Source organism: Streptomyces sp. CA189, from assembly GCF_056428985.1.
In genome coordinates this window covers 1-53,039 of record NZ_JBWJVM010000062.1, presented here as the reverse complement: position 1 = coordinate 53,039, position 53,039 = coordinate 1, and the positions used below count along the sequence as shown (strand labels likewise).

The 53,039-nt window shown below is 71.7% G+C and carries 41 protein-coding genes and 3 pseudogenes; 15 read left to right on the top strand and 29 right to left on the bottom strand.

Annotation, left to right across the window (positions count from 1 at the left end; genetic code table 11):
- Positions 1 to 122: 122 nt before the first annotated feature.
- The 7 genes from AC061S_RS32985 to AC061S_RS32955 all read right to left on the bottom strand — a co-directional run bounded on the left by AC061S_RS32985 (position 123) and on the right by AC061S_RS32955 (position 9,618).
- Positions 123 to 2,042: a hypothetical protein gene (locus AC061S_RS32985; RefSeq protein ID WP_478689556.1), complete on the bottom strand. Its 1,920-nt coding sequence runs from the start codon at positions 2,040 to 2,042 to the stop codon at positions 123 to 125.
- A complete protein-coding gene (locus AC061S_RS32980; protein ID WP_478689555.1) occupies positions 2,039 to 3,937 on the bottom strand; it encodes a hypothetical protein in 1,899 nt (632 codons plus the stop codon). The genes AC061S_RS32985 and AC061S_RS32980 overlap by 4 nt, the downstream gene beginning before the upstream one ends.
- Positions 3,921 to 5,381 carry a tyrosine-type recombinase/integrase gene (locus AC061S_RS32975; RefSeq protein WP_478689554.1) on the bottom strand — a complete coding sequence of 487 codons (1,461 nt, stop codon included), beginning with the start codon at positions 5,379 to 5,381 and terminating at the stop codon, positions 3,921 to 3,923. Before AC061S_RS32975 ends, AC061S_RS32980 begins: the two co-directional genes overlap by 17 nt.
- 201 nt (positions 5,382 to 5,582) lie before the next feature.
- Entirely contained in the window at positions 5,583 to 6,467 is an 885-nt protein-coding gene (gene ligD / locus AC061S_RS32970) for a non-homologous end-joining DNA ligase (protein ID WP_478689553.1), read from the bottom strand.
- 107 nt (positions 6,468 to 6,574) lie between these two features.
- A complete protein-coding gene (gene ku, locus AC061S_RS32965; protein WP_478689552.1) occupies positions 6,575 to 7,606 on the bottom strand; it encodes a non-homologous end joining protein Ku in 1,032 nt (343 codons plus the stop codon).
- A gap of 87 nt (positions 7,607 to 7,693) precedes the next feature.
- Positions 7,694 to 8,692, bottom strand: a complete 999-nt coding sequence (locus tag AC061S_RS32960) for a GNAT family N-acetyltransferase (protein ID WP_478689551.1) — start codon at positions 8,690 to 8,692, stop codon at positions 7,694 to 7,696.
- A gap of 119 nt (positions 8,693 to 8,811) precedes the next feature.
- On the bottom strand, positions 8,812 to 9,618 hold the full coding sequence (locus AC061S_RS32955; protein ID WP_478689550.1) for an NERD domain-containing protein: 807 nt from the start codon (positions 9,616 to 9,618) through the stop codon (positions 8,812 to 8,814).
- A 222-nt stretch (positions 9,619 to 9,840) separates the two neighbouring features.
- Here AC061S_RS32955 and AC061S_RS32950 point away from each other — a divergent pair, with 222 nt between their 5' ends.
- The 3 genes from AC061S_RS32950 (at position 9,841) to AC061S_RS32940 (ending at position 12,810) form a co-directional block, all read left to right on the top strand.
- Positions 9,841 to 10,491 carry a hypothetical protein gene (locus AC061S_RS32950; RefSeq protein WP_478689549.1) on the top strand — a complete coding sequence of 217 codons (651 nt, stop codon included), beginning with the start codon at positions 9,841 to 9,843 and terminating at the stop codon, positions 10,489 to 10,491.
- 277 nt (positions 10,492 to 10,768) lie between these two features.
- The gene (locus AC061S_RS32945) at positions 10,769 to 11,551 is read left to right on the top strand and encodes a hypothetical protein (RefSeq protein ID WP_478689548.1); all 783 of its coding nucleotides are present in this window, start codon (positions 10,769 to 10,771) and stop codon (positions 11,549 to 11,551) included.
- Positions 11,548 to 12,810, top strand: a complete 1,263-nt coding sequence (locus AC061S_RS32940; RefSeq protein ID WP_478689547.1) for a histidine kinase dimerization/phospho-acceptor domain-containing protein — start codon at positions 11,548 to 11,550, stop codon at positions 12,808 to 12,810. Before AC061S_RS32945 ends, AC061S_RS32940 begins: the two co-directional genes overlap by 4 nt.
- A 30-nt stretch (positions 12,811 to 12,840) precedes the next feature.
- Here AC061S_RS32940 and AC061S_RS32935 read toward each other — a convergent pair whose 3' ends face one another.
- The gene (locus AC061S_RS32935) at positions 12,841 to 13,116 is read right to left on the bottom strand and encodes a hypothetical protein (RefSeq protein WP_478689546.1); all 276 of its coding nucleotides are present in this window, start codon (positions 13,114 to 13,116) and stop codon (positions 12,841 to 12,843) included.
- Positions 13,117 to 13,144: 28 nt separating this feature from the next.
- The gene (locus AC061S_RS32930) at positions 13,145 to 13,861 is read right to left on the bottom strand and encodes a TetR/AcrR family transcriptional regulator (RefSeq protein ID WP_382970522.1); all 717 of its coding nucleotides are present in this window, start codon (positions 13,859 to 13,861) and stop codon (positions 13,145 to 13,147) included.
- Between the two features lie 235 nt (positions 13,862 to 14,096).
- Here AC061S_RS32930 and AC061S_RS32925 point away from each other — a divergent pair.
- Positions 14,097 to 15,256 (top strand): annotated as a pseudogene (locus tag AC061S_RS32925) (RNA-guided endonuclease InsQ/TnpB family protein).
- A gap of 74 nt (positions 15,257 to 15,330) precedes the next feature.
- Here the strand turns inward: AC061S_RS32925 and AC061S_RS32920 are convergent.
- A complete protein-coding gene (locus AC061S_RS32920) occupies positions 15,331 to 16,266 on the bottom strand; it encodes an AurF N-oxygenase family protein (RefSeq protein WP_478689545.1) in 936 nt (311 codons plus the stop codon).
- 186 nt (positions 16,267 to 16,452) lie between these two features.
- Here AC061S_RS32920 and AC061S_RS32915 point away from each other — a divergent pair, with 186 nt between their 5' ends.
- The gene (locus tag AC061S_RS32915) at positions 16,453 to 17,559 is read left to right on the top strand and encodes a ferritin-like domain-containing protein (RefSeq protein WP_478689544.1); all 1,107 of its coding nucleotides are present in this window, start codon (positions 16,453 to 16,455) and stop codon (positions 17,557 to 17,559) included.
- A 27-nt stretch (positions 17,560 to 17,586) separates the two neighbouring features.
- Here AC061S_RS32915 and AC061S_RS32910 read toward each other — a convergent pair whose 3' ends face one another.
- The 4 genes and pseudogenes from AC061S_RS32910 to AC061S_RS32895 form a co-directional block, all read right to left on the bottom strand.
- Positions 17,587 to 17,763: a hypothetical protein gene (locus tag AC061S_RS32910; RefSeq protein ID WP_478689543.1), complete on the bottom strand. Its 177-nt coding sequence runs from the start codon at positions 17,761 to 17,763 to the stop codon at positions 17,587 to 17,589.
- A 332-nt stretch (positions 17,764 to 18,095) separates the two neighbouring features.
- Positions 18,096 to 19,556 (bottom strand): penicillin-binding transpeptidase domain-containing protein, encoded by a 1,461-nt coding sequence (locus AC061S_RS32905; RefSeq protein ID WP_478689542.1) that lies wholly within the window; start codon positions 19,554 to 19,556, stop codon positions 18,096 to 18,098.
- Positions 19,553 to 20,923: an FtsW/RodA/SpoVE family cell cycle protein gene (locus tag AC061S_RS32900; protein ID WP_478689541.1), complete on the bottom strand. Its 1,371-nt coding sequence runs from the start codon at positions 20,921 to 20,923 to the stop codon at positions 19,553 to 19,555. Before AC061S_RS32900 ends, AC061S_RS32905 begins: the two co-directional genes overlap by 4 nt.
- Before the next feature lie 145 nt (positions 20,924 to 21,068).
- Positions 21,069 to 21,230 (bottom strand): annotated as a pseudogene (locus AC061S_RS32895) (zinc ribbon domain-containing protein); the annotation flags it as partial.
- Positions 21,231 to 21,252: 22 nt separating this feature from the next.
- Here AC061S_RS32895 and AC061S_RS32890 point away from each other — a divergent pair.
- Both AC061S_RS32890 and AC061S_RS32885 read left to right on the top strand, forming a co-directional pair.
- Positions 21,253 to 21,642, top strand: a complete 390-nt coding sequence (locus AC061S_RS32890) for a DUF6325 family protein (RefSeq protein ID WP_478689540.1) — start codon at positions 21,253 to 21,255, stop codon at positions 21,640 to 21,642.
- A complete protein-coding gene (locus AC061S_RS32885; protein WP_478689539.1) occupies positions 21,642 to 22,079 on the top strand; it encodes an SHOCT domain-containing protein in 438 nt (145 codons plus the stop codon). Before AC061S_RS32890 ends, AC061S_RS32885 begins: the two co-directional genes overlap by 1 nt.
- 47 nt (positions 22,080 to 22,126) lie before the next feature.
- Here AC061S_RS32885 and AC061S_RS32880 read toward each other — a convergent pair whose 3' ends face one another.
- Entirely contained in the window at positions 22,127 to 22,774 is a 648-nt protein-coding gene (locus AC061S_RS32880) for a hypothetical protein (protein WP_478689538.1), read from the bottom strand.
- Entirely contained in the window at positions 22,771 to 23,424 is a 654-nt protein-coding gene (locus AC061S_RS32875; protein ID WP_478689537.1) for an RNA polymerase sigma factor, read from the bottom strand. The genes AC061S_RS32880 and AC061S_RS32875 overlap by 4 nt, the downstream gene beginning before the upstream one ends.
- A gap of 189 nt (positions 23,425 to 23,613) precedes the next feature.
- Between AC061S_RS32875 and AC061S_RS32870 the strand changes: the two genes are divergently transcribed.
- A complete protein-coding gene (locus tag AC061S_RS32870) occupies positions 23,614 to 24,855 on the top strand; it encodes a C40 family peptidase (protein WP_478689536.1) in 1,242 nt (413 codons plus the stop codon).
- Here the strand turns inward: AC061S_RS32870 and AC061S_RS32865 are convergent.
- The 5 genes from AC061S_RS32865 to AC061S_RS32845 are packed head-to-tail and all read right to left on the bottom strand — an operon-like array spanning position 24,816 to position 30,534.
- Positions 24,816 to 26,066, bottom strand: a complete 1,251-nt coding sequence (locus AC061S_RS32865; RefSeq protein ID WP_478689535.1) for a styrene monooxygenase/indole monooxygenase family protein — start codon at positions 26,064 to 26,066, stop codon at positions 24,816 to 24,818. The genes AC061S_RS32870 and AC061S_RS32865 overlap by 40 nt on opposite strands.
- 11 nt (positions 26,067 to 26,077) lie before the next feature.
- Entirely contained in the window at positions 26,078 to 26,767 is a 690-nt protein-coding gene (locus AC061S_RS32860; protein ID WP_478689534.1) for a GTP-binding protein, read from the bottom strand.
- Entirely contained in the window at positions 26,748 to 27,137 is a 390-nt protein-coding gene (locus AC061S_RS32855; protein ID WP_478689533.1) for a DUF742 domain-containing protein, read from the bottom strand. Before AC061S_RS32855 ends, AC061S_RS32860 begins: the two co-directional genes overlap by 20 nt.
- Positions 27,134 to 27,625 (bottom strand): roadblock/LC7 domain-containing protein, encoded by a 492-nt coding sequence (locus tag AC061S_RS32850; RefSeq protein ID WP_478689532.1) that lies wholly within the window; start codon positions 27,623 to 27,625, stop codon positions 27,134 to 27,136. Before AC061S_RS32850 ends, AC061S_RS32855 begins: the two co-directional genes overlap by 4 nt.
- Positions 27,622 to 30,534: a sensor histidine kinase gene (locus AC061S_RS32845; RefSeq protein ID WP_478689531.1), complete on the bottom strand. Its 2,913-nt coding sequence runs from the start codon at positions 30,532 to 30,534 to the stop codon at positions 27,622 to 27,624. Before AC061S_RS32845 ends, AC061S_RS32850 begins: the two co-directional genes overlap by 4 nt.
- Positions 30,535 to 30,949: 415 nt before the next feature.
- Between AC061S_RS32845 and AC061S_RS32840 the strand changes: the two genes are divergently transcribed.
- A complete protein-coding gene (locus tag AC061S_RS32840) occupies positions 30,950 to 31,723 on the top strand; it encodes a protein phosphatase 2C domain-containing protein (RefSeq protein ID WP_478689530.1) in 774 nt (257 codons plus the stop codon).
- 8 nt (positions 31,724 to 31,731) lie between these two features.
- Here AC061S_RS32840 and AC061S_RS32835 read toward each other — a convergent pair whose 3' ends face one another.
- Together AC061S_RS32835 and lon are read right to left on the bottom strand one after the other, a co-directional pair.
- Positions 31,732 to 32,349, bottom strand: a complete 618-nt coding sequence (locus tag AC061S_RS32835) for a MarR family winged helix-turn-helix transcriptional regulator (protein WP_478689529.1) — start codon at positions 32,347 to 32,349, stop codon at positions 31,732 to 31,734.
- Positions 32,285 to 34,681, bottom strand: coding sequence for an endopeptidase La (gene lon / locus AC061S_RS32830; protein ID WP_478689528.1), 2,397 nt, complete (start codon positions 34,679 to 34,681; stop codon positions 32,285 to 32,287). Before lon ends, AC061S_RS32835 begins: the two co-directional genes overlap by 65 nt.
- A 187-nt stretch (positions 34,682 to 34,868) precedes the next feature.
- Here lon and AC061S_RS32825 point away from each other — a divergent pair, with 187 nt between their 5' ends.
- Entirely contained in the window at positions 34,869 to 35,078 is a 210-nt protein-coding gene (locus AC061S_RS32825) for a hypothetical protein (RefSeq protein WP_478689527.1), read from the top strand.
- A gap of 57 nt (positions 35,079 to 35,135) precedes the next feature.
- Here the strand turns inward: AC061S_RS32825 and AC061S_RS32820 are convergent, their stop codons facing one another.
- The 4 genes and pseudogenes from AC061S_RS32820 to AC061S_RS32805 all read right to left on the bottom strand — a co-directional run bounded on the left by AC061S_RS32820 (position 35,136) and on the right by AC061S_RS32805 (position 41,553).
- The gene (locus tag AC061S_RS32820) at positions 35,136 to 35,861 is read right to left on the bottom strand and encodes a DUF4097 family beta strand repeat-containing protein (RefSeq protein WP_478689526.1); all 726 of its coding nucleotides are present in this window, start codon (positions 35,859 to 35,861) and stop codon (positions 35,136 to 35,138) included.
- Between the two features lie 136 nt (positions 35,862 to 35,997).
- A pseudogene (locus AC061S_RS32815) lies at positions 35,998 to 37,638 on the bottom strand (IS200/IS605 family accessory protein TnpB-related protein).
- A 269-nt stretch (positions 37,639 to 37,907) separates the two neighbouring features.
- A complete protein-coding gene (locus tag AC061S_RS32810; protein ID WP_478689525.1) occupies positions 37,908 to 38,780 on the bottom strand; it encodes a sulfurtransferase in 873 nt (290 codons plus the stop codon).
- 1,150 nt (positions 38,781 to 39,930) lie between these two features.
- The gene (locus AC061S_RS32805; RefSeq protein WP_478689524.1) at positions 39,931 to 41,553 is read right to left on the bottom strand and encodes a hypothetical protein; all 1,623 of its coding nucleotides are present in this window, start codon (positions 41,551 to 41,553) and stop codon (positions 39,931 to 39,933) included.
- 185 nt (positions 41,554 to 41,738) lie between these two features.
- Here AC061S_RS32805 and AC061S_RS32800 point away from each other — a divergent pair, with 185 nt between their 5' ends.
- Positions 41,739 to 42,386 (top strand): hypothetical protein, encoded by a 648-nt coding sequence (locus tag AC061S_RS32800; RefSeq protein ID WP_478689523.1) that lies wholly within the window; start codon positions 41,739 to 41,741, stop codon positions 42,384 to 42,386.
- 10 nt (positions 42,387 to 42,396) lie between these two features.
- On the opposite strand, the gene AC061S_RS32795 is transcribed toward AC061S_RS32800, so the two are convergent.
- Together AC061S_RS32795 and AC061S_RS32790 are read right to left on the bottom strand one after the other, a co-directional pair.
- A complete protein-coding gene (locus AC061S_RS32795; RefSeq protein WP_478689522.1) occupies positions 42,397 to 43,056 on the bottom strand; it encodes a TetR/AcrR family transcriptional regulator in 660 nt (219 codons plus the stop codon).
- 307 nt (positions 43,057 to 43,363) lie between these two features.
- Complete coding sequence (locus tag AC061S_RS32790; protein WP_478689521.1) at positions 43,364 to 44,602, bottom strand: RNA-guided endonuclease InsQ/TnpB family protein; 1,239 nt, start codon at positions 44,600 to 44,602, stop codon at positions 43,364 to 43,366.
- Between the two features lie 163 nt (positions 44,603 to 44,765).
- Between AC061S_RS32790 and AC061S_RS32785 the strand changes: the two genes are divergently transcribed.
- The 4 genes from AC061S_RS32785 (at position 44,766) to AC061S_RS32770 (ending at position 52,882) form a co-directional block, all read left to right on the top strand.
- The gene (locus AC061S_RS32785; RefSeq protein WP_478689520.1) at positions 44,766 to 46,589 is read left to right on the top strand and encodes a glycoside hydrolase family 3 protein; all 1,824 of its coding nucleotides are present in this window, start codon (positions 44,766 to 44,768) and stop codon (positions 46,587 to 46,589) included.
- Positions 46,590 to 46,857: 268 nt separating this feature from the next.
- Positions 46,858 to 47,601, top strand: coding sequence for a response regulator transcription factor (locus AC061S_RS32780; protein ID WP_330298546.1), 744 nt, complete (start codon positions 46,858 to 46,860; stop codon positions 47,599 to 47,601).
- The gene (locus AC061S_RS32775) at positions 47,598 to 48,692 is read left to right on the top strand and encodes a HAMP domain-containing sensor histidine kinase (RefSeq protein ID WP_478689519.1); all 1,095 of its coding nucleotides are present in this window, start codon (positions 47,598 to 47,600) and stop codon (positions 48,690 to 48,692) included. The genes AC061S_RS32780 and AC061S_RS32775 overlap by 4 nt, the downstream gene beginning before the upstream one ends.
- Before the next feature lie 257 nt (positions 48,693 to 48,949).
- Complete coding sequence (locus AC061S_RS32770) at positions 48,950 to 52,882, top strand: multifunctional oxoglutarate decarboxylase/oxoglutarate dehydrogenase thiamine pyrophosphate-binding subunit/dihydrolipoyllysine-residue succinyltransferase subunit (protein WP_478689518.1); 3,933 nt, start codon at positions 48,950 to 48,952, stop codon at positions 52,880 to 52,882.
- The last annotated feature ends 157 nt before the right edge of the window (positions 52,883 to 53,039 follow it).

The window sequence follows — 53,039 nt, the reverse complement described above, 5'->3', positions numbered from 1 at the left end:
GCTCCCGCGCGGCCCTCTCGGCGTCGGTCAAACCGCCGCCCTGCGCGTACCTCACAGCATCAGGGCTACCGGAACGACCCGGACGCTGTCAGGCGAACAGCCCCGACATCACCCAATCAAGTTCAGTGGCAGCGGTCGAGGAGAGGTCCCCGGTGTCCCTGGGGGACAACGGCGTCTTCCAGGCACTTCGCGCCGACGGGGTCGGCATCGTTCATCGTGCAGTGGTTCAGTTTGCCGAAGCGGATGGAGATCCGGGTGCGTCGCAGGAGGTCGAATTCGACGCGGATGTCTCCGCGCTGGGCCTTTCCTGTGCTGCGGAGAGTTTCGGCCTGCTGCCGGACCGCTGCGAAAGCTTCACGCATGCGCTCGGCTCCGGGGCCGTAGCCGATGCTCTCCCCGTGGCTGTCGGAGATGTAGAGGTCCTTGAGTCGCTGGAACCGGCGCTCTGCGATGGCGGTGTCGAGGTGGCGGGCCCAGGACGGGTCGTGATCCATGTAGCCCTGCGTGGTGCGGTTGGCCAGGGCTCGGGTGGCGGCGTGCTTGAGCTGCATGCCGACCGCGATCTCGGAGCCAGGGAAGTCCTTGGTGAGCATGGCCATCGTCCGACGGAACATGTGCGGGGTGACGTTCTGTTGCGGGATCTCGGCGAGGCCGGTGATGTGACGGGAGCGATTGACGTGTGCGATGAAGTCGGTGATCGCATGCCCGCTGACAAATCCCTCGCCGCTGGATCTCGGACTCGCTGATGCGAAGGCCAATTCATCGTGCTGCGACAGCTGCGACAGCTGCGAGGCGAGGTCGATCGCCTCTGCGACAGGGGTGATGATCCACCAGTGCTTCGTGGGCAGGTCCGGGTCCAGTTTTCTTTTCGTGGATTTCACCGCCGGAGTGCCGTAATGCTCGACGACGGCCCCCTTTACGATCTCTCGGATCTCGCAGTCCCGCATCATCGACAGCGCGGCAACGAACACGTAGCAGGCATTGCGTAGGGTGACGCACTCCAGCCACAGGCTGTGCGGTTGCATCGAGTGGTGCCACGGTCCGCGGCTCCCATCTGGCCGCGATACCTCGATGAGATCGGCCACCAGGCCCACCTGCGTACGGCCGGCGGCGACGAACTGTTCGACGACTTCCCGGCGTTCGCGTCCTGGCTTTGACGAGGCGTCGAACAGGTGGACGTGCCTCGGCGGGGCTCCGATCGTCCAGCTGAGCAGTGACCAGTTGACGAGTCCCTCAGCAGTCCCGGCCCCATGCAGGGGAACCGCGTGAGCGGAGTCAGACACCCAGGCTCTGAACAGGCGGTCCGCCTCGGCTGTGCCGATTTTGCGAGCCCGCGCCTGGATGTTCTGCCAGTGGGATTGGGCACGCAGGATGTCGGGGGCGAACACGCTGATGTACGTCCACGCGGCGCGCATCAGTGGGAACCACGTCTCGGGAGCAATCACCGGGGTCTTGAGATCCGGCACGATGGGCTGGTTCAGGACCGCGTTGGTGGAAACGCCGGGCCAGGGATCCCGCTGGATGCCTCCGGATGCGAGAACGTGCCGGAGCCGGTAGAGAGCCTTGATCAGATGGACGTGCCCGAGGGCGCTGGTCGCCTCGCCGGTCTCGCATCGCTGCGTGACGTAGTTCTGAAAGTCAGCGTCGCTCCAGTCGTCGAGGCTCGCGGGCAGCCCTTGGGCAGAGCCGAACGCGGCCATGGCCCGCAGATGTCCGATCCGTTGGGCGACGGTCACGACCGACAGAGGGTCAGCCCCCAGGTGAAGTCCGCGAGCGAGGACGGCCGGATGCCGCGGGTTGAACCAGACCATGGCCAGTTCACGGGCCATGAGATTCCAGTCCGGGCTGAGGTCACGAAACCAGACCCGCATGCCTGCGGCCTGCATGTTCGGTGCCCTCCGGACCACCCCGTTGAGGTCCCAGCACTCCTTGGAGTCGAACCGTGGGGGTTTCGCCCCCTCCAGCAGGGGGTGGGACTGGATGACAGGTTCGTCTTCGCGGAAGATCGATCGGCCATGAGGAAGGGGTAGGTGCTTGGTCATGCGTCGAACTCCACATGTGCGGCGAGAGGAAGCGGCAGAGTCAGCCCCTGATCAGCAATGTGTTGGCGAGCATGCGTGATCTCCGCGTCGGTGCGGGCCTTGATCGCCTCGGTGACGTTGACACGACTCTGTCCCCAGAGGGCGTGGAAGTGCTGGGGAGACAACCGCAGTTTCAGTTGGTCCAAGTGAGCGGAGAACAGCAGCAGCTGAGGGAGGTTGGACGGGAGCACGAACGCGTTGCGGCACTCCAGACAGCGCGTGGGTGCGACGGGGCAGAGTTGGCCGGGCCGTCCGTATGGCGAGTCGAGAGGGTCTCTGCAGCTGGAGACGCCCATGTCCATCTGGCCGGCCCGCAACTGTTCCACTTCCTCGGCGCTGAGGCCGAGGGCGGCGGCCGATCCCGGCTCGTGCAGCGACTCTTCCGCTTCCTCGGTGAGCACGAGCGGACCGTCCAGCGCCTGGGTCAACCAGCGCTGCTGAGCAGCTGTGATGACGTTGCCGGCGATGACCCGCAGCGTGGTGCCGTGGGCGTAGTGGCCGTGGAAGGTTTCCACCGAGTGGTCGTCGGCGATGTCGCTGACCCGACCCTTGAAGGCGATCGCCTTCTCCACCTTGCCGGACTTGCGGAGCCGCCGGATGTCCGCAACGCCATCGACCGAAAGGTCGTGGACCTTCAGCCAGTCCCGGAACGTGCCGCCGACCACTCTGTCCATCCGCGAGATCGACAGCGAGGAGGCGGGCAACGACGCTCGGAGGAACAGCGGAACCGGTGCGATGCCGGCCCGCTCGGCCAGTGGCCGGTTCATGTCCAGCAGCCGTCGAATGATCTCCGCAGCATCCAGCCTCGGCTTGCTCGGATGCAGGATGGATGTGGTGTCCATGGGCGGCGTGCTGAATGCCTGTCGTGTGTGTGCGTGAGCCCGCCACTTACTGAAGTCGATGAGCACGCCGTGCGGGCCGAACTCAATGTCGTCCTCAGTCAGCAGCGTGACCTCCTCCGGGGCCCGACCAGTGATCACCATCAGCAGGACTCGGTACGGCTGAAGGTCGAGGTTGCTCAGGAACAACTGGCGGACGAGAAATCTCAGCAAGGCCCTCTTGGCGCCGCCCGGGGCGATCCCCTGCGGCAGCAAGCCGCGCAGTGAATCCGGCATGTCCGACCAGACCGGCAGGTGCTGACTGATCTCACCGCAGGTCCATGCATCGTTGGCCAGAGCCCAGAGCAGGTTGGCCGGTTCGCCCCATCCTCCCTTCGCTGGGTCTGTGCCACTGGCCGCGAGCTCCCAGCCGCGTCGAATCCTTGCCTCGATGGCGAGGCGGCCGGCCCATGCCGTCTGTACGAGTCTCTTCTTGTCACTGCGGGTGAACTCGTCGAGTTCCTGTGACTGCCCGCGACGCAGGCCGACAGAGCCGTCCACCCAACCGTGCAGGTGCCCCGCCACGGGACGTTCGCGATGCTCGATCCGGCGGCCCACGAGAATGCGCAACTTGCCCGCGAGCCAGGCCGGCGTCCGCGATCCGGCCTTGTGCTCGGCGGGCAGCACACGGATCCACTCGGTGACCGCGTGGTGCAGATCCGGCTCGGCGTGGGCCAGCGACGCCTGTCGAGGATGGGGAACTGTGGCGTCAACGTGCTCGCAGAACGCCCTGATGGCCCGCCGGTACTGCCGGTTCGTGCCGGCGTGCAGACCAGCCGCTGCGGCCAGCTCCACCCACTCGTCGGCGAGCTCCGCGGCCAGCGTCTCGCACTCGAAGGCGGTTGGATCGAGTGCGACGGCGGCCATCGCCCCGTTGCCGTCGGTGGCGACGACCTCTCGGACGCCGACCCGACGCTGGGCGGGAAGCCGGGAGTTGGAGGTGGGGAAATCGCCCTTGTGCTCACCCCTGCGTGGCATGCACGTGCTCCTCAAGATTCAGCAGATGGCGGGCGACGGTGATGTACGAAGCGCCGCCGGATGCGGTCCACTCGCGGAAGGCATCGTCGACCTCCCGCATGGGGTCCTTCAGGTAGCGGATGTAGCGATAGGTCGTGGATGGCTGGGCATGTCCGAGCCGGCGCTGCACGACCAGCAGTGGGTTGCCCGTCATGTGGTCCAGCAAGGTCGACATCGGCAGGCCCTGGTCCTGGGCATCGTTCAACCCCTCGCGCGTAAGGAAGATCAGAAGGCGCAGAGCGAACGTGTGCCGTAGGTCGTGGTAGACCCAGCAGCGGCGCGGCAACTGCGGAACCGCGACCTGAGCTGCCCACTGCTTCATCCGTTCCCAGGCCCGCCAGCGGATCCGGTCCCAGCCCGAGAAGGTGAGCATCCGCCCGCCCTGCCCGATGAACAGGGCCAACGGATCCAGGCCGTCTCCGGTCTCCAACACGGTGATGCGGCGGAGATCGGGCTTCATGTCCTTGATCACCCGCGTCACCGTTCGGCCGTCGAGAACCCCGCGGACCTTCGAAGCGTCTGCCTCGAATCGCTGGACCACAAAGAGATCCCGGTGCTGCCGACGCAGAGCGGACTGGGCTTTCGCGACGATCTCTGGGCGCTCGATGTGCAGGTACGGGTCCAGCAGCTCCATGGCGTCCATGGGGACATAGACGGAGCGCGGCCGTCCGTACTTCGCGCAGGCGCCAAGGGCGACGTCCGTGGTCCGTGGCCGCAGGCCGGCTTCCAGCCCGAGTTCCGGCAGCAGGAGAGTTGCCCACTCCTGGATGCGCATGCCGGTCATGAGCGCGAGCTCGCATGCCGCCCGGTTGCGGTGCGGTCGCCATCCCCGAAACGTCTCGTCCAGACGTGCATCCGGCGCCAGCCCGCCGAAACCTACGTCCCGGCAGTAGAGGTACTGCTCCAGCTCCATATGGCGCACCCGCAGATCACGGCTGGTTCCCATGCGCAGTGATGCTCTCCGCCCCGTCGCCCGCCAGGGGCGGACCTCGACAAAGCCGTCCTGAAGCAGGAAGTCGTAGAGCCCGCTGATGGCTGCCGAATCACGGTCCCAGGTCGCCTCCCCAACGGGCTCCTCAGCGTCCGCACGCCGCCACTGCCGGAATTCCTGGATGTCTGACTCGGCGGCCGAGCTCAGATCCAGCCCCCGCGCCGCCAGGAAGTTCAGCAGCATTAGGACGGTGTACGCGTACGACCGCATCGTCTTCGGGTCCAGGCCACTCAAGGAGATCTTCCGGAACCAGGTCGAGACCGGTTCCACCGGGCGCATCGCCGCGTCGAGCAGGATCGGTGTACCTGCGGGTATGCGACGTCGCTCGAAAAGCTCCGTGAGCTGGACGTGGCTCAGGCCGGCGACCTCACCGACCTTCCAGACCTTCCGCTTGTTGGTGAAGAACAGCTGCACAGATTCCTCCGAGGGCCGTCACTGTTCCGAAGAACCCGACAGTCACCACAACGGACGATCATGCGAACAGCTACGGGAGGCTCCGGAGAGTCACCCGGATGAGACATTCCAGAGTGTCTGGAGAACCGTCGAACTTGGGCTCGTACGCGAGACCGGGCGCGCGCGGCAGGGAGCGTACGGCCACGGCGAGCGCGACGGTGATCACGGGAGCCGTCCGGCCAGGCCGGGGTCCAGGAGCGCGGCGAAGAGATCACCCTCGCGGGCCAGTCGGGGGGCGATGTCGTCGGCGAGGAAGACCAGGTCGGAGGGGGTGCGACAGTCCTGGACCTCCGTCCAGGAGAGGGGGGTGGAGACGGTGGGCAGGGCGCGGGCGCGCAGGGTGTACGGGGCTGCCGTGGTCTTGGCGGCGGCGTTCTGGCTGTGGTCGACGAAGACCTTCCCGGCGCGCAGCGCCTTGGTCATCCGGTGCACGACGAGGTCGGGGAGCTCGCGCTCGGCCTCCTGGGCGAGGGTTTTGGCGTACGCCGACACGTGCTCGGAGGGGGTCGGTTCGAGGGGTACCGCCAGGTGGAGGCCCTTGGAGCCGGAACTCTTGGGGCAGGCGTGGAGGCCGTCGGCGGCCAGCCGGTCCCGGAGCCACAGGGCGGCGGCGGCGCATTCGACGACGGTGGCGGGGGGACCCGGGTCGAGGTCGAGGATCAGGCGGTCGGCGAGGGCGGGGGCGCCGGCCGGCCACTGCGGGGTGTGGAACTCGACGACGAGGTTGGCGGCCCACATGAGGGTGGGCAGGTCGGCGACGACGACCTGTTCGGCCCGGAGGTCCTCGGAACGCGGAACCGGGGTGGTCTTCACCCAGCCGGGGGTACCGGGCGGCGGGTTCTTCGTGAAGAAGAGCTGTCCGTCCGGGCCGTCGGGATAGCGCAGGAAGGACACCGGGCGGTCGTGGATGTGGGCGAGCAGGGGGCCCGCGATCGTGGCGTAGTAGTGGAGGACCTCGCCCTTGGTGAAGCCGGTCTCCGGGTAGAGGACCTTGTCGAGGTTGCTGAGCGAAATGCGACGGCCCTCGACCATGGTGATCGGCGTCATACGATGAGATTGCCACGAAACGGGAGAAACCGTGCGATCCGTCGAATCCCGGTTCAGCGTTGACTGCCGGTTCGGCATTGGCTGCCGGTTCAGCATTGGCTGCCGGTTCAGGCGGAGGCCCGCTTGGTGGTCTTTCTGGCCGCGGTCTTCTTCGCGGTGGCCTTGGCCGTGCTCTTCGTGGCGGCGGTGGTCTTCTTCCCGCCGGCCTCCTTCGGTGATGCGGCGGCCTTCTTGGCCGCCGCGGAGCCCGTCGCCTTCCTGGCCGGCGCCGCCTTCTTCGCCGGGGCCTTCTTCGCGGTCTTGCGGACGGGCAGGGTCCGGACCTCGGCCTCCGTCTCCTCGGTGGCGCCTTGCTCCCCGCGTGACTCCTTGGCCGCGCGGACGCTGTTCTCCAGAGCGGCCATGAGGTCGATGACCTTGCCGCCCGTCGGGGCGGCTTCCTCTTCGTGCGGTAGCTCGACACCCTGGAGCCTGGCTTCGATCACCTGCTGGAGGGCTTCCTGGTAGTCGTCGTGGAGCGTGGACAGGTCGAAGTCCTGGGACAGCATGTCCATGAGGGACTTGGCCATCTGCAGTTCCTGGGGCCGGATCGTGACCTCGCCCTCCGGCGCGACGCCGGCTGCGGGCCGGATCTCGTCGGGCCAGAGACACGTCTGCAGCACCAGCGTGTCCTCGTGCACCCGGAGCACGGCGAGCGACTCCCTCGACCGGATGGCGATCTTCGTGACGGCGATCTGCCCGGCCTCGGTCAGGGCCTGCTTGAGCAGGGCATAGGGCTTGGCGGCCGCGCGGTCGGAGGTGCCGACGTAGTAGGCCTTGGAGAACATCAGCGGATCGATCGTCTCGGCGTCGACGAAGGCCAGCACGTCGATGAGCTTCTTGCTGGGGAGGGGGAGGTCGGCGAGGTCTTCGTCGGACAGCATGATCATGCTGCCGTCCGGGGCCTCGTATCCCTTGCCGATCTCCGCGTACGGAATCTCGACGTCCTCGGCTTCGCATACGCGCCGCAGCCGCACCCTGGAGCCGTCCTTCTCGTGCACCTGGCGAAGCGGGATGTCGTGCTCCTCCGTGGCCGTGAAGAGCTGGACCGGGATCGTGACCAGCCCGAACGATATGGCCCCCTTCCAGGTCGCTCTCATACCGGCGCTCCTTCCCTGGGGTCCTCAGGCTAAGTCGAGGTCGGACGGCGCGACACTCGGCGACGACCACCCGGCCGGCCGGCGGTCTCAGCGCCAGTCGTCGATCACATAGGCGTCGGGGTGGCTGTAACCGGGCTCGTTGGGCCGGTGCATCGTGACGCCCTGCAACCAGGTGCGGAAACCACGGTCGATCATGCGCCGATAGGCATCCGGGCGGCCCAGGTTCATCCCGGCGTCCAGCTGGCTCAGCCCGCGCTCGGCCGCCAGTCGCTCACATGCGTCGAGCAGTCGCTCGAAGCGGTGGGCGGCCTCCGGACCGGGGCGTACGGCGCCGAATTTGACGAAGCACACGTCCTCGCCGGCCTCCGATCCCGCTCCGCAGTGGCAGACGGCCAGGCCGTCGAGCTCGGAGCCGCCGCCCTGGAGCAGGATCGTGTCACCGAGTCCCTGCGCGTGCACGGCGACGATTTCGCGTTCCAGGTCCAGGCCCTCGTACACGGCCCCGGTGAGTGCGCGGCAGGCACTGAGGCAGGCGGGCCGCTCGGCGGCGGGCAGCTCGCCGTACATCACCCGGCCGGGGGCTGCGGAGCCGGGCGCCGTAGTGCCGGGGGCCGCGACGTGCTTCTTCATGACGGCCGTGAGGAATCGGGGCCAGAAGCCGTACCTGCGGTAGAGCTCGAGGTGCTTCGGGCTGTGCGAGAAGGTGAACAGGCCCAGGTGGCGGTTTCCCCAGGTGTCGAAGCAGTCCATGACCGGATCCATGAGGCGCTTGCCGACGCCCTGGTCCCACACGTCCGGACGCACGGTCAACGGTCCGAAGAACCCGACGCTGCCCCAGTTGGCGGCGAAGTTCGATCCGGCGAGTTCACCGTCGATCGTCGCCGCGAAGGCCGCGTGCGGGTCGGCCGCCCAGCGTGTGCGGACGTAATCGGCGGTCCCGAAGAACGTCTTCGGCTCGGGTAGCCCGAGGAACGTCCCGAAGGCGATCCGGAAGATCTCATCGGCCCGATCCAGGTCCGCCTCGGCCAACGGGCGGACCGACACCGGGCCCGCGACGGTGTTCCGCTCTGCTGCCGGTGAGGTCATCGTGCTCTCCTTCTCGGCGTCCCCGTTTCATCACACCACGGGCGGCACCGCATGGCGAAGCGAGCGGTCGGCCGGCCCCGGAGGCCCGTGACCAGGTCCGATTGCCCAGACCCCGGTCCTCAAGCGCCGGACGGCTGAAACCAGGTTCGGCGGTCTCTGGCCGCGCTGAAGAGGGCTTCCACGTCCGGGGGTTTGAGGGTGGTGGGCGCGTTCCTCAGGAAGGGGGGTGCGGTGGTCGGGGTGAGGACGCGGACGTCTCGGAGGGTGGGGGTCACGTCCAGGCGGGTCGCGTCGACCACGGCCAGGACCGGGGTCACCGGGGTCGACAGGGCACGGGCCGCGTACGTCGCCGCGCGGCGGGTCTCGCGGGGGTCCGGGGTCGGGTCGGCGCGGCCCACCGTGAGGAGGAGGTCGCCGATCGCCGCGCGCTGGCGGCGGCCCTGGACCGTGCGGATGCAGAAGACTCCGGGCGGGCCGATGAGCAAATGGTCCGCGACGGAGTGGACGGAGTGCAGGACCTGCCAGTCCTCCGACTCCGCCATCGCGTCCAGTACGTCGCCCATCCGCTGCCTCACCGTGAGGTCCTGGCGGAGCCGGTGCCGGGCGCGGGTGCCCGCGGTGCCGTGCGTGAGGGCGCCGAGCAGGGCCTCCCCCGGGCGGTTCGGGGCCAGGTCCTCGTCCGGCGGGAGGGACAGGCGGCGCAGGTCCTCGGCGGTGGGGACGGGTGGCGGGCCGATGGCGACGGTTCCGGTGAGGTAGGGGCGCAACGCCGTCAGGATCTCCTCCCGGCGCTCGTCCGCCAGCACGCTGATCCGGTTGGCCCGCCGGTCGTACCAGGCCACCGCCCGGCCGTCGGGCAGGTTCACATACAGCCGGCCGCGGCCCGGCCGGCCGCTCGGCAGTACCTTCAGTCCCCTCGGAGCCATCGCCCTCACCCCCGCCGTCCATGGGAGCAGCCCAGGCGCCCCGCGGCAATCCCCCGGTGGGGTCCGGCCCGCGGCGCCTCTCGTGCGGCGCGCGCCGTGTAACGACTCCGTCGGGTCGCTGAGGCGTGGCTGTTACAGAAGCAACGGGTTACCGCAACGGCCGGTGCATACGTTTATCCCACCTGGACGCACCAGGGCCTGACCTGCACCGAAGGACGTCCCGTGAACACCGTGAGCCGCAGCCGCCGCACTCTCGTACGCGCCGCCGCCGTGGCCGTGGGTGCCGGCACCCTGCTGGCGTTCCCCGCGGCGGCCGCGCTCGCCGACGGGGTGCCGTCCGCTTCTTCCGCGCAGGGCGTGACCGCCCAGCGGACCCTGGTCAAGACCCTGTCCCTCGCGGACGGGGTCTCCACCGCGAAGGTGTTCCGCGTGGCCAAGGACGCCTACCAGGCCGAGGTCCTCAACCCCGACGGCTCCATGGCCGCCACCCTGACCAGCCGCGACGGCAGCACCGGCTACGGCGACGCCGGGCAGATGCACCTCGCGCTGCGGTCCGACGGCCGGCTCAGCTCCTGGGCCGGAGGCGGGGGCGCAACCGGTAGCGGGAGCGGGAGCGATGCGGAGGACTCCGGCGGCTTCCCCGGCACCGCAAGCCCTGCCGGGCACAAGACCGCGAGCCGTGACGGCCGGGTCGTCTCCGCGGCCGCGCCCCTGCGCTCGGGTACCGGGACCGTCGAGGCGCTGGGCCTGAACACGCTGGCCGACGGTCCCGGTGACGGCATGCTGCTGCTCGCCGCGGGCGGCGGCATCGCGGCGGTCGGCGCCGCCGGGCTGGGCTTCGCGATGCTGCGCCGCGGGCGTACGGACGCGTAGGGGGTGTCTTGTCGATCGGGCCGGATCAGGGAGCGGCGTCTGGTGCCGTGCATCGCAAGGCGGAGGAGGGAGTCGACGCGGAGCGTCGGGGACCGACGACAACGCGGCGAGGCGCGGCACCAGACGCCGCGAGCCCGGCCTGATCGGCAAGACACCCCCTAAGGCCCCCCTCCCCCTCATGTGGCGCGGCGGCGCCCCGGCCCGGGCGCACGGGCGGAAACGATGCGCTCTGCCTACGGTGGACAGGCACATGCTCATGGGAGAGGAGGGTGGACGGGTGATCGGATCCGTTCCCTCCCGCGCTCCCGGACACCGGGGGCGGAGTCGGCGCCGGGGCGTCCGGGCCGCCCTGCTGGCCGCCCTGCTGCTGCCGTCGGCGAGCGCCTGCGGTGACACCGGCGGGCTGGCCGGTGCCGGGGCGACCCCGACCGCGAGCGGGCCCGTACACCTGTGGCCCGGGCGCGCGGGGGCCGTCGTACCGCCCGCCGATCCTGGGGGCGCGCCGCCCGAGTACGTACCCGGGATCGCGCCCGTCCAGGACCAGAACGTGCACGGGATCGACCCGGCGACCCTGGTGCAGGCGGAGCTGCGGGCTCACCCGAACGTGCAGACCGGTCCCGACGGGATGCCTCCGGAGACCGTTGCCGCGATCAAGGAGTGCGGGGCGGACGGGGCCGATCCGAAGAAGTGTCCGGTGCTGACGCCGTATTACCGGGACCTCACCGGCAACGGCAAGGACGAGCTGATCGTCGGCATCGAGTTCCCCGAGCAGCAGATGTCCGTACGCGTGTACACGGCGGACGCCGAGGGCCGGCTCAACCGGATCATGGCCACCACCGACACGGTCATCAGCGTCGAGCTCGCCGGACGGGACGTGATCCTGCGCGTCCCGAGCGGCAACGCCGGCTACGAGGTGAACACCACCTGGTCCTGGGACGAGACGCAGCGCTCGATGCTGCCGACGTGGGAGCAGATCGTCCGCGTGCCCGGCACCGGTACCGGCCCGGGCCGGGCCCCGGGACCGTCCCCGAGCCCCGGCTCCGCGGGAGCGGCGCGGTGAGGCTCCGGCTGCCCTCGTGGACGGCGACGCTGACCTGGAAGTCGGCGTGCTTCATCGTGCTGATGTGCTGCTCGCTCGCGGCGGTGCTGGGCGTGCTCGTGCACGTGGAGGTGACCCGGCAGACCGTGGCGACGGCCCGCGAGAAGGCCCTCGGCAAGCTGACCGACGCCTCGCGGGCCTACGAGGCCGGCGAGGTGCTGCCGCCGGAGTCCGGGCTGGACCCGGCCGGCCTCCCGGACCGGCTGCGCGCACTGGCCCTCTCCGGGGAGCGCGGGACGCTCGTGGCGGAGTACGAGGGCCGGCAGCTGATGTGGGCGGCGGCCCCGGCCGACGGGAAGGCGCTGGCCACGTCCGTCGACTACGGGCAGAGCGCGCGGACGATCAGCGGCCTGGACAACGCGATCATCGGATCGTCGGTCCTGGCCATCGGCGGAACGCTGCTGGTGGGCGCCTTCGCCGTGACGCGGGTGACCCGGCGGCTGCACCAGACGGCGACGGTGGCCCGCCGGATCACCCAGGGCGACCTGGACGCGCGGGTGGGGGATCCGCGCACGAAGGACCCCTCGCGGCACCAGGACGAGGTGGCGACGGTGGCGGCGGCCCTGGACACGATGGCGGGCAGCCTGCAGACGAAGCTCCAGCGGGAGCAGCGGTTCACGGCGGACGTGGCGCACGAGCTGCGCACCCCGCTCACCGGTCTGCAGGCGGCGTCGGAGCTGCTGCCGGAGAGCCGGGCGACGGAGCTGGTGCAGGAGCGGGTGCGCACGATGCGGCAGCTCACGGAGGACCTGTTGGAGATCTCCCGGCTCGACTCGGGCAGCGAGGTGGTGGAGACGGACCTGCACCAGCTCGGGCGCCTCGCGCGGCGGGTGGTGCGGGCGTCGGGCACCGATACGGAGGTGGTCGTGGCGCGGGACGCCCACGTGGAGACGGACCGGCGGCGGCTGGAACGGGTGCTGGGGAATCTGGTCGCCAATGCCCACAAGCACGGGCGGGCCCCGGTGGTGGTGACGGTGGACGGGCCGGTGGTGACGGTACGGGACCACGGTGACGGCTATCCCGAGTACCTCGTGTCCCACGGGCCCCAGCGCTTCCGTACCGGGGGCGGGAGCAAGGGGCACGGGCTGGGGCTGACCATCGCGGTGGGACAGGCGGAGGTCATCGGGGCCGGACTGGTGTTCCGGCAGGCGGCGCCCGCCGGGGGCGGGGCGGGCGGAGCGGAGGCCGTACTGACCCTGGTCGAGGCCCGGCTGCCGTGACGCGACGCCCGGCCGTCACTCCCCCGGCCGTCACTCCCCCGGCGGGGTCGGCTTCGTCCAGGGCCAGCGGAGCTTCGGCTTCTGGCCGCCCGGGGCGTAGACGTACTTCCAGCCCTTCTGGAGGCCCAGGCGCTTGGAGTACCCCGCCGGGACCCGCTCGTAGAGCAGCACTGTGGGGGCGCCGCCGTCCGGGGCGGGGACCGGGATCTCGTACCACTTCGACGGGTGGCCGGTCGGACCGAGGAGGATCGGGAGGGTCCGGCCGTCCATCGGGCCGCCCTCGAAGGGGGTCGGTTGGCTTCTCACCCCTCCAGTTTCACAGCAGTCCGGAAAATCACAGCAGGTGGGCCGCCTCGGAGACCACGGGGATCACCCTGCGGGCCAGGACCCCCACCGGACCGTCGGCCGATTCGAGCGCGAGGGCGGCGCGGGCCGCCGCGGCCGTTTCCGGGTCGGTGGCGGCCGTGGCCGTGAGGAGGGCGATGAACTGGTCCACCAGCCAGTCCCGGAGCGAGTCGATCTCCGGCTGCTTGCCCTCGTCGATCCAGATCAGCGAGGCGGCCTCGACCGCCGTGATCCACGTGCGCACCATCATCCGCAGGCGGGGGCCGGGGGCCGGCACGCCCAGGTGGAAGAGGATGGCCTCGGCGGCCGCCCGGCGGATGCCGTCGACGGTGGCGGTGGTGCGGGAGGTTTCGACCACGCTGCCGCCCTGGAGGAGGGCGGAGAAACCGGCGTCGTGTTCGTCGACGAAGGCCAAGTACCGGTCCAGGGCCCGGGAGAGCCGCTGGGTCAGGGGACCGGCCTGGGGTTCGGCGAAGCAGAGCCGCAGGACGTCGGCGGCCGAGCGCAGGGCGGCCTCGTAGAGCTGCTGCTTCCCGCCGGGGAAGTAGCGGTAGACGAGGGGGCGCGAGACGCCGGCGGCCTCGGCCACGTCGTCCAGCGAGACCTCCTCCGGCGCCCGGTGTGCGAACAGCGTCAGGGCCGCGTCGAGGAGCTGGGCCCGGCGCTCCTCGACGCTCATCCTGCGGTACGCCCGTACGGCTGTCATGTCCGCAGGGTAGCCGCACCTGCCTGGCTTGAGGTGGGGTCTCTTCGGGCGGGGTCGCTTCAGCCTGGATCCCTTCGCGCCCGGCGGCTTCAGCGGATTCTTGCGAGGAACCCCGGCGTTTACGCCTGGGAGGAGCTCATCCCTGACCCGGGAGGCGCGGAGCGCCGGAGTGCGCTGCGTGACTGTTCTGGCCTCAGGTTGATGCGCTCCGGCAGGTCCTTCTAGCGTGTTCTGCGTGAAGGTTGTTGCGCAGGTGAAGCTGTTGCCGGATGCCGCGCAGGCATCCGCGCTGTCAGCGACCCTGCGCATGGTCAACGAACGGGCCAACTGGGTGTCCGCCGTGGCGTTCGAGCACGGCGTGCCGCGTGAGTACGAACTGCGGAAGCACACCTACGCCGAGCTGAAGGCCTCCGGTCTCGGGGCGCAAGCCGCGCAGCACACGATCAAGAAGGTGCGCGACGCCTACACCACGTTGAAGGCGAACATCCGGGCGGGGAACCTCGGCAGGCCCGGATCGAACCGCAGGGTCAAGGCGGAATCGAAACCGATCGTCTTCCGCTCCGAGGCCGCGCACCCGTACGACGACCGGTGCCTGTCCTGGCAGTACGAAGCGCGGACCGTCAGCATCTGGACTCCGCCGGGGCGGCTCAAAAACATCCGCTTCGCCTGCTCCGCGAACGCGCTCAAGATGCTCCGCGAGAACCGCAAGGGAGAGTCGGACCTGATCGAACGCGACGGCGTGTTCTACCTGATCGCGGTGTGCGAGATCCCCGAGGCCCCGGTCAACGAGAACCCGTCCGGGTTCATCGGCGTGGACCTCGGCATCGTCAACATCGCCACCACATCCACCGGCTACCGGGCTGCCGGGCGCGGTGTGAACCGGCACCGCAAGCGGCAGCTGGAACTGCGTCGCAAGCTCCAGGCCAAGGGCACCCAGTCCGCCAAACGGCGCCTCAAGCACCGCAGCCGCAAAGAGGCGCGGCACGCCGCGAACACCAACCACATCATCGCCAAGAAGATCGTCGCCACCGCTGAACGCACCGGACGGGCTATCGCCCTGGAAGACCTCACAGACATCCGCGAACGGGTACGGCTCCGCAAGGACCAGCGGACACAACTGCATGCGTGGAGCTTCCACCAGCTCGGCCAGTTCATCGCCTACAAGGCGCTGCGGGCCGGGGTGCCTCTCGTGTACGTCGATCCGGCGTACACGAGAGGCAGTGCTCCGAATGCGGACACATCGACCGGAAGAACCGGGTCGATCAAGCAACGTTCGCGTGCCGCGCCTGCGGCGTCATCCTGCACGCGGACGACAACGCGTCCCACAACCTCGCCCGCAAAGGCGAAGCCGTGTGGACCGCGGGGCGTGAGTCACGCGTCCCAGCCACCCCGTAGGGGTGCTCCGGACGGAGGAGGCCACACCACAGCCAGTGGCGCCCTACCTCCAAGCCCGGCCCTTCGGGATCGGGTCAAGTTGACGCGAGGAGGCCCGAGCTCTTCCAGAGCTTGCGGCCGACTCCCCGCATCACGCCGATGTCGTCCAGGAAGTCGGTGAGCCGCTTGGCTCCGGTCTGCATGACCTCCCGGCGGTGGCCGCTCGCCTTGACCTGGGCGAGCGCCTCGCGCCGGTCGAGGCCGATGTTGTCGTAGACCTGGGGGTTGACGAAGGCCTGCGAGAAGACGCGGGCGGCCTGGCCGCAGCTCACGCGGGTGAGTTCCTGCTCCCAGCGCGGGGCCGTGAGCATCTGGCGGCGCAGTTCCTCGCGGGCGTAGCGGACGTGGCGCGCCTCTTCGATGACGTGGATGCGGGTGACTCCGCGTACGAGGGGCTGGACACGCTCGTCCGGGAAGGTCAGGCGCTGCATCCAGTCGAGGACCTCCTCGCCGAGGAGGGTGCAGGCGAAGGAGCCGGGGGTGGTGGAGACGGTCTTCAGGACGCGGGCGAGGTTGTGGTTGGTGCGGGAGACCGGGTACGCGGGGGCTCCGTCCGTCTTGATCATGCGGGCGAACATCATCGAGTGGCGGCACTCGTCGGCGATCTCGGTGAGTGCGTACCGGACGTGATTGCTGGTCAGGGACTTGTCGTAGATGTGCCGGACCAGGAGCTGCATGAGGATGATCTCGAACCAGATGCCGATCGAGCCGAGGGCCGCCGCCTCGTGGCGGGACAGTTCGATGCGCTGCTCCTCGCCCATCTTCTTCCAGAGCGGGGTGTCGAAGAGGGAGAGCAGCTCGGGCGGCCAGTAGTACTTGCCGTCGATGGGCGGGGCGTCCCAGTCGAGTTCCTTGTCCGGGTCGAAGGAGTGCTTCGCCGAGGATTCGAGCAGCCGCTCGGCGATCTGCTCGCGGTCCTTGAGCAGGCCGAGGGCGTCGCGCAGCTCGGCTCGTTCGGTCACGGTGGTCATGGCTTCGGACACCTCGTCGTCGAGTTACCGGCGGTCACTCCTTATGAGACTGCCTGTCAGCAAGACCGTCAATCCCTCGCACACGACTTGTTGACCGCGCGTCTACCAACGTGTGACGCTGCCAACTGTCCGGTCCCGTACGGAAGTACACGCAAGTACGCGGCTACGTGAGACGAGGGGGCGTCAGTGTCGACGCACGAGCTCTACACCAACGATCCGGGCGAGACCGTCTGGCCGGTCCCCGCCTCCGGCAACGCCCGTTTCAGCTGGGAGTACGACGGCGGCCGCGAGCGGCTGCTGGCCCTCTACCAGAAGGGCAAGGACAAGCAGTGGGACGGCGCCAAGCGCATCGACTGGGACATCGAGGTCGACCCGTACGATCCCCTGGGCACCCCGGACGAGGCGCTTCCGCTGCACGGCACCCGGCACTGGGCCAAGCTCACGGAACGGGACCGCGGCGAGCTGCGCCGGCACTACAGCGCTTGGAACTTCAGCCAGTTCCTGCACGGCGAGCAGGGCGCGATGGTGTGCGCGGCGCGCATCGTCGAGTCGGTGCCGGACCTGGACGCGAAGTTCTACTCCGCCACGCAGACCATGGACGAGGCCCGGCACGCGGAGATCTTCGGGCGGTTCCTGCACGAGAAGATCGGCATGCTCTACCCGATCAACGACAGCCTCCAGGGGCTGCTCGGCGACACCCTGCGCGATTCCCGCTGGGACATGCCGTACCTGGGCATGCAGGTGCTCATCGAGGGACTGGCGCTGGCCGCCTTCGGGATGATCCGCGACACCACGAACAAGCCGCTGCCCAAGCAGATCCTGGCCTACGTGATGCAGGACGAGGCACGGCACGTGGCGTTCGGGCGGATGGCCCTGCGCGACTACTACAAGCAGTTGTCGGACGCCGAGCTGCGCGAGCGCGAGGAGTTCGTGATCGAGGGCTGCTACCTGATGCGGGACCGGCTGCGCGGGGTGGAGGTACTGGAGAACTTCGGCATCTCGCGCGTCGAGGCGGAGGAGTTCAGCGAGCGGTCGGAGTTCCTGGCGCTCTTCCGCAAGCTGCTGTTCAGCCGGATCGTGCCGTGCGTGAAGGACATCGGGCTGTGGGGTGAGCGGCTGCAGAAGGCGTACCTGGACATGGGCGTCTTCGAGATGGGCAACTCCAACCTGGACCTGCTGATGAGCCAGGACGAGGAGATCGCCGAGGCCCTCGACCGGGAGCGGTTCGCGGCCGAGGAGGAGCAGCGGGTGGCGGAGGTGGCCGAGGCCATCGCGGAGGGGGCGGCGGGCTAGGCGGCCGGCGGCTGGGTGGCCGGCACGCTAGGCAGTGGGCGGGGCGTCGGGGTCGGGTCCCAGTTCCGGGTCGCGGGTTTCGTGGACCTCCCAGCGGCCCGTCCGGTGCGAGAGTTCCTCCCGTCGCCGCACGAGCACCACGAAGGCCGCCACGGCCACGGCCGCCGCGAGTACGGCCGTCCCCAGCGTGGCGCCCCAGGGCATCGGGGTCACCATCACGAAGACGACGAGGCCGTAGGACGCCAGCAGACCGCCGAGCCAGGGCCAGTGGGCCCCGGGGCGGCGCGATCCGGACCGGCCGGGAACCCGACCACACCCACCCCGCGGCCAGCACCAGGGCCGCCGCCCCGAGGACCATCACCTCCGGCCGGTACACCGAGGTGCTCGCACCGAGCAGCATCCACCACAGCGCGGACGCCGCGCACAGCAGCGCGGCCCCACCCCAACACCTGCTCGCCCAGGCGGTTCTCCCCATGATCGCGGAGGTTAGCAATCCCGCGCCGGGACCGCCCGTGGCACCCCCTCACCGCGCCGCTTCACCGGGCGGACAGCGCCGCCTCCATCACCGCGCGGGCGATCGGCGCGGCCGCGCCGTTGCCGCTGATGTCCCCGCGGACGGCCGACGCGTCCTCGACGACCACCGCGACCGCCACGGCCGGCGGCCGGCCGCCCTCCGGCTTGGCCCAGGAGATGAACCAGGCGTACGGGGTGCCCGCATTGCCGACTCCGTGCTGGGCCGTGCCGGTCTTGCCGCCGACCACGGCGCCGGGGATCGCCGCGTTGCGGCCGGTGCCGTGCTCCACCACCTTCACCATGAGCTCCTGCATCCGCATCGCGGTCAGCGGGGTCATGGCCCGGCCCAGGCTGTGCTGGTCGGCGCGGCGGACCGGGTCGCCGTCGTCCTGTGTCGTGCGGTCGACCAGGTAGGGGGACTTGAGCTCCCCGCCGTTGGCGACGGCCGCCGCCACCATCGCCATCTGCAACGGGGTGGCCTTGGTGTTGAACTGGCCGATCGAGGACAGGGCCAGCTGGTCGGGGCTCATGTCGGTGTCGAAGTTCGACCGCGACACCCAGGCCGGCACCCGCAGCCCCGCGTCGTTGAAGCCGAACCGCCGTGCCGCCTCCGTCATCCCGCGCAGCCCGACCTGCACGCCGATCTTCGCCATCACCGTGTTGCACGACCACTGCACCGCGTCCGCCATCGAGGCGTCGGCGCAGCCCGTGCCGGCGTTCGGCAGCAGGGTGCTGGTGCCGGGCAGGGGGTAGGGGTCCGGGGTCTCGGTCGGCGCGTCCACGTCGGTGACCACGCCCGCGTCGAGGGCGGCGGCCGCGGTCACGATCTTGAACGTGGAGCCGGGCGGGTACGTCTCGCGCAGCGCGCGGTTGAGCATCGGCTTGGCGGGGTCCCCGTTGAGCTTCTCCCAGGCCTCCTTGACCCGCGGCCCCGTGCCGGAGAGCAGCGCGGGGTCGTAGGAGGGGCTGCTGACCAGCGCGAGGATCTTGCCCGTGGCCGGCTCCACGGCGGCGACCGCGCCCCGCTTGCCCGCGAGCCCGGTGTACGCGGCCAGCTGCATGTTCGCCCGGATCGTGGTGGCGGCATTGCCTCCGCCCGGGCGGCCGCGCGAGAGCTCGTACCAGAGCGGGAAGGCCGAGAGCCCGGGGTCGGTACCGGAGAGGACCGGGTCCTCGGCGCGTTCCAGGAAGCTGGTCCCGTAGGTCTGGGAGGCGAAGCCGGTGACGGGCGCGTAGAGCGGGCCGTTCTTGTACGTGCGCTCGTAGCGCAGCAGTTGGCGGCTGTCCCGGGAGCCGGTGACGGGACGGCCGTCGACGGTGATGTCCCCGCGCGGTTCGGCGTACCGCTCGATGGCGGGGCGTTTGTTGGCCGGGTTGGCGCCGTAACCCGCGGCCTCCCAGACCTGTACGCGGCCGACGTTGACCAGCAGGGCGACGAGCAGCAGGGCGCAGAAGTACGCGCACCAGCGGATGTAGCGGATCACGCTTCGGCCTCCTCGGCCGGTCCGGGTCTGCGGGCGCTGTCGCTGAGCCGGACGAGGAGGGCGACGATGATCCAGTTGGTGACCACGGAGGAGCCGCCCTGGGCGAGGAAGGGCATGGCCATGCCGGTCAGCGGGATCAGGCCGGTGACTCCGCCGGCGATGACGAACACCTGGAGCGCGACGATCGAGGCGAGTCCGGTGGCGAGGAGGCGGCCGAAGGGGTCGCGCAGCGCCAGCCCGGCGCGGAAACCGCGGGCGACGAGGAGCCCGTAGAGGAGCAGGATCGCGGTGAGGCCGACGAGGCCGAGCTCCTCCCCGGCGGTGGCGAGGATGAAGTCCGATTTGGCCGCGAATCCGATGAGGAAGGACTGGCCGTGGCCGAGCCCGGCGCCGAGCAGTCCGCCGGCCCCGAAGGCGAAGAGGGACTGGGCGAGCTGGCCGGGACCGTCGCCGCGCTCGATGGAGGCGAAAGGATTCAGCCAGTCGTCCACGCGGCTGTTCACGTGCGGCTCGAACGTCCCGACGGCGTACGCGCCCACGGCCGCGAGCAGCAGCCCGATCGCGATCCAGCCGATCCGGCCGGTGGCCGTGAACAGCATGATCACGAAGAGGCCGAAGAAGAGCAGCGAGGTACCGAGGTCGCGCTCCAGGACGAGCACGCCGACGGAGAGCAGCCAGATGGCGAGGATCGGGCCGAGCACCCGGCCGGGCAGCAGCCTCAGCTTCCAGAAGAGGGTGCGCCCGGTGAGGGCCAGGGCGGTGCGGTTCGCCGCGAGGTAGGAGGCGAAGAAGACGGCGAGCAGGATCTTGGCGAACTCCCCCGGCTGGAAGGAGAGCCCGGCGAACCGGATCCAGATGTGCGCTCCGTTCACGGCCGGGAAGAAGACGGGCACGAGCATCAGCACGAGCGCCACGGCGACGGACAGGTACGCGTACTTCTGCAGCACCCGGTGGTCGCGCAGCAGCGCGACGACGAGGACGAAGAGCACCATCCCGAGGGCGGACCAGCGCAGTTGCTCTCCGGCGGTGGCGTTTCCGGGAGTGGTGGCGTCGAGGCGCTGGATGAGGACGAGGCCGAGGCCGTTGAGCAGGACCGCGATCGGGAGCAGCAGCGGATCGGCGTACGGGGCGTACAGGCGGACGGCGAGGTGGGCGACGAGCGCGGCCACGGCGAGGCCGGCGGCGTAATGCGTGGCGGCCGCGGGGACGCGGCCGGTGGTGGCGAGCCCCACGGAGAGGTGGCCGAGGACGGAGATCAGGACGGCGCCGAAGAGCAGGGACAGCTCGACTCCACGACGCTTGGGCGCACGGGCGTCGGGGGGCGGTGGCGGGGCGGGTTCCGTCACCTTCGCCGTCAGAGCGGTCATACGGGGAAACGTAGCAAGGAGCCGGGCCGTATGTCCGCTTATGTCATAGTGTGCCGAAGAGTCGTCAGAACTGGTCGGAATTGAAGTAGTGGATCAGGAGTCTCCTCTCGTGACTACTCCCCCACCTAAAGGTGGGGGCTTCTCGCTAAGCCGGTTGGGCTTCGCGACGGGCCAGCCCGGCCCGCAAGACGTTGGAAGCCCCTACGACGTCGGCGTGCGCCTGGTGGCCGCACGAGACGCAGTGGAACTTTTCCTGTGCGGGCCGGTTCTCCTTGGCGACGTGCCCGCATTCGGGGCATGTCCGGGAGTACCCAGCGAAGGAGTTTCTGATGGGACCTACGGAGTTCATCGTCCTAGCCTTTCCGGAAGAACAGCTGCGGGTCGCCGCGGTCGAGGCGGTGATGGGGCTGCGCAAGGCCGGGGTGGTGCGGCTGATCGACGGGCTGGTGGCCACCAAGACCGCGTCCGGCGAGGTGCTGTCGGTGGAGTTCGACGAGTTCGTCGAACTCCGGGGCCTGCTCGCGCACCGGGAGGCGGCCCCGCTGATCGGCCCGGAGGACGTCAGGGAATCGGCTGAACTGATGGACCGCGGCAGCTGCGCCCTCCTCCTGGTCGTCGAGCACGTGTGGGCCGAGGATGCCGCCATCGCCGTCCGCGCGGCGGGCGGCCGGATCGCCGGAGCGGTCCGCCTCCCGGCCGACCGGCTGGGGGTGGCCTGATGTTCATCCGCCCCATCGGCTCCGTGGTGAACCCCTCCCAGCGCCCCTCGGGCCACCCCCTGCTGCGCGGAATCCTGGCGCGGGGGGCCTACGTCTGGGACGCGGCCCAGCACCCGGCGACGGCCGCGCAGCCGCAGACCGACACGGCTCCGGCCCCCGCACCGGCCGCGCCCCCCGGCGCGACCCCGGCCCCCGCACCTGCGCCCGCCCCGTACCCGCATCCCGGCCCGGCCCCCTCGCCCCCGGCGGCCCCCTCCGCCCGCCGGGAGCCTGCGGCCGCCCGACCCGATCCGCATATCGGCCCGGGAGTCGTGGGACCGGCCTCCCCCGGAGCCGATCTGACCGACCGCCTGACCCAACTGGCCGCCCTGGCCCGCGAAGGCCTGCTCACCCCGGAGGAGTTCTCGGCGGCCAAGGCCCGCCTGCTGGCCGGCTGACCCCGGGCCGGGCTCCCCGTCGGACCGCCCCGAAGACATCCGCTCGCCTACTCCTGGGGCGCGCCCTGCAGCTGCCCCTCAGGCAGGGAGTACACGAAGTCCGGTATGCAGGACGGCAGCCGGGAGGTCTCCATCGTGCCGAAGCCCATGCCGTCGGTCGTACCGTCGCTGGACGCCTTGACCGGCCTGACGAGCACCAAGGTGTGCCCCGGCTTCACCGTCTCGGAGTTGATCCTCAGTACCGGTTCGGCGGCATTCGCGTCGAGGACGTCCTCGTACGGCTCCCAGGCCTGACGCTCTTCGTTCCAGACGGGTCCGTCGAACCCGCCGCCGGGCTCGTCGCATTCCGCCGCCGGCTTCCGCTGGATCACCACCACCGGGACACCCAGGCCCCGGAGCTCCCGCTCCAGGCCCGGGAGCCCCTCCGAGTTGAAGAGCTTGACGGTGATGGTGCCGTCCTCGCCCTTGGTCAGCGCGTACGCCGCCGAACCACCCCCCTGGCCTCCCATGACCGGCAAGGCGATCGACGCCACGGCCGCCGTCGCCGCCAGCCCGACGATCAGCGGTATCCGGAACCGCCGGGCAGGCGAGCCGGCGGCGAAGTCCGCGCGGCCGTCGAGCTCCGCCCGGGCGGCGGCTATCGCCACGAGCTCCGCCTTCAGTCGCTCCTCGAACGCAGTGGGCCTGGTGCTCATCGGGCTACCTCCAACTGGTGTGCCGGAACGGAAGCGGGGACGTCGGCGTCGGCCGGGGTGCGCAGCGCGCGGCGGGCGCGGTGCAGGCGGACCCGGACGGTGGCCTGGGTGACGCCGAGGGCCTGGGCGGCCTCGGCCGGGGTGAGGCCGTCGACGACGACCAGGTCGAGCGCGGCCCGCAGCGGCTCCGACAGGGCGGCATGCCGCTCGGCCAGGGCGCGGAAGGCCCGCTGTGCGTCTATGCGCTCCTCCAGGGCCGCCACGTCCTGGTCGTCGAGCAGCCTGCGGCCGCTGAGCCGCTGCAGCGCTCCTCGCTCGCGGGCTCCCGCACGGGCATGACTGGCCAGCACATTGCGCGCGATCCCGTAGAGCCAGGCGATCGGCACTCCCCTGTCGGGCCGATAGCCGGCCGCGTCCTTCAACGCGGCGAGGAAGATGTCGGCCGTGAGGTCCGCCGCCAGGTGCGGGTCGGTGACCCGCCGGGTGACGAAGCCGAGCACGGCGTCGATGTGCTCCTCGTAGAACGCGCCGAACCCCTCCGGCGTCCGGAGATCCGGTGGTGGCCCCGCCCCCGCCCACCCGGAGCCCTTCCCCCTGTCGGCCGTCCGCGCGCCGCCCGCCCCCGCGTCGTCCTCGTGTGCGCTGTTCACCTGGTCCCTCCCCTGGTCTCCCGGGCCCCGTCGGCCCCTCACCCATTACTTGGCGAAAGCCGCATCAAGCGTTTCATCGGGTCCGGCCGGCGGGCGTACGCCGACCGGGTGAGCGGAGCGGCACGGCCGCCCCGGGTGGGCGATTTGTCATACCGCGCATGGCAGCATCGGCCGCCAGGAGGTGACCCCATGTCACGACGACGCAGACGTCGGCTGCTTCGCGCCGCGTGCCTCGCCGCAGCCCTCGTCACGGTCGGCCCGTTGCCCCTCGCCCACGCCGAGCCCGCAGCGCCCGCCGCACCCGAGGCACCCGCCGCACCGGACACCCCCGCGGCACCCGGCATCCCCGGCGCCCCGGGCGCCCCCACCACCCCCACCGAACCCGTGGGCGTCCTCCTCACCCGCCTCCAAGGCCTCTACCAGCAGGCCGAGCAGGCCACCGAGGCCTACAACGCCGCCGAGACCGCCCTGACCGCCCGGCAGCGCGAGGAGGCCCGGCTCAGCACCGAGCTCGGGAAGGCCCGTACCGCCGTCACCGACGCCCAGACCACCACGGGCCGGCTGGCGCGCGAGCAGTACAAGGGGGCCCGCGGGTTCTCCCCGTACGCCCGGATGCTGTTCGCCGGCGACCCCCAAGGGGCCCTGGAACAGCGCCGGGTCGCGGAGCGCGAGGGTGCCCGGCGGGCCGCCGTGCTGGACCGGCTCACCCGGGGCGAGCAGCAGGCCGACACCCTCGCCACCGCCGCCCGCAAGGCCCTGGACTCCGAGCAGAAGCTGACCGCCGAGACCAAGGAGCGCAAGGAGGAGGCCGCCGCGCAGCTCAAGGAGGTCGAGCGGATGCTGGCCTCGCTCACCCCCGCCCAGCTCACCGAGCTCGCCGCGCGGGAAGCCGGGGACACCGCCGCCGCGCAGCGGGAGCTGATCGATTCGGGGAAGCTGGGCAGCGCCGGCGCGCCGCTCCGCAACCCCACCGCGGCCGGCGGCACGGCCCTCACGTACGCGGCCGCCCAGATCGGGAAGCCGTACGTCTGGGGAGCCGAGGGGCCGGCCTCCTTCGACTGCTCCGGGCTGACCTCGCAGGCCTGGGCGCACGCGGGCCGCGAGATCCCCCGGACCAGTCAGGAGCAGTGGGCCCGGCTGCCCAAGGTGCCGCTGGACGAACTGCGCCCCGGCGACCTGGTGGTGTACTTCCCGACCGCCACCCACGTGGCCCTGTACGTCGGCGACGGCAAGGTCATCCAGGCGCCCCGGCCGGGCGCGAAGGTGAAGGTCTCCCCGATCGCCGCGAACCCGCTGCTGGGCGCGGTACGGCCGGACCCCGACGGGGCGCCGCTGCCCGCCTTCAGCCCGCCGCCGCTGTCCGAGGACGCGACGGCGGGGGACGACACGGGTTACGCGGAGGCCGGGGCGCCCGCGACGTCCGCCAGGTAGTCCGCCGCGTCCTCGGGGTCGTAGAAGTACGCGTCGAAGTCGGCCGGGTTGTCGAAGCCGTTGGCGAAGCGGTCCGCCACCGGCTGGAGCTGCCCGGCCGCGCCGAGCAGGTTCAGCACGTGCTCCGGCGGGACGCCGAGCATGGCGTTCGTCCACTGGGTGGCGGGCTTGCCGCTGGTGAACCAGTACTTGTCGAAGGTCGCCTTCATCCACGCCTCGTCGAACGGGTTGTCCCCGTGCATGAGGATCGACGAGAGGTACGAGGCAGCGCACTTGGCGGCGGAGTTCGAACCCTGCCCTGTGATCGGGTCGTTGGCGACGACCACGTCGGCCACGCCCAGCACCAGCCCGCCGCCCGGCAGCCGGCCGACGGGGTTGCGGACGACGGGGGCGTACCGCCCGGCGAGCGTGGCGCCCGCGTCCGTCAGCTCCACCTTCGTCGCCCGTGCGTACTCCCAGGGAGTGAACTTCTCCATCAGTTCCAGCGTCAGCGCAAGGTGGTCCGCCGGGTCCTTCACGCCGCCGAAGGCGTCCAGGGGTCCGCCCGGGATCCCTTCCCAGAACAGGATGTCGGCCCGCCCGGAGGTGGTCAGCGTCGGCATCACGAACAGCTCGCCGACGCCCGGGACCAGGTTGCAGCGCACGGCCTCCGTCTCCGGGTGCTCGGGGCGCGGTGCCAGGCCGTGCACGTACGACACGGCGAGCGCGCGCTGCGGGGCGTCGTACGGGGAGCGGGCCGCGTCCCGGCCGAACAGCGACACCAGCTCGCCCTTGCCGGCCGCGACCAGCACCAGGTCGTACGTACGGGAGAAGAAGTCCAGGTCGGAGACGGACGCGCCGTGGATGACCAGCTGGCCGCCGCGCTGCGCGAAGGTGTCGAGCCAGCCGGCCATCTTCACGCGCTGGTCGACGGACTGGGCGAAGCCCTTCAGCTTGCCGAGCCAGTCGATGGCGCGGCCGCCGTCGGGGGCGGCGACCGAGACGCCCAGGCCCTCGATCTTCGGCGCCTGCTGCTCCCAGAAGTTCAGCTGGAGGTCCCGCTCGCACTGGAGCGCCGTGTCGAACATGCACTGGGTGGACATGACCCGCCCGGTGCGGATCTCGTCCGCCGTCCGGTTGGACATGAGGGTGACCTCGTACCCCTTCGCCTGGAGTCCGAGGGCGAGCTGGAGACCGGACTGGCCGGCGCCGACGACGAGTATCTTGCGCATCTGCACGTTCTCTATTCGGGGGTCGAGTCGAGGGCGTGGCCCACGAGGGTCATCAGGGATTCCAGTACCGTGACCCGGCGCCGCGCGTCCATGATCACGACGGGTACGCGCGCCGGTATCGTCAGCGCCTCCCGCACGTCCTCCGGTGCGTACGAAGGCGTGCCCTCGAAGTGGTTGACGGCCACGGCGTACGGCAGCCCGCAGCTCTCGAAGTAGTCGAGCGCCGGGAAGCAGTCGCGCAGCCGCCGCGTGTCCGCGAGGACGATCCCCCCGACGGCGCCGCGCACCAGGTCGTCCCACATGAACCAGAAGCGTTCCTGGCCGGGGGTCCCGTACACGTACAGGACGAGGTCGTCGTCGAGCGTGACGCGGCCGAAGTCCATGGCGACGGTGGTGGTGTGCTTGTCCGGGGTCGCCGACAGGTCGTCGGTCGGAGCGGCGGCCTCGGTCATCACCGCCTCGGTGCGCAGCGGCCGGATCTCGGAGACGGAACCGACGAACGTGGTCTTGCCCACCCCGAAACCGCCCGCCACCAGCACCTTCACGGCGACGGGCGCGCGCGAGCGGTCGTACTGCCAGGGCTGTACGGGCTCGTCCGGGGCCGGGTTCGGATCCTGGTTCGGACCCGAGGCCGGCTTCGGGTCCGTGTGCGGGTCCGTGTGCGGGGAGAAGAGACCGGTTTCAGAGACGGCGGAGCCCACTGAGCACCCTTTCGAGCAGAGCGCGGTCGGGACGGCCGCTGCCGTGCCCGGTCCCGTAGACACGGATCCTGCCCTGGTCGGCGAGGTCGCTGACCAGGACGCGGACCACGCCGAGCGGCAGCTTCAGCAGTGCGGCGATCTCGGCGATCGTGCGCATGCGGCGGCAGACCTCGACGATCGCCGGCATCTCCGGCATCCGGTCGGGCTTCTGCGGCTCGGACACCTTGGTGTCGAGGGCCGCGACGAAGGTCTCGACGTGCAGGATCTGCGTGAAGCGGGTGCGGCCGCCCGTCAGGGAGTACGGGCGTACGCGGGCGGGACGGCGATCGGCGCCGCGTATCGGCAGCCGGTCGGAGGCCGGACTCCTCACGGGGTGTTCTCCATCGACTGGCGCAGCTCACTGCGGACTTCGGGGGTCAGGACGTGGCCGGCGCGGCCCACGAACAAGGCCATGTGGTAGGCGACGACGCTCATGTCGCAGTCGGGCGTGGCGTGTACGCCGAGGAGCGAGCCGTCGCTGATGGACATGACGAACACGGAACCGTGCTCCATGGCCACCATCGTCTGCTTGACCGAGCCGCCGTCCATCAGGGCGGCGGCGCCCGTGGTGAGCGAGCCGAGGCCGGAGACGATGGTCGCGAGGTCGGCGGACGCGCCGCGGGGGCCCTTGGGGCGGGCGGGGTCGGAGGGTGCGGCAGGCGTGTCGGGCGCCACGGGATCGGAGGACAGCAGGAGGAGCCCGTCCGAGGACACGACGGCCACCGAGTTGACCCCGGGGACCTCCTCGACGAGGTCGGTCAGCAGCCACTGAAGGTTGCGTGCCTGGGTGCTCAGTCCGTACGTACTGGACGCGTTCATGTGCGTGCCTCCTGTGCGGTGTCCCCCCGGTCGGTCTGCCCCTGGTCCTGCGGCGGGTCCTGCCGGCGGTCCTGCGCGAGCTCGGCCTCCACGACGCGGCGCCCGTCCTGGGCACCCCGGTAGAACCCGCCGAGGCGGCGGCGCAGCTCGTCGGCGTCCACCCGGCCCGGCGCCGGGCGCTCCTCGTCCCCGCGCCCGGCGGCGACCACGCGGGGGCTCCGCTTGGGGAGCCCCTTGTCGGTGAGGACTTCCTCCGGCTCGGGCCCGCTCGGGGCCTGGGCGTCGTCGGCGGGCGCGTCGGCCTGCGGCGGTACGCGGAACACCTGCTCGGCGGGGACCTCGACCGGTGCCGGGACCCGGAACACCTGCTCCGTGGGCGGCAGCTGACCGGCCGGAGGCGCGAACGCCGCCGGGACGGGCTCCGGGGCCACCCGGGCGGGCGGCTCCGCGGCGGAGGCCCGTGCGGTCTCGTGCGCGGGCTCCGGCTCGGGGAAGGAGGCGGGGGCCGGGGTCGGGGCGGGGGCCGGGGCCGCCGTGACGGCCGGCTCCGCAGCAGCGGCTTCGGGCGCGGCCACGGCCAGCTCGGCCGAGAACTCCGGGGCCGGGGTGGGCTCCGCAGACGGCTCCGGGGCCGGGTGAGGCTCCGGGGACGCCTCAAGGGCGGGCTCCGGCCGGGCCGGAGCCGCCGCTGCCTCGGGCGCGGCGGCGGCAGGGCCCCGTACGCGCGAGGGGAGGGTGTTCTCGTTGGCCTCCGCGATCACCCCGGGCAGGTGCAGAGCAGGTGCGCCCGGCGCGCCCAGGGTGTGGACCGGCGAAGCCGGCGGGGTGGCGGGCAGCAGCGTCGCCGGTACGACGACCAGGGCCTCCGTACCGCCGTGCCGCGGGGTGCGCAGCTCGGCGCTGACCCCGTGCCGGGCGGCGAGCCGCCCGGCCACGTACAGGCCGAGGCCCAGGCCGTGTTCCGACTCGGGTTCCTCGTCGTACGCGTCCGGCGTGGCCAGCCGCTCGTTCAGCGTGGCCAGCCGGTCCCCGGTGATCCCGATGCCCTCGTCGACGACGGACAGCACCACGTCGCCGGAGTCCAGCAGCCAGCCGGACACCTTCACCTTGGCGTCCGGCGGCGAGAAGGTCGTCGCGTTCTCCAGCAGCTCCGCCAGTACGTGCGAGATGTCGTCGGCGGCGTGCCCGGCGACCTGCGTGTACGAGGGCAGCACGCCGAGGTCCACGCGCTCGTAGCGCTCGATCTCGCTGACCGCCGCGCGCATGACGTCGACCAGCGGCACCGGCAGGCCCTGCCCGTGGCCGTGTTCCTGGCCGGCGAGGACCAGCAGGTTCTCGTTGTGGCGGCGCATCACCGTCGCCAGGTGGTCGAGCTTGAAGAGGGTGGAGAGGCGGTCCGGATCCGGCTCCTCGGACTCCAGCTCCTCGATGACGGCGAGTTGGCGTTCGACGAGCCCCAGGGTCCGCAGGGACAGCGATACGGACGTGGTCGACATGATGCGGCGGTGCTCTTCCAGCCCCGCCCGCAGCTGCGCGAGCTCTCCCTCCAGCGCCTCGCGGCCGGCCGAGAGCGCCTCGTTGCGGCCGATGAGGCGGCGCCGGTCGGCGTCGAGTCCGGCGATCCGGGTGTGCAGGGAGACCGTCTGGTCGCGTACCGCGTTGAGGTGGCGCACCACCTCGGCGAACTCGTCGTTGCGGCCCGTGAACCGGACCGGCTCCACCGAGCCCTCCGGCGTCGCCAGCCGCGCCGCGCCGCGCCGCAGGACCGACAGCGGGCGGGTCAGGGAGCGTGCGATGGCCGTGGAGATGCCGAGGGTGACGAGGAACAGCACGCCGAGGGAGGCGACCATGACCTCCAGCGCGGTCACGTCGTCGTCGCGCAGCGCGGCAAGCGCGGTGGCGCGCTGGCCGGCGAGGGTGGCCTCGACCGAGCGCATCCGGTCGACGCGGGCGGTGAGGGCCGGTCCGACGGTGCCGGGGTCGAGCTTGCGGTCGGCGGCGGAGAGGGCGGGCCGGTCGGTGAGCCGCTTGAGGTAGTCGTCGGCCGTCTTGACCTCGGGTCCGGTGACGGTGGCGGTCAGGCTCTGGCGTACGTCGGGACGCGCGGCCCGCGCGAAGTCGTCGAGCGCGCCCTGCTCCCGTACGCGCGCCCGCTGGGCGGCGGCGGTGAGCTCGTCCACGAAGGCGGCACCCGGCTGCCGCTCGCCGCCCGGCACGGACAGCGCGGCGAGCAGCAGTCCGCGGGTGGCGGCGGCCTGCTCCACGGCCTGCCCGAGGGGGGCCAGGGGGCGGGTGGTGACGAGGGCGTCCGCGGCGCGCGGCGGGGTCAGCTCGGCGAGCCGGCCGCTCGGTGCGAGGAGTTCGGCGATGACGCCGGAGTAGGCCTGGTGGGCGGCGAGGGCGCTGTCCTTGCCCTGGACGGCCTCGGTGCGGACGGCGCCGACCCGGCCGAGGGCCCGGGCGAGTTCCTCGTCGGCGTCGGCCTGGACCTCGGCGAGCTGGCGGTCGGTGCCCGCGGCGCGTTCCTGGACCGCGGCCTGGGCTCCCTGGGCGCCGCCGGGGCGGCCCTTGGCCACGTACGCGGTGACGGCGTCGCGCTCGTCTCCGAGCAGGTGGGCCAGGGTGAGGGTCTGCCGGCTCTGGTCGGCGAGGTTGACCAGGTGCTGGGAGTCCTTCAGGTCCGCGGAGGCGGACAGGACGGCGGGCGCTCCCGCCGCGAGGACGGCGAGCCCGGCCACGGCGACCCCGATGACCAGCCGGCGGCGCACGCGGACGCGGCGCCCTGCGGGGGCGGTCGCGGTCGCGGTCGCGGCGAACGGGCCGTCGGGGGCTCGTCGGTCGGGTGCGGTGCCGTCGGCTGCGGTGCCGTTCGCGACGGTGCCGTTCTTCCGAGGCCGCTTCTTCTGCACCGGTGCTCGCAATCCTGTTTACGTGTGCTGCTCGTGCTCGTTGCCTGGTGGGGCCGGGGTGACGGCCGGTCACCGCAAACGGTCCCCCGCCTCCGTTGTACCGCCGCGCCGTACCGCCGTACCGCTTCAGACCCTCGCAGTGAGTTGGGAGGAGGGCCGCACATCGCCCGCCCGGCCACACGAAGGAGTGAACAGCACGGAAGAGTGGGCGACCAACTCGGCAATCGGCTGTCAGAGCCCCTCCGTGGACGGGTGGTTGAAAGATCGATGCGGCTTTTGGCAGGATGCCCGCCCACATGCCGAGGGTCACACCGCTGACCCCGGCAGTCCCTTCCCGCCCCACCCGCCCCACTTTGGTCCGGACCTTCCCCGACCGCTCCCGCCCTTACGGGCCCCGCGCAGGCAGAATGTCCGCATGCGCATCGATCTCTCCTCCGTGCCAGGCAACCCGGAACGCCCCAACGAGGACTGGTTGTCGGCCGCGATCCCCGCCTCGGGCGGCGGAGTCCTGGTCGCCCTCGACGGGGTCACCCCACCTCCGGGCGAGGTCGGATGCGTGCACGGAGTTCCATGGTTCGCGGCACGACTGGGCGGCCGATTGACCGAACTGTCCGGATCGCGCCGGGACATGCCCCTCGAACGGGTCCTGGCCGAGGCCATTCGCGCCACCGCGGAGGCCCATCGCGACACGTGTGACCTTTCTCACGTCCGGACGCCGCAGGCGACGGTGGTCGTGGTCCGCTGGGACGAGTTCTGGGTCGAACACCTGGTGCTCTCGGACTCCGTACTCCTCCTCCAGGCGCCCGGAGGCGAGGTGCGCGCGGTCCTCGACGACCGGCTGGACCGGATCCCGCGCGAGCGGCTGCGCACGGAGGCCTCCGCCGACGCGCTGCGCAACGCCGAGGGCGGCTTCTTCACCGCCGCCGCGGACCCGGAGGTGGCGGCCCGGGCGGTGACCGGGCGGACACCGCGTGCGGAGGTCCGGGCGCTGGCGGCGCTCACGGACGGGGCCAGCCGGTGGACGGACACCTTCGGGGAGGGCGACTGGTCCGCATGCCTGGCCGTGCTGCGCAAGGAGGGCGCGCAGTCCCTGATCGACCGGGTCCGCACGCTGGAATCGGACCCGGGCCGAGCGCACCGCCGCGACAAGCGCCACGACGACGCGTCGGCGGCCTACGCGGAGTTGTAGGGGCGGGCCTACTCCCCGCCCGCGTTCAACTGGTTCAGGAGCCGCGCCAGTTCCGCCACTTCCCCGCGGTCCCAGTCCGCGAGCTTGCGCATGTACTGCTCGCGCCGGGCGCCCCGGACACGCAGGAAGCGCTCCCGGCCCTCCTCCGTGAGCCCGACCAGGAAGGCCCGCCCGTCCGCCGGGTCCGGCTCGCGGGCCAGCAGGCCCAGCACCTCCAGGGCCCGGAGCTGCCGGCTCATCGTGGCCTTGCCGACCCCGAAGTACGCGGCGAGCTCCGTCGCCCGCTGCCGGCCGGCGGCTTCCAGCCGTACGAGGAGCCCGTACGCGGCCGGTTCCAGCTCCGGGTGCAGCTCGCGCGCCATCTCCCCGGAGGAGGCGCGGGCCCGTCGGAGGAAGACGGACAGCTCCCGCTCCAGGGCAAGGAACTCCTGGTCTTCGGTCCCGTGCACGGCCCGCTCCTTCGCTGGTGTGTGGCCCACCAGTATTTCGCAGCGGGCACGCCGGGGACCCGGGGCCCCGCCGGAGCGGGGGGACCCGGGCCCCCGGTGCCTGCCTCGGGGATCAGGCCGCGGCGGCCACCGGGACCGCGGCCGCGGCCAGGGCCAGCTCCAGGACCTGGCGTACATCCGTCACCGGGTGCACCGACAGCCCTGCCAGCACCTCGGCCGGGACGTCGTCCAGGTCGGCCTCGTTCCGCTTCGGAATGATGACGGTGGTCAGTCCGGCCCGGTGCGCGGCCAGCAGCTTCTGCTTGACCCCGCCGATCGGCAGGACCCGCCCGGTCAGCGAGACCTCGCCGGTCATGGCCACGTCCGTGCGGACCTGCCGTCCCGACAGCAGCGAGGCCAGCGCCGTCGTCATCGTGATGCCCGCGCTCGGACCGTCCTTGGGCACCGCGCCCGCCGGGAAGTGGATGTGCACGCCCCGGTCCTTCAGGTCGGCGACCGGGAGTTCCAGCTCGGCGCCGTGCGAGCGCAGGAAGCTGAGCGCGATCTGCGCCGACTCCTTCATCACGTCTCCGAGCTGGCCCGTCAGCGTGAGCCCGGCCGCGCCCGTCTCGGGATCGGCCAGCGAGGCCTCGACGAACAGCACGTCACCGCCCGCCCCGGTCACGGCGAGGCCGGTGGCCACGCCCGGTACGGCGGTGCGCCGCTCGGCCGGGTCCTGCGCCGACTCCGGTACGTGGTGCGGCCGCCCGATGAGCTCCCGCAGGTCCCCGGCGCCGATCCGCAGCGGCAGCTCCCGCTCCCCCAGCTCGTGCTGGGAGGCCACCTTGCGCAGCAGCCGGGCGAGGGAGCGCTCCAGGGTGCGCACGCCCGCCTCCCGGGTGTACTCCCCCGCCAGCTTGCGCAGCGCGTCCTCCTCCAGGACCACCTCCTCCGCGGCCAGGCCGGCCCGCTCCAGCTGCCGGGGCAGCAGGTGGTCGCGGGCGATGACCACCTTCTCGTCCTCGGTGTAGCCGTCGAGGCGGACCAGTTCCATACGGTCCGCGAGGGCCTCGGGGATGGCCTCCAGCACGTTCGCGGTGGCGAGGAACACCACGTCGCTCAGGTCCAGTTCCACCTCCAGGTAGTGGTCCCGGAAGGTGTGGTTCTGGGCCGGGTCGAGGACTTCGAGCAGCGCCGCCGCCGGGTCTCCCCGGAAGTCGGAGCCGACCTTGTCGATCTCGTCGAGCAGCACGACCGGGTTCATGGACCCGGCTTCCTTGATCGCCCGTACGATCCGGCCGGGCAGCGCGCCCACGTACGTACGCCGGTGCCCGCGGATCTCGGCCTCGTCGCGGACTCCGCCGAGGGCCACGCGGACGAACTTGCGCCCCATGGCGTGGGCCACGGACTCCCCGAGGGAGGTCTTTCCGACGCCCGGAGGGCCCACGAGCGCCAGCACGGCCCCGCCCCTGCGCCCGCCGACGACGCCCATCCCGCGCTCGGAGCGGCGCTTGCGCACCGCCAGGTACTCGGTGATCCGGTCCTTCACGTCGCTCAGCCCGGCGTGCTCCGCGTCCAGCACGGCGCGGGCTCCCCGGATGTCGTACTCGTCCTCGGTCCGCTCGTTCCAGGGCAGTTCGAGCACGGTGTCCAGCCAGGTGCGGATCCAGGACCCCTCGGGGGACTGGTCGCTGGAGCGCTCCAGCTTGTCGACCTCCTTGAGGGCGGCCTCCCGTACCTTCTCGGGCAGGTCGGCGGCCTCGACCCGGGCCCGGTAGTCGTCGGACTCCTCCCCGTCCTTCTCCCCGCTGAGCTCGCGCAGTTCCTTGCGCACGGCGTCCAACTGGCGCTTCAGCAGGAACTCCCGCTGCTGCTTGTCGACACCGTCCTGGACGTCCTTGGCGATGGACTCGGCGACGTCCTGCTCGGCGAGGTGGTCGCTGAGGGCCTTGATCGCGAGCCGCAGCCGGGCCACGGGGTCGGCCGTCTCCAGCAGCTCCACCTTCTGCTCGACGCTCAGGAACGGGGAGTACCCGGAGTTGTCCGCGAGGGCCCCGACCCCCTCGATCTGCTGCACCCGGTCCACGACCTGCCAGGCCCCGCGCTTCTTGAGCCAGCTCGTGGCGAGCGCCTTGTACTCCTTGACGAGCTCGGCGACGGCCCCGGGCAGCGGATCGGGCACCGCCTCGTCCACGGACTCACCCTCGACCCAGAGCGCGGCCCCGGGCCCGGTCGTCCCGGCCCCGATCCGGACCCGGCCGCGCCCCCGGATCAGCGCCCCGGGGTCACCGTCGGACAGCCGCCCCACCTGCTCGACGGTCCCGAGGACCCCGGTGGCGGCGTACTTCCCGTCGACCCGGGGCACGAGGAGCACCTTCGGCTTGCCACCCGCGGCGGCGGCCTGCGCGGCCTCGACGGCACCCCGCACCTCGGCGTCGGACAGGTCCAGCGGTACGACCATCCCGGGCAGCACGACCTCGTCGTCGAGCGGCAGCACGGGCAGGGTGAGCGTTACGGACGTCGAAGCCATGATGTTCCCTCCGGCAGTGAAGTTGAGCTATGCCGACTCAATGCATGTGCGCGCCTCAATGTTCCCCGACACCCGTTCGCCGGCGGCGAACACGGGTGGGAGCATCCCGCGCCAGGCCCTGACATCGCCGGAAATACCCAGCTCACCACGGATGAAGGCGAGTTCGGGGCAGGGCTACGCTCCCCGCATGTACGTAGAGGGTGTGGGTGTCTCCGGGGCCAGGGAATGGGTCATCCAGAACGCGAAGGGCAAGAAGTTCGTCTACGAGTCCGCCGCCGAGGCCTTCGGGGAACTCGCGGAGTACGGGCCGGGCGCCGCCGTGCTGACCCGTCGGGTGTACCGGGGGCTGTTCCGGACGAAGCCGATCGAGGACTGGCAGGTCGTCGAAGCCCCGTAGGCCGGCGGGCACCGGCGGACGGGGTATCGGCGGACGGGACTTCGCCGGGGGTGCGGCTCAGGCTGCCGAGATGACGATGTCTCCCGACGAGGTCCGTACGGCGACGCGGGCGGTCGCGGACGGGTTCGCGGGGACGGTGATCTCGCGCTCGCCGGAGGTGGTGGAGACGTCGAGGGCGTACGGGGCCGCGGGAACCTTCACTTCGGCGTCGCCCGAGCCGGTTTCCACCGCGACCGAGCCCGGTGCCTTCACGAAGGCCAGGCGGACGTCGCCGGAGGACGAGCGGGCGTCCGTGCCCGGGCCGGCCAGCCCGTCGGCGGCGATCGACCCCGAGGAGGTACGGATCTTCAGCGGGCCGGCGATCCGGTCCGCCCGGACCGAACCGGAGGAGGTTGTGACGTCGGCGGCGGCCACCCCCGACACCGTGACGCGGCCGCTGCTGCTGCCCGCCCTGACGGTGGCGGAGGCCGGTACCTCCAGCCGGTAGTCGATGGAACAGCGGCCGGAGCAGTCGCCGTTGGTGAGGGTCAGGACGCCGTCGGAGAGCCGCTGGGCGGGCTCGGGCGCGGTGGCGCCGTGATAGCGGACGGTGCGGCGGACGGTCACGCCCGGCCCGGACCCGGCGGCCACCTCGATGGACCCGCTGCCGGTGTCCGCGACGTCGACCACGGTGACGGCCTCGGCCACCGCGGCGTCCGCGCTCGCCGTCATCTCCGGTCCGCCCCGGGAGACGAGCGAGCCGAAGGAGCAACCGGTGAGCAGCAGCCCCGAGGCGAGGGCCACGGCGGTGTACGCGGCGGTGACGGGTGGCCTTGGTGCCGCGCGAGCGCGCCTTCGTTGTCATGCTGCCGATCGTGCCCGTGCGGGGGCCGCGGGGGCATGGGGCACGTGCCCGGATCCGGGGTGGGGTTAACCGTTCCTAGCCAGTGTGCAGGAGTGAGTCTTGGACCCATTCATGCTTACTGGGCGCATCCCGAACGGTTTTGGATGCGCTGGGTCTCCGCGTTCTCGTCCCGCTCGGCGTCGGCTCTCCATGGAGCCGGTCCGTTGTGGGTGGGCGGTTTCCCTCACGCCTGCGGGTGCCTGGTCCGGCCTGGACGGTCCGATGCCCCACACGATCACTCCGGTCGTGTGGGGGCGGTGCCGTCCGACGCCGGATCGGGTGTCCGAGGGCGCGTCGCCCGATCGCGATACCAGCGGCATCATGACGGGACATCTTTCGACGGGGGGTGACCAGCGGCTTTTGCCAGTGCTGGCCTCCCCGCTTGGAGGTGTGGGCGGGATCGACTGCGACGATGGCGAGGCCGTGTTCGGCGGCCATCGAGGCGAGTCGGGCTTTGAGCTTGCCGGTCGGGATGCCGGAAACAACCTGCCGGAACCGTTTCCTGCGGCCGTGCTTCTCCCGTGTCTTCTCGGTGGCGAAGTCGAGGTCTTCGATCGCGATGGCCTTGACGCCGACGCTTTTTCGCCCAGTGCAGCAGCCGGGTGATGGCATGGCGTATCTGCGCATCGCGGTGATCGGCGGTGCCGGACAGGTCGTAGGGGAAGCGGTGCGGATCGCCGACGGGGTTGCCGTGCGGGTCGAGCCGGTAGGCGGCGAAGTGGTCGGCATTCGTATCGACACCGACCATGCCGTTCACGCAGGCGGTGGCGAGGGGGAGCGTATGGATGACGGGGCGCTGCCAGGATGCGGTCAGGTACCAGCGACCGCGTGTGACGTCCAGGTGGATGCGGTAGGCCACGGCCCGATTCGCTTCGATGCGGTCGGCCCATTCTGCGCCCCGGTGCGCGAACGCGATCCGGCATGCCAGGACGTACCGGCCGTGCTTGGCGTTGGCCAGATGCGCGAGCGGGGCGGGCAGCTTGACCGACACCTCGCCGTCGGGGGTGACGCGGATCGTCTCGTTCCCGAACCGCTTACCGGACTCTCCATCAGCCGCGAGAAACCAGCGTTTGGCTTCCCAGCGGGCCCGCCACTGCTCCTCGGTGAGCTGGGCTTCGGCCAGATGGTGCCGGGTATTCGCCAGCCGCTTCCCGCCCCGGACCACCCGGACCCGGCCCGCCCGCCAGTCGGCCACAACAGCCTCATGCCGCTCTTCCAGCGTCACGAGGCGGCGGGACTTGCGAAACCACTCGCTCCTAGAGCGGTAGCCGCCCGCAGCACGCTTGGTTCCCTTCTCCCCAACAGGCAGGGCGAGACGGTGCCGCAGTGCGTGGATGCCGGCGTCCAGGTTCTGGATGTGTGCGGCCTGGCAGCGGCGGGCGAGCGCCCACTGATCGTGGCTGGCCTTGGTGATCGCCCCGGCGATCCGCGACGAGGATTCCTTCGTCAGCCCCGCTTGCGGGCCGCCCACGTCTCAGTGGAGTGGTCGGGACCGTCCGCGCACCGCTGCTCGAGGTCACGGGAAGCCAGGGCACCCTGATGCGCGCCAACCAGCCGCAGGACTTCCTCGTCCTGGGCAATCAGATGCTTCAGGCGGCCTCGTATCGCTACACCGTTCGGACCGAGCGCCACGAACGAAGGAGCGATGGCACGCAACTCCTTGACCGGATCAGCCATCGCCGACCCCCGCGGACAGAGCCCTGCGCGCCCGCATCTTCGCGGAGCGCTGTCCGTACAAGCCGGCACAGAACACTGTCAGCCAACTGCCCTCACCGAACCAGCGATACGCATGGGGAGGTACACCCCGTGCCCTCGCCGACTCCATGAAATCCATACAGACGACCGTAACGACACTCACCCAAATGGACCATCACTCGCAAGAGTGGACCAAAGAACCAGCAGTTTCCTACCCCCGGGCCGGGCCGGCGGGATCCGGAAGGGCCGCTCTAACGCCCCTGTACGACCGGCCGGTCCGGGGACGGGGTGCCCCACTCGCTCCAGGAGCCGTCGTACACCGCGAGGTCCTCGTACCCGGCGAGGTCCGCGCCGAGGGCGAGCACGCAGGCGGTCACCCCGGATCCGCAGCTGAAGTACAGCCGCTCCCGCGCTCCCGCCGCCGCCCCGAAGGCCGCGCGGAGCTCCGCGGCGGGGCGCATCAGGCCGTCGGGGCGCTGCAGTTCGCCGAAGGGGAGGCTGACCGCGCCCGGCATGTGGCCCCCGCGCAGGCCCGGGCGGGGTTCGGGGGCGGTACCGGCGAAGCGTTCGCGGGTCCGGGCGTCGAGCACCGCGGCGGCCGGATCGGCCAGGGCCGCCGAGACGGTGGCCGCGTCCACCAGCAGCCCGGTGCGGGGCCGGGCCGTGAAGGAGCCGCGGGGGCCCCCGTATCCCGGCCGGCGCTGCTCCACCGGCCGCCCGGCGGCGAGCCACGCCGGCAGCCCGCCGTCGAGGACGGCCACCCGGTCGAAGCCCATGGCGCGCAGCATCCACCAGGCGCGGGCGCTGGAGTAGATCCCGGCGCCGTCGTACGCGACGACCGTGCTGCCGTCGTCGACGCCGAGGGCGCGCATCGCCTCGGCGAAGGCGGCGGGGCCGGGCATGGTGTGCGGGGCGGCGGCGGTGTGGTCGGACAGCGCGCCGTCGAGGTCGAAGGGGCGGGCCCCGGGAATCCGCCGGCCCGTGTCGCGGTGTGTCCCGACGGAGGCGTCGAAGACGACGAGTCCGGGTATGCCGAGTCGCTCCGCGAGCCAGTCGCCATCGACGAGCGGACCGGGCGGACCGGGCGGCACGAGGGAGTCGGGGCGGGGGCGGGTTGCGTCCATGGTGCACCTCCGGCAGAAGTCGGCGGGCCCCGGTGAGGTCGGCGGCCCGCCACCCATCCTCTCTCCTACGTTCCCCCTTCCTGCGAACGCACCGTCCGTCGGCGCGCGTTGCCCACGGCAGGCGGCCCCGGAGGCGAGCCCGATCGGTCGACGCAGACGGCGCGTACGCAGCCGCGGAGGCCGCAGGCCCTCGGGGCGGGGCGGCGCAGGTGCCCCGAAGAGCAGACGGGCGGCCCTGTCGCGGAACGAGTTGCCCCGGGACCCGGCGACCCCGGGCGGACGGGTGGACCGGGGACGGGCCGGTGATCCCGGGAGGGCGACCAGCGCCCCGGAGCGGACGGACCGATCTGGTCGGACCGGCGACCCCGGGACGCGCCCGGAGACAGACGGGCGGACTTGAGAGGAACCAGCCGGGAGGAACCGGCCAGCCCGGACGGGACCGGCTGACCATGGACGGGACCGGCTGGACGGGACCGGCTGGACGGGAGCGGACCGGCGGCCACGGGAGCGGACGGGGGTGGACTCGGGAGGACGACCAGCAATCCCCGTACGGGACCAACCCGCCCGGAAACAGACGGGTGGACCTGAGAAGGCCCGGCCGGGGGGACCGGCCAGCCCGGGACCGGACCGGCTGGCCAGGAGCGGCCCGGCAGCCACGGGAGCGGACGGGGGTGAACTTGGGAGGACCAGCGATCCCCGTACGGGACCAACCCGCCCGGAAACAGACGGGTGGACCTGAGAGGGACCAGCCAGTTCTGGAGAACCGGCGGGCCCGCAAAGGGACCGGCCGGCCTGGATTCGGACCGGCCAGCGGGGAGGGGACCGGCCGCCCGGGAGGGGACGCGTGGCCTTGGGGCGACCAGCGACCCGGAAGGGGCCGACAACCCCGGAAACAGACAGATGGACTTGGGAGGGACCAGCAGGCCCTCGACCGGACCAGCGGGCCCGGAGGGAACCGGCGGGCCCGGAGGGAACCGGCGGGCCCGGAGGGAACCGGCGGGCCCGGAGGGAACCGGCGGGCCGGAAGCAGGCCCTGCGAGCTCGGAAGCAGGCGGAGTGGACCTGGGAGGGGGCCGGCGGGCCCGGACCGGATAGGTGGACCAGGGGAGGAACCGCGGCCCCGGGACGGGACCCGCGGCCCCGCCGGGAGCTACGGGCAGTCGCCCGGCCGGGCGAAGAGGGCTACTCGGGCGCCGCGCACGTCCGTCACGGAGCACAGGTCGAAGGAGGAGACCAGCGTCTGGCGTTTCACCGCCTCGGCCGGGTAGCCGTCCAGCGGCTGCCCCACCGGGTCCAGCAGGGCGACCACCCGGTCGACGGCCGGGTCCAGCAGGGCCGCCTGGATCTCCTCCGGAGTCCGCTCCACGCCATGGAGGCTCCGCGAAGCCGCCGGGGTGCGGGACAGGGCGAGGTCGCGCAGGGCTCCGTAGGCCTCCGGCGAGGACAGCAGCCATTCGCGCCGCCGCGAGGGGAGGAAGAGCACCGCGTCGCCCGGGCGCGCGAGTTCGCCGACGGCCGCCGCCACGGCCCGCGCGTCGTCCTTGCGGCTCTCGGGGGTGCGCAGCCACGCGGACCAGAACCCGACGGGGACGAGCAGGACCCCGACCAGGGGCCACACCCACCAGCCCCGCGCCGCGGCGAGCCGCGCTCCCGCGAGGAGGGCGAAGCCGGCGAGCGCGTAGAGGACGTACCGGTCCACGTACCAGGGGTGCACCAGCGAGACCGCGAGCAGCAGCCCGGGGGGCAGCAGCGCCAGCGGAAGGGCGCACCGTACGAGTTCCCGCGCGGCTCCCCGGGCCAGGAGCAGCGAGGCGGCCGCGAGGACCCCGTACGCCGCCCAGTCCTGCCAGCTCGGCCGCCCGAGCCAGCCCAACTGCTGTTGCGCCTGCCGCGCGCTGACCAGCGCGAGCGGCAGCAGCGCGGCCACCACGGCTCCGGCCGCGACCCGCCAGCCGCGCGAGCGCCAAGCTGCGAACGCGTGCGCCGGCAGCGCCAGTACGGCGAACTCGTGCAGCCAGCACCCGAGCACCAGCACCACGGCGTAGGCGGCCCAGCGCCGGCGCAGCATCAGGTACGTGGCCCAGACGACGGCCGCGGCGACGAGCGCGTACGAGCGCCCCTCCTGCGCGTACATCTGCACGGGCGGCAGCACGGCATACCCGACCCCGGCCAACAACGCGCCCCGACCTGCCCGGTCGGGCCGGTCGGCCCGATCGGACCGTTCGGGCCGGTCGGGCCAGTCGGGCCAGTCGGGCCAGTCGGGCCGGTCGGGCCAGTCAGACCCGCCGGACCCCCCGAACCCGTCGGGGTCCCTGAACCGGTCGGGACGGTCTGGCACGTCGGACCCGTCAAACCCATCGGACCGGTCGGGGTCGACCGGCCCGCCGGACCGGTCGGGGTCACCAGACCCGTCGGGGTCCCTGGGCCGATCGGGCCCGTCAGACTCGTCGGACCCGGGGGGCCTACCGGGCCGATCGGACCGGTCAGCCCGGTCGCGGCCGCCGGACCCCCCGCCCCCGCCGCGCCGCGTCCCCGCCAGGTGGTGGGCTACCGCGGCCACGCCGGACGCGGCGAGGGCGGTGGCGGCCACCGACGGGAGGCGCAGGGCCCAGAGGCCGGAGGCGGGGGCGCCGGTGTCGCCCGTCAGCGCGAAGACCGCGTGCATCAGCGCGTAGTAGAGGCCGTGTACGGCGTCGACCTGGCCGAGCAGTTCCCAGAGCTCTCCGAGCGGCCGGTGCGCGACCTGCCACGTGACGGACTCGTCGCGCCACATGGAGCCGCCCCGCGAGAGGCCCCAGAGGCCGAGTGCGACGGCGGTGAGCGGCGGCAGCCAGCGCCAAAGGGCGAAGCGGCGGATGTCGGCCTCCGAGTGCTATCCGTGCGGGTGGTGCTGACTCCATACTCGGGGTTCGAGCCGGATACCTGCGGGGGTGGGGCGTGCGAGCACGTGATGGGCGAGTGGGCTTGGCGACGGCGGCGCTGGCGCTGGCCGTGGTGGCGGCCTTGGGCGGGTGCTCCTCCGACGGGTCGAAGGACGGAGCCTCACCGACACCGAACGCGAGCACGGGCACCGGGACGAGCACCGGCACCGGCCCCGCCACGAGCTCCCCGTCCGGGACGGCGACGGACGGCCCGGGGACGCCGTCCCCCGGTCAGAGCGCCGGCCAGAGCCGGGACCCGGGCACCGGCACGACCGCTCCCGCCCCGCGGCCCGCGCCGAGCACCTCCGCTCCCGCGCCCGCACCCAGCGCCTCGACGCCGGCCGCCGGTGAGACGCTCGTCGCGGTCACCCGCAGCGGCGGCATCACCGGAAAGACCAGCACCTTGATCATCAAGGGTGACGGATCGTTCCTCCGGCTCAACGCGAAGGCCGAGACGGTCGACCGCGACCGGCTCTCGGCGGCCGCCCTCACCAAACTGCGCACCGCGCTCCGGGAGGCGGACTTCCCCCGCCTGCCGCGCATCTCGATGCCCGAGCAGCCGGCCGCCGACGCGTTCACCTACGCCTTCCGGCACGGCGGCTACGAGGTCGCCGCCGCCCAGACCACGCTGCCGCGCCCCCTGCAGGGGGTCCTGAGCGCCCTGCCGCCCTTCGAGCCGCGCTGAAGCCGCCCCGTCACAGCCCCGTCCCCGCCACCGTGATCTCCCGCAGCCGCCGGTCCAGGTATCCGCGCAGCAGGACCGCCATGTCCACGCCCTCCGGGTCCAGCACCCACTGGATCTGGAACCCGTCCATCACCGCGATGGTCTCGCGGCCGACGGCCTCGCAGTCCGTGTCCGGCCACACCTCCCCGCGCGCCACGCCCGCCCGGAGCAGGCCGACGCTGTAGCCGAGGACCCGGTCGTAGCGCTGCCGGAAGTACGCGTGCGCGGGGTGGCCGGGGTTCCCCGACTCGCCGACCAGGGTGTTGTACATCCGTACGAGCCCGGGCCGGCGGGTGTTCTCCTCCGCGAGGGCGACCACCGCGCCGAAGTGCTCGGCAACCGGGGGGACCTCCTCGGCGGGCCCGGTGAAGAGCCGCTCCACGTCGTGCTGCTCGCTCTGCGCCAGGACGGACAGCAGCAGGTCCTCCTTGCCGCGGAAGTGGTGCAGCAGGCCGCCCTGGGTGATCCCGCAGTCGTTGGCGATCCGGGCGAGCGAGGAGGCGTGGAAGCCCCACTGCGCGAAGTGCTCGACGGCGGTGTCGAGGATCTTCTGGCGACGGGCGTCGCCCACCGCGTAGCCGCCCCGGGCGGCCGCCGCCTTGGGGGCCGTTCGGCCCTTGTCCTGTGCCATGCGGACCACCCTAAACCCGACCGTTTCCGGCCATCCCGATGGAGTGATCCAGCTCACCACGCGAAAACCTAGTGGGTACGTGGTTTTCGCGCCTACGGTGAAACCGCCCGGTCGGCGACGAGGCCGACGCGGAGACGTTGGAGCCCCCATGCCGCTCACGCAGGACCCCGGAAGCGCACTTCCTCGTCGGCGGCATCGCGGCGGCCGTCGGCGCCGCCCTCGTCCAGCTGATCCGCTCGGTGAATTGAATGCTCCCCGGCCTGAAGGGGAGGGGTCTCTCCTTCAGGCATGTGTGGGGATTTTCGGCTCAAGCTGCCTGACGAACCGGCGGTTCGTCGGGTCTTCCGCTCTCGGCGCCGACCGGGTTCAGACCTGCCCGGATGAGCATCACGCGTGCGGAGTTCTTGTCCCGTGGGGACTGGGTTCCGCATGTGGTGCAGGTGTAGGTGCGTACCCCCAGCGGCAGTGCGTGCTTGGCTCTCGCTTCGCAGTGCGCGCAGTCCATCGTGGTGTACGCGGGGTGTACCAGGTGCACGGTCCGGCCGTGCTTGCGGCCCATCTCAATCAAGGCTGTCTTGGTGGCGCCGATGGCGGCGTCAGCGGACTTCCTCGCCATGCTGGATTTGGCGAGGAACCTGGGGCGGAAATCCTCGACGGCCAGGGCGTCGTGGTCGCGGACCACGCGCTTGGCCCACTTGCGGCCGGTGTCCTGCCGCTGCCGGGCGACCTTCTTGTGCAGCTTCGCGGCTTGTCGCCGGGCCTGTTGATAGCCCTTGGACTGCTTCTTGCCCTTCGGGGCACGGCGGCGGGCCATCATTCGCTGGTATCGGGCCAGCCTCACAGCAGCCTTCTGGCCGTGCTCCGGGTGCGGGAGGTCATGGGCGTCGCTGGTGGTGGTCGCGGTCTCGGCCACGCCCCAGTCGATGCCGATCACCGCACCAGTAGCGGGCAGAGGTTCAGCCTGCTTGGGAACGACGAACGAGCAGTACCAATGGCCGAGACCGTCCCGGTAGACCCGGACCGACGACGGAAGGGCGGGGAGATCTCGCGACCACACCACCGTGAGGACGATCCCGCCCGCCAGATGCAGGCGTCCCTCCTTCAACCGGAAGCCGCGCTTCGTGTAGTTGAGGCTCGGATCCGTATCGCGCTTCTTCTTCCAGCGGGGCATTCCGGCCCGCTGCCGCATCGGCAGCCGGTCCTTGATGTCCTTCTGCGCCTTCGCCCGGGACTTCCCGAAATCCCGAATCAACTGCTGCTGCGGAACACTCGACCCCTCCTGCAGCCACGGCGTCTGGGCACGGGCCTCGGTCAGCATCCGGTCGAGCTGCGCCGGACCACAGGTCCGCTTTTCCGCGCCCTCCAGGCGTGCCCGGTTCACGGCGTGGACCTGCTTCGACTTGTTCACACACTCGTTCCAGACCCACCTGCACCGGTCCCACTCCGCCACCAGCAAGGCAAGAACCGTCGACGACGCACGGAGCCGAAAGGTGAACCGGGCACACCCGGCCCCCTCCGCTGTCGCTGCTCCAGATGTCGTCACCACGCCAACGTAGAGCCACGGCCCGCATCGTTCCCCGAAACCCCAACGCCTCCCTCGAATGAGTGATCGCCGAGCCTCGACTCCTGCCGACGGCCCGGCAATCCAGGGATCCCACACCCGCTTCTACGCGACCTCCCGCGCAACCACCCCTCCCAGGAGCCCTGCCATGAACGCCACCCCGGCCACCCCGGCCACCCCCTCGACCCCCGCGACCCCCGCGACCCCCGCGACCCCCGCCGCCCCACTCCCCTACCGGGACGCCTCCCTCCCCGTGGACCAGCGCGTCGAGGACCTGCTCTCCCGCATGACCCTGGAAGAGAAGGCCGGCCAGCTCTTCCACTCGATGCTGATGATGAACCCGGACGGCACCCCGGTCACCGAGACCGACGGCTCGATCCTCCCGTTCACCACCCCCGAGCTGATCGAGGGCCGCTCCCTCACCCACTTCAACCTCCTCGGCAGCTACGGCGCCCGCGAGATGGCGATATGGCAGAACGCCGTCCAGGAGATGGCCGCCGGCACCCGCCTCGGCATCCCGGTGACCCTGTCCACCGACCCCCGGCACTCCTTCACCGACAACGTCGGCGCCTCCTTCAACGCCGGCGCCTTCTCCGCCTGGCCCGAGGCCCTCGGCCTCGCCGCGATCGGCGACCCGGAGCTGGTCTTCGAGTTCGCCGACATCATGCGGCGCGAGTACCTCTCCGTCGGCTTCCGCGTCGCCCTGCACCCGCAGATCGACCTGGCCACGGAGCCCCGCTGGGCCCGCCAGTCGGGCACCTTCGGCTCGGACGCGAAGCTGACGGGCGAGCTCGTCCAGGCCTACGTACGGGGCCTGCAGGGCGAGACGCTCGGCGCGGCCTCGGTCTCCGCGATGGTCAAGCACTTCCCCGGCGGCGGCCCGCAGAAGGACGGCGAGGACCCGCACTTCGCGCACGGCAAGGAGCAGATCTACCCGGGCGGGATGCGCGAGCACCACCTGGAGCCGTTCAAGGCGGCCATCGCGGCCGGCTGCTCGCAGATGATGCCGTACTACGGCCAGCCCATCGGCACCGACTGGGAAGAGGTCGCCTTCGGCTTCAACAAGGGCGTCGTCACCGGCCTGCTGCGCGAGGAGCTCGGCTTCCAGGGCATCGTCTGCACCGACTGGGGGCTGCTCACGGACTCGGTGATCTTCGGCGAGGAGCACCCGGCCCGCGCCTGGGGCCTGGAGCACCTGACCACCGCCGAGCGCACGGCGCGCTCGCTGGAGGCGGGCGCGGACCAGTTCGGCGGCGAGCAGTGCCCCGAGGTCGTCGTGGAGCTGGTCCGCTCGGGCCGGGTCCCCGAAGCCCGGATCGACGTCTCCGTACGCCGGCTGCTGCGCGAGAAGTTCGTCCTCGGCCTGTTCGAGAACCCGTACGTGGACCCGGACGCGGCGGCCGAGACGGTCGGCCGCGCCGACTTCGCGGCGGCCGGCGCCGCGGCCCAGCGGCGCTCCCTGACGGTGCTCACCAACACCGGGGAGACCCTGCCGGTCTCCGGCCGGCCGAAGCTGTACGTCAAGGACGTGGACGCGGACGTCGCGGCGGCGTACGGGGAACTCGTGTCCGACCCGGCCGAGGCCGACCTGGCGGTGCTGCGGCTGCGCACCCCGCACGAGCCGCGCACGAACATCTTCGAGTCCTTCTTCCACTCGGGCTCGCTGGCCTTCCCCGACCCGGAGCTCGCCGAGATCCTGTCCCTCCTGGACACCGTCCCGACCCTGGTCTGCATCAACCTGGAGCGGGCCGCGGTGATCCCCGAGATCGCGGAGCGGGCGGCCGCGCTGATCGCGGACTACGGGGCTTCGGACGCCGCCCTCCTGGACGTGGCCTTCGGCCGGGCCGCCGCCGAGGGGCGCCTCCCCTTCGAGCTCCCGCGCTCGATGGCGGCCGTCGCCGCCTCCCGCCCGGACGTCCCGAACGACACCGCCGACCCGGTGTTCCCGCACGGCCACGGCCTGGCCCTGTAGCGCTGTAGCCCTGCGGGGCGAAGTCCCCTACCCGCCCTTCCTCCGTTCCCCGGGCTGCGCCCGGACCCCGAAAGGCCCCTGGGCTCCGCCCCGGACCCCGCGCCTCAAACGCCGGCGAGGCTGGATCCTCCAGCCCGCCCGGCGTTTGAACCGCAGGTCCGGGGGCAGAGGCCCCGGCAACGAACCCGCGCAGCGAACCCGTCATAGCCGGAGCTCAGCCGCTCCTCTACGCTGCACCCCTACCACGCGGGATCTTCAGGGGCGGGACATGGAACAGACGCACACCACCACCCACAACGGCGCCGCGGCCACCCCCGGCGCCCAGCGCCGGGTACTCGTCGTCGAGGACGACCACACCATCGCGGAGGCCATCGCGGCCCGGCTCCGCGCCGAGGGCTTCCAGGTCCAGACGGCCGCGGACGGGCCGGCGGCCGTCGCCGCGGCCGAGAGCTGGCTGCCGGAGCTGCTGGTCCTGGACGTCATGCTGCCGGGCTTCGACGGCCTGGAAGTCTGCCGCCGGGTCCAGGCGCAGCGACCCGTTCCGGTGCTGATGCTCACCGCCCGGGACGACGAGACCGACATGCTGGTCGGCCTCGGGGTCGGCGCCGACGACTACATGACGAAGCCCTTCTCGATGCGCGAGCTGGCCGCGCGGGTCCACGTACTGCTGCGGCGGGTGGAGCGGGCCACCCTGGCCGCGCACGCCCCGCGCGGGGCCACCCTGCGGCTGGGCGATCTGGAGATCGACCACGCGCAGCGGCGGGTCCGGGTGCACACCGAGGACGTGCACCTGACGCCGACGGAGTTCGACCTGCTGGTGTGCCTGGCCGGGACCCCGCGGGCGGTGCTCTCGCGGGAGCAGCTCCTCGCCGAGGTGTGGGACTGGGCCGACGCGTCCGGGACCCGTACGGTCGACAGCCACATCAAGGCGCTGCGCCGGAAGATCGGCGCCGAGCGGATCCGTACGGTCCACGGCGTCGGGTACGCCCTGGAGACCCCGGCGCAGCCGTGAGCGGCCACCGGCCGCCGGGGCAGCGGCCTCCCGGGGGGCTGCGGCCCTTCTCGCCGTTCTCGATCAAGACCAAGCTGGGCACGCTCGTGGTGGTGTCGGTCTTCATCACCACGGGTCTGCTGATGGTGGCCCTGCGCACGGCCACCGAGGTGCGCTTCATCACGGTGTTCTCGGTGATCGCCTCGATGCTGATCACCCAGTTCGTGGCGCACAGCCTGACGGCTCCGCTGGACGACATGACCACCGTGGCCCGTGCGATATCCCACGGGGACTACACGCGCCGGGTGCGCGGGGCGGGCCGCCGCGACGAGCTGGGCGACCTGGCCGCCACCATCAATCTGATGGCGGACGACCTGGAGGCGGTGGACCGGCACCGCAAAGAGCTCGTCGCCAACGTCTCGCACGAGCTGCGCACCCCGATCGCGGCCCTGCGGGCGGTACTGGAGAACGTGGTCGACGGGGTCTCCGCCGCCGACCCGGAGACCATGCGCACGGCCCTGAAGCAGACCGAGCGGCTCGGCCGGCTGGTGGAGACCCTGCTGGACCTCTCCCGCGTCGACAACGGGGTGGTGCCGCTGCGGGCCCGCCGCTTCGAGGTGTGGCCGTACCTGTCGGGGGTGCTGAAGGAATCGGGCCTGGCGGCCGCCGGCCGGCCGGGGCTGTCCTCCGGCTCGGGCGGGCACACCCGCAACGACGTCCACCTCCACCTGGACGTGTCCCCGCCGGAGCTGACGGCGTACGCGGACGCCGAGCGGCTGCACCAGGTGGTGGCGAACCTGATCGACAACGCGGTCAAGCACAGCCCCCCGCACGGCCGGGTCACGGTCCACGCCCGGGCGGGCGACGCGCCCGGGGGCCTGGTGCTCGAGGTCCGGGACGAAGGTCCCGGAATTCCGGAGGCGGAGCGCCACCGGGTCTTCGAGCGGTTCAACCGGGGCAGCGCGAGGGGTGGCGACGGCGGCACGGGCCTGGGCCTGGCCATCGCCCGGTGGGCGGTCGGCCTGCACGGGGGGCACATCGGAGTGGCCGAATCGTCACGGGGCTGCCGGATCCTCGTCACGCTTCCGGGCAGCTCGCAGGCGCCGGGTTGACGTAGGGTTCGAGTGGGAAGGACATGATCTCGGCCACACGCGCCGGGGTCCGTCAGGGGTGCGAAGCCAGGGGGCCGCAACCGCGGTGCCTCCTGCCCGAACCACGCTTGTTTCCCGCCATTCCAGGTGGTGAAACCCGCCGTTCGATGTGACCTGCGCGACGTAAGTCCCGCCCGGTCTGCATCTCACGGCCCGGGAGGCGTAGCCTTTATTCCCGCTGTCCATACCTTGTGAAGCGGAAGAGGGCGGTTGCCGCCGTGTCGCCACAGTCCCCCAGTAACTCGAGCACCACGACCGAAGCAGGAGAAGGCGGGAAGAACCCCGCCCCGGGCTTCGGCGCGAATGAGTGGCTCGTCGACGAGATCTATCAGCAGTACCTCCAGGACCCGAACTCGGTCGATCGGGCCTGGTGGGACTTCTTCGCCGACTACAAGCCGGGTGGCGCTGTCGCTCCGGTGAAGGCGGATAAGCCCACGGACCGGCCCGCTCCCCCCGCCGCGACGACGACGGACGGCGCCTCCGCACAGGCCGCCACCCCCGTCACCGCCGCGACTCCGCAGGCTTCCGACGCCGTCGTCACGGGGGCGGCCACGCCGGCCACCCCCGCCGCCGTGCCCACGACGCCCGTGCCAGCACCTGCCCCTGTACCTGCCACCCCCTCTGGTGCCCCTGCTGTGACTGTCACCTCCCAGGCCCCGGCCGCCGCCGCACCGGCTGCCCCCGCCTCCCAGGCCCCGGCTCCCGCCGCCGCCCCCGCCTCCGTAGCCCCCCAGAAGGCCGCGCCCGCCACCGAGGCCCCTTCCGGCCCCGAACTGGTGACGCTCCGCGGCCCGGCGGCTGCCGTGGTCAAGAACATGAACGCCTCGCTGGAAGTGCCGACGGCCACGTCCGTCCGCGCCGTCCCGGTGAAGCTGCTGTTCGACAACCGCATCGTCATCAACAACCACCTCAAGCGCGCCCGGGGCGGGAAGATCTCCTTCACCCACCTCATCGGCTACGCGATGGTGCAGGCCATCAAGGCCATGCCGTCCATGAACTACTCCTTCGCGGAGAAGGACGGCAAGCCGACCCTGGTCAAGCCGGAGCACATCAACTTCGGCCTCGCGATCGACCTGGTGAAGCCCAACGGCGACCGCCAGCTCGTCGTCGCCGGCATCAAGAAGGCCGAGACCCTCAACTTCTTCGAGTTCTGGCAGGCCTACGAGGACATCGTCCGCCGGGCCCGCATCGGCAAGCTGACGATGGACGACTTCACCGGGGTGACGGTCTCCCTCACCAACCCCGGCGGCCTGGGCACCGTCCACTCCGTGCCCCGCCTGATGCCCGGACAGTCGGTCATCATGGGCGTCGGCTCCATGGACTACCCCGCCGAGTTCCAGGGCACCTCTCAGGACACCCTGAACAAGCTGGGCATCTCCAAGGTCATGACCCTGACCTCGACCTACGACCACCGGGTCATCCAGGGCGCGGCCTCCGGCGAGTTCCTGCGCATCGTCGCGAACATGCTGCTCGGCGAGAGCGGCTTCTACGACGACGTCTTCGAGGCGCTGCGCATCCCGTACGAGCCGGTCCGCTGGCTCCGGGACATCGACGCCTCGCACGACGACGACGTCACGAAGGCCGCCCGCGTCTTCGAGCTGATCCACTCCTACCGGGTCCGCGGCCACGTCATGGCCGACACCGACCCGCTGGAGTACAAGCAGCGCAAGCACCCCGACCTCGACATCACCGAGCACGGCCTCACCCTGTGGGACCTGGAGCGCGAGTTCGCGGTCGGCGGCTTCTCCGGCAAGTCGATGATGAAGCTCCGCGACATCCTCGGCGTGCTGCGCGACTCGTACTGCCGCACCACCGGCGTCGAGTTCATGCACATCCAGGACCCGAAGCAGCGCCGCTGGATCCAGGACCGCATCGAGCGCCCGCACTCCAAGCCGGAGCGCGAGGAGCAGCTGCGGATCCTGCGCCGGCTGAACGCGGCGGAGGCCTTCGAGACCTTCCTGCAGACGAAGTACGTCGGCCAGAAGCGCTTCTCCCTGGAGGGCGGCGAGTCCGTCATCCCGCTGCTCGACGCCGTCATCGACTCGGCCGCCGAGGCCCGCCTCGAAGAGGTCGCCATCGGCATGGCCCACCGCGGCCGCCTGAACGTGCTCGCGAACATCGTCGGCAAGTCGTACGCGCAGATCTTCCGCGAGTTCGAGGGCAACCTCGACCCGAAGTCCATGCACGGCTCCGGCGACGTCAAGTACCACCTGGGCGCCAACGGCACCTTCACGGGCCTGGACGGGGAGCAGATCAAGGTCTCGCTCGTCGCGAACCCCTCGCACCTGGAGGCGGTGGACCCGGTCCTGGAGGGCGTGGTCCGCGCCAAGCAGGACATCATCAACAAGGGCGGCACGGACTTCACGGTCCTGCCCGTCGCCCTGCACGGCGACGCGGCCTTCGCGGGCCAGGGCGTCGTCGCCGAGACGCTGAACATGTCGCAGCTGCGCGGCTACCGCACCGGCGGCACCGTGCACGTGGTCATCAACAACCAGGTCGGCTTCACCGCCGCCCCGGAGTCCTCGCGTTCCTCGATGTACGCGACCGACGTGGCCCGCATGATCGAGGCGCCGATCTTCCACGTGAACGGCGACGACCCGGAGGCCGTGGTCCGCATCGCGCGCCTGGCCTTCGAGTTCCGCCAGGCGTTCAACAAGGACGTGGTCATCGACCTCATCTGCTACCGCCGCCGCGGGCACAACGAGTCCGACAACCCGGCGTTCACCCAGCCGCTGATGTACGACCTGATCGACAAGAAGCGCTCGGTGCGCAAGCTGTACACCGAGTCCCTCATCGGTCGCGGCGACATCACGCTGGAAGAGGCCGAGCAGGCGCTCCAGGACTTCCAGGGTCAGCTGGAGAAGGTCTTCGCGGAGGTCCGCGAGGCCGCCACGCAGCCCGCGCTCGCCCCGGTGGCGCCCGCCCAGGTCGCCCAGGAGTTCCCGGTCTTCGTGAACACCGCGATCTCCCAGGAGGTCGTCAAGCGGATCGCCGAGGCCCAGGTCAACATCCCGGACACGGTCACCGTCCACCCGCGCCTGCTGCCGCAGCTGCAGCGCCGCGCGGCGATGATCGACGACGGCACCATCGACTGGGGCATGGGCGAGACCCTGGCCTTCGGCTCGCTGCTGATGGAGGGCACCCCGGTCCGGCTGTCCGGCCAGGACTCCCGCCGCGGCACCTTCGGCCAGCGCCACGCGGTCCTCATCGACCGGGAGACGGGCGAGGACTACACCCCACTGCTCTACCTGTCGGACGAGCAGGCCCGCTACAACGTCTACGACTCGCTGCTCTCCGAGTACGCGGCCATGGGCTTCGAGTACGGCTACTCGCTGGCCCGCCCGGACGCGCTGGTCCTCTGGGAGGCCCAGTTCGGCGACTTCGTCAACGGCGCGCAGACCGTCGTCGACGAGTTCATCTCCTCGGCCGAGCAGAAGTGGGGCCAGACGTCCGGCGTCACGCTCCTCCTCCCGCACGGCTACGAGGGCCAGGGCCCGGACCACTCCTCCGCCCGCCCGGAGCGCTTCCTGCAGATGTGCGCGCAGGACAACATGACGGTCGCGATGCCGACGCTCCCGTCGAACTACTTCCACCTCCTGCGGTGGCAGGTCCACAACCCGCACCACAAGCCGCTCATCGTCTTCACCCCGAAGTCGATGCTGCGCCTGAAGGCTGCGGCGTCGAAGGCGGAGGAGTTCACGACCGGTGCGTTCCGTCCGGTCATCGGCGACACGCGCGTCTCCTCCGGAGCCGGTGACCCGAACGAGATCCGCAAGGTCGTCTTCTGCGCGGGCAAGGTCTACTACGACCTGGAGGCGGAGCGCGAGAAGCGCGGTATCACCGACACGGCGATCATCCGCATCGAGCGCCTCTACCCCCTCCCGGGTGCCGAACTCCAGGCGGAGATCGCCAAGTTCCCGAACGCGGCGAAGTACATCTGGGCCCAGGAGGAGCCGGCGAACCAGGGCGCGTGGCCCTTCATCGCCCTCAACCTGATCGACCACCTCGACCTGGCGGTCGGCGCGGACATCCCGGCCGGCGAGCGCCTGCGCCGCATCTCCCGCCCGCACGGCTCGTCCCCGGCGGTCGGCTCGGCCAAGCGCCACCAGGCGGAGCAGCAGCTCCTCCTGAACGAGGTCTTCGAAGCCTAGGCCTCACAGCTCACGGAAGGCCCGGCCCCATTGGCGGTTTCTAGGGGTCGTCGCAACACGTGGTCGTGTTGTTCAGGCCGCGATGAGTTTATGCAGGCGCTCGGCTGGGGTTTCCCAGTCGAGCGTTTTGCGTGGGCGGCCGTTGAGTTCGGCGGCG

Excerpts from the sequence above, each read along its gene's own strand:
- AC061S_RS32920 (WP_478689545.1), bottom strand. The coding sequence starts at position 16,266 with ATGACCACCGTGACCGAACGAGCCGAGCTGCGCGACGCCCTCGGCCTG.
- AC061S_RS32835 (WP_478689529.1), bottom strand. The coding sequence starts at position 32,349 with ATGTACGCCAGGTCCTGGAGCTGGCCCTGGCCGCGGCCGCGGTCCCGG.
- AC061S_RS32795 (WP_478689522.1), bottom strand. The coding sequence starts at position 43,056 with ATGGCACAGGACAAGGGCCGAACGGCCCCCAAGGCGGCGGCCGCCCGG.
- AC061S_RS32840 (WP_478689530.1), top strand. The coding sequence starts at position 30,950 with ATGCGCATCGATCTCTCCTCCGTGCCAGGCAACCCGGAACGCCCCAAC.
- AC061S_RS32890 (WP_478689540.1), top strand. The coding sequence starts at position 21,253 with ATGGGACCTACGGAGTTCATCGTCCTAGCCTTTCCGGAAGAACAGCTG.
- AC061S_RS32870 (WP_478689536.1), top strand. The coding sequence starts at position 23,614 with ATGTCACGACGACGCAGACGTCGGCTGCTTCGCGCCGCGTGCCTCGCC.
- AC061S_RS32980 (WP_478689555.1), bottom strand. The coding sequence starts at position 3,937 with ATGCCACGCAGGGGTGAGCACAAGGGCGATTTCCCCACCTCCAACTCC.
- lon (WP_478689528.1), bottom strand. The coding sequence starts at position 34,681 with ATGGCTTCGACGTCCGTAACGCTCACCCTGCCCGTGCTGCCGCTCGAC.
- ku (WP_478689552.1), bottom strand. The coding sequence starts at position 7,606 with ATGAGAGCGACCTGGAAGGGGGCCATATCGTTCGGGCTGGTCACGATC.
- AC061S_RS32880 (WP_478689538.1), bottom strand. The coding sequence starts at position 22,774 with ATGAGCACCAGGCCCACTGCGTTCGAGGAGCGACTGAAGGCGGAGCTC.
- AC061S_RS32930 (WP_382970522.1), bottom strand. The coding sequence starts at position 13,861 with ATGACAGCCGTACGGGCGTACCGCAGGATGAGCGTCGAGGAGCGCCGG.
- AC061S_RS32955 (WP_478689550.1), bottom strand. The coding sequence starts at position 9,618 with ATGGCTCCGAGGGGACTGAAGGTACTGCCGAGCGGCCGGCCGGGCCGC.
- ligD (WP_478689553.1), bottom strand. The coding sequence starts at position 6,467 with ATGACGCCGATCACCATGGTCGAGGGCCGTCGCATTTCGCTCAGCAAC.
- AC061S_RS32960 (WP_478689551.1), bottom strand. The coding sequence starts at position 8,692 with ATGACCTCACCGGCAGCAGAGCGGAACACCGTCGCGGGCCCGGTGTCG.
- AC061S_RS32780 (WP_330298546.1), top strand. The coding sequence starts at position 46,858 with ATGGAACAGACGCACACCACCACCCACAACGGCGCCGCGGCCACCCCC.
- AC061S_RS32910 (WP_478689543.1), bottom strand. The coding sequence starts at position 17,763 with ATGCCCTGGGGCGCCACGCTGGGGACGGCCGTACTCGCGGCGGCCGTG.
- AC061S_RS32785 (WP_478689520.1), top strand. The coding sequence starts at position 44,766 with ATGAACGCCACCCCGGCCACCCCGGCCACCCCCTCGACCCCCGCGACC.
- AC061S_RS32810 (WP_478689525.1), bottom strand. The coding sequence starts at position 38,780 with ATGGACGCAACCCGCCCCCGCCCCGACTCCCTCGTGCCGCCCGGTCCG.
- AC061S_RS32850 (WP_478689532.1), bottom strand. The coding sequence starts at position 27,625 with ATGAACGCGTCCAGTACGTACGGACTGAGCACCCAGGCACGCAACCTT.
- AC061S_RS32805 (WP_478689524.1), bottom strand. The coding sequence starts at position 41,553 with ATGTGGCGCGACGAGTCCGTCACGTGGCAGGTCGCGCACCGGCCGCTC.
- AC061S_RS32825 (WP_478689527.1), top strand. The coding sequence starts at position 34,869 with ATGTACGTAGAGGGTGTGGGTGTCTCCGGGGCCAGGGAATGGGTCATC.
- AC061S_RS32865 (WP_478689535.1), bottom strand. The coding sequence starts at position 26,066 with ATGCGCAAGATACTCGTCGTCGGCGCCGGCCAGTCCGGTCTCCAGCTC.
- AC061S_RS32885 (WP_478689539.1), top strand. The coding sequence starts at position 21,642 with ATGTTCATCCGCCCCATCGGCTCCGTGGTGAACCCCTCCCAGCGCCCC.
- AC061S_RS32985 (WP_478689556.1), bottom strand. The coding sequence starts at position 2,042 with ATGACCAAGCACCTACCCCTTCCTCATGGCCGATCGATCTTCCGCGAA.
- AC061S_RS32900 (WP_478689541.1), bottom strand. The coding sequence starts at position 20,923 with ATGACCGCTCTGACGGCGAAGGTGACGGAACCCGCCCCGCCACCGCCC.